The organism is Microcoleus vaginatus HSN003 (assembly GCF_022701255.1).
Taxonomy (GTDB): Bacteria; Cyanobacteriota; Cyanobacteriia; order Cyanobacteriales; family Microcoleaceae; genus Microcoleus; species Microcoleus vaginatus_B.
Map to the genome: position 1 here is coordinate 3,104,099 of NZ_CP031705.1, position 57,671 is coordinate 3,161,769.

A 57,671-nucleotide genomic window follows, 5' to 3' on the forward strand; every position below is an offset into this window, starting at 1 on the left:
TATTCCTGAAGCAATTGCGGCAGCACGTAGATGAGAAATTCCCGAACCGGATGCTGCTGGCTGAGGCGAATCAGTGGCCCGAGGATGCGGTTGAATATTACGCTGCTGGCGATGAATGTCACATGAACTTTCATTTTCCGCTGATGCCGCGTTTATTTATGGCTTTGCATATGGAAGATAGCTTCCCAATTAGCGACATTCTCCAGCAAACTCCACATATTCCCAATAATTGTCAGTGGGCATTATTTTTGCGGAATCACGATGAATTGACGCTGGAAATGGTGAGTGATGAAGACCGAGATTATATGTATCGGGTTTACGCTCAAGACACTCAGGCGAGAATTAATTTGGGCATCCGCCGCCGCTTGGCTCCTTTGATGGGAAATAACCGCCGCCGGATCGAGTTGATGAATGCTTTGCTGCTGTCTCTTCCGGGTACGCCGGTGCTTTACTACGGCGATGAAATTGGCATGGGAGACAATATCTATTTGGGCGATCGCAACGGGGTGAGAACTCCGATGCAGTGGAGTGGCGATCGCAATGCCGGTTTTAGCCGTGCTAACCCGCAGCGACTGTATGCACCGCCAATTGTTGACCCTGAATATCACTACGAATCTATTAACGTGGAAGCGCTGCGGGCGAATCCGAGTTCTCTTTGGTGGTGGATGAAACGCCTAATTGCAATTAGGCAGCGCTTCCAAGCATTCGGTCGCGGAACTTGCGAGTTTCTGTACCCGGAAAACCGCAAAGTTTTAGCTTTTGTACGCACTTATCAAGACGAACACATCCTCGTAGTGGCTAATTTGTCACGCTTCGTCCAGACGGCAGAATTAGACCTTGCGCCCTTTAAAGGTGCTGTTCCGGTGGAGATTTTCGGCCGCACTGAGTTTCCGGCCGTTGGGGAGTCGCCTTACTTTTTGTGCTTGAGTCCTCACACGTTTTACTGGTTTACTCTTACTGTTAAACACGAAGATTTTGCGCTGCACGGTGTTCCCACAGACTTGCCTACTTTGGCGGTGATAGGCAATTGGAAAACTGCTTTTGCTACAAGTCAGTTAAGCGATATGCTGGTTAATCTTTTGCCGGTATACCTGCGGCGCAATCGCTGGTTTGGTGGTACAGATCGGACAATTCAATCATTAGAAATAAGTGAGGTTGTACCGATTGAATGTAAAGATAGTGCGGGGGAGCAATCTCAAGTTTATATTCTGTTTTTGCTGTTGAATTATACTGAAGGTATGCCGGAAACTTACGTTTTGCCTTTAGGTTGGGAAGAGATGAAAGGCGATGTGGACGATCGGGCGATCGCGCGCCTGCACTTCCCAGAAACCAACAAGGAAGTCGGGGTACTATTTGATGCTGCTGGTGACAAAGGTTTTCTGAGCGCGCTGCTGGAGGCGATCGGCAATTCTCGCAGTTACAGAGGTGTTGCAGGTCAACTGGTAGGAATTGCCGACCGTGCATTCAGCTCCGAAGAAGATTTATCCCACCTCGACCCCCACGTGTTCAAAAAAGAACAAAGCAATACATCCGCAGGTTACGGCGACCGCTTCGTCCTGAAAATATTGCGAAAAATCGAGGAAGGTATCAACCCCGAATTAGAAATCGGACGCTTTTTAACAGATCGCAACTCGATCCAACACTATGCTCCAATTGCCGGAGCATTGGAATATCACACACCAGCAAAACAAGTCCTTACAGTCGGAATCCTACAAAAATTAATCCCCGACAGCGTAGATGCTTGGTCTTATACATTAGACACACTGCGCGACTATTTCGAGCAAGTAATGACAGTAGAAGCAAAGCATTCCAGCGAGAATTTATCTACTGCCCCCGAAAATTATTTGCCGAGCGCTTTGACCGGACAAACCCAGCGGCAGCCAAACTCGCTAGTAGCGGATTTATCCCTAGAAATTCCCGCCTTAGCTCGCGAACTCATCGGCTCTTACTTGGCATCAGCCGAACTTTTAGGTCAACGGACAGCCGAACTTCACCTCGCTTTAGCTGCTGACACAGAAAATCCCGCTTTTGCCCCAGAAAGCTTCACCTCCTTTTACCAGCGTTCCATCTATCAACACATGAGAAATCTGGCAGGAAGAACTTTGCTGGATCTGAAAAAACGGCTGTCTAAACTGCCGCCAGACATACAAAAATCGGCGCAAAAGCTCCTCAACCGCGAAGAGTTGATCATGGAACGTTTCAAGTCTATTTTGAACTTGAGAATCACCGCCGATAGAATTCGCTGTCACGGGGACTTCCATTTCGGGCAAGTTCTTTATACAGGCAAAGACTTCGTAATTATTGATTTCGGAGGAGAACGCGATCGACCCTTAAGCGAGCGGCGGATGAAGAGGTCGCCCCTGCGAGATGTTGCGGGAATGCTGCAATCTATAAGTTACGCTGTTACTTTGGCACTCCGCAATGAAGTAGAAAGTGGCATGATTCGCCCTGAAAATCTCCCGGAGATGGAGCAGTGGGCGAACGTTTGGCACCGCTGGGTCAGCCTAACTTTTGTCAAGAGTTATTTGGCGACAGCAGCCGATGCAAATTTCTTGCCAAAATCTATCCCGGAACTACAAGTTTTGCTGGATGCTTACATTTTGGAAAAAGCGGTTGGCGAACTAGCATACGAACTCAATTACCGCTTGGATTGGGCCGAAATTCCGCTGAAGCGGATTCTACAATTGCTCAATTAATAAGGGCGGGTTTATCTATACTCGTTAGGGTGCGTGACTTTCTAGCAACTCAAGTGGCAGCGAGATGCTGGAGAGTCACGCACCTTACATGACACGAAATCTGCTTTACTAACGATTAAATCAAGGAATAGAATTCGCTCCTCTACAAACAAAGTTCGCGCCAAGCGAGACTAGACGAAAAGATGGTAAAAAAGTGATTTCTTATTACTTAAAATAAAGAGCTGCTTGATATAAAACTTGTTCTTGATGCGTTAACAAAGTGCAGTCAGAAAGCGGGTAAGCCACACAAGTAACAGCGTAGCCAGCTTGCAATTCTGACGGCTTCAAAAATTTTTGTTCGCTTTGGTCGATTTCACCGCTAAGCAGTTTGACAACGCAAGCAGAACACTCTCCTTGCTTGCATCCATTCGGCAAGCGGATACCGGCATCTTCTGCCATATCTAAGATATACTGGTCGTCTGGTACTGCGATCGTGCGATCGAGCGCAAGTTCCTGATTCACCAACCGAACTTGATAAACTGCCATTTTTTTCTTATTCCTCGCGAAAGGGCCGGTTTACGATGCTGTTAGTCCTAGCAAATATTTCGGGTAAAACCCGCCCCTACAACTAGAAAGGGCGGATTTATATCGTGTATATCTAGACAAGTGCTTCTTGATAATCGAGATTTTCCTCGAGATAAATAGCCCGAATATCCTCCGGCAAGTTGGATTCTAAACTTTGATATCCTTTTTGCAGCAAAGCCTTTACCTGAGCGGGCGAAATAGCTTCGCCTTCTGCTTGCAAATAAGCTGCAATGCGAGTTTCGCTCCAGCGGAAAGTCTGAGCCATCAACACAACTAAACGCGGTAGCGGTGCTAACAATTCTAAGGCTTGTTTGACGTAACACCACAGGGGAGGCGGAGCCGATTGCAAAGAGTAGTGAATCGACTCAACAGGTGGCAATTGGGCTTGATTTATGCAGACGGCCGTGACATTAATCAGCCAGTTTTGGAGACTGAGATTTTCGCCATCAGACTCTTGGATTTCGCGGCGCAAATCCAGGCCTCGCAGTTCGTGATAGATGTGCAGCCAAGTGTGGGCAAATAGGTAATCGCCTTGTACGGGCGATCGCACGGAATGGCGAATCAGGGAGTGTACAATTTGAGCGTAGCGGCAAAAAATCGCCGTAAAGAAGCGACCCTGATCGGGATGGTTTTGAAACAGAGTCAATAATTCCTGGTCGCTGTGATGGAACAGGGATTTGACCACAGGATGGTTGAGTTCTGAAAAATTAGGTGTTTGCACAATTGTTATGGAAAGGTTTGGAGAATAAATGCGGGTGCAGCCCGATTCTACAACACGATATACATTTGATGCAAGTGCTTAAAAAATATGTTGATATTTAAGTCATATTTAAGTCATATTTAAGTCAATTTAATTATATAATGGAATTTGTAGATGACGCTCAATAAACCTCAATTAATAGAGCGTATTTTATTTGTTCACCGTCACCTACAAAGGTTGTTTAAATGGTAAATTCTTTGTATGTCTAGCATTAATACTGGTATCGAATGGACCGACAGAACATGGAATCCAACGACTGGCTGCGATAAAGTCAGTCCAGGTTGTACGCATTGTTATGCTGAAGCATTGACAAAACGGTTTCATACTAATTTTCCTAACGGTTTTGATTTAACGGAATATCCAAAACGTTTGAATGAGCCTAAAAGCTGGCGAAAGCCGAGTCGCATTTTTGTTAACTCAATGAGTGATTTGTTCCATGAAGATGTTTCTCTTGAATTCCTGAAACAAGTTTTTGATGTAATGCGTGAAACTCCTCACCACATTTATCAAATTCTTACGAAGCGACATGAGCGTTTAGCAGACTTAGCCCCTCAACTTGATTGGTCTGATAATATTTGGATGGGGGTGTCTGTTGAAAATCAAAACTATGTTCATCGTGTGGATCATTTGCGACAAGTCAATGCAAAGGTACGGTTTTTATCCTGCGAACCACTTTTAGGGCCTTTGCAACTCGATCTAAGAGATATTCACTGGGTAATAGTTGGGGGAGAGTCGGGGCAAAAACACCGTCCGATGCAGGAAGAATGGGCACAAAGTATTCGGGATCAGTGTCAGGATGCTGAAGTCGCGTTTTTCTTCAAGCAATGGGGAGGTAGAACACCTAAAGCTGCTGGGAGAATGTTGGATGAGAGAATTTGGGATGAGATGCCCGAAGCATGGGAGAAACACCAAAAGCAATGGAATGGCTACACTTTGAGTGTGAGTCGCAACTCAAATAAAGTAGTAACGCCTACTTGGGTGGGAATGTAACCCTCACCTCCTCTCCAAATGTAATTTCTCCTTTGTATTTTCTTCGTTCACTGGCAGGTGGATGTACTATAATTTTACCTTGTTGTTCTAGTTTCCGCAGAGCTTCCTTGTAATTTTTGCTAATGTAACGCTTGCCAACATGATGCTGATTATAAATTTCTTCCATTGTTAGTGTTTGACCCGTAAATTCATCAATTAGCATACTTTCAAGAGCATCAAGCTGCCCCATATCAAAGAGTGAAAGTTGAATAGGTGCGGGATTATATTCAAAAGACGGTACTCCCTGAGTAAAAATAGAGCTTTTTTTAGCCATAATATCTTTCATAATTGAGTGACCTCGCTTATTCTTAGATATAAAAATAAGATAATGGCTAGTACGACTACCGCTAGGTTCTTTGAAGCAAAAATCTTGAACGTGCGACCCTCCAACATCTTTCAATGCCTGACAAATAGTCTTTACAATAGTTGATTCTCGCTCTTCAGGCTGCATAGGTTTAAGTTCTTCCCTCAGCGCATCAGCTCGTTCTTCACCAAAAAAGGAGTTCATCTCTTTCTTGACAACTGGGTTATTTAGATTCATATTAATGCGGTTGTAGTTAAAGAAAAATATACAATCACTACCCCAATTGCTGATAACGGAGCCTATTAGATTAATTGACAAACCTTTATAACCAAAAGGGTCAATAAAAAAAAGTGTTGGTGCTGATTTAATATTATTTTTAATATCCTGGATAATTTCTTCTCCCACCTCCTTATTTAAAATAATTGGTAGGTGTCTTAAGGTATCTATACCAGGTAAAGATGCTATTGCCCGAGCGAGAGACTCGGTATTATTGGAGTCTATATCATTAAAAATTGTTACAAACTGTTCTCGCATTTCTGATTCAGTAAGGACACTTTCCAAAATTAGTAATGGTGTAGATTTGCAACCGTCTTTATAATAACCTGGTCCAGAAAATAAATCTACATATGCAATGTTTTGGGGCCTTTTTGAGAAGGGTATTTTTTTTATTTGACTAATCATTATCTTAGCCCATGCCCCAAAGTATTTAGCTACGATCTCAATTTTAACTAAAGATTGTTCTTTAGGCTTATCGAAGAAAGAATTATTAACCATAACTTTGCCTCTCCGAGCTCGATAATTATTACATTTTACTGAATTATACTACTATTTTGATTTACCGTAACCTCCACCCCCAGGAGTCTCAATGACAAACACATCCCCCGGCTGCATTTCCACAGTCGCCGTACTCCCCAAATCCTCAACTTTTCCATCAACCGTTTCAACATAATTCCGCCCCACTTTCCCCGCTTCACCCCCATTCAAACCGCAAGGATAAATCACCCGTCTCCCCGATAAAATACCAGCAGTCATCGCTTCCCGAAAGCGCACTCGCCGCACAACTCCATTACCCCCGCGATGATATCCATTCCCCCCGCTATTAGCCCGAATTGCAAAACTTTCCAACAACACCGGGAACCGCCATTCTAATACTTCGGGATCAGTTAAACGCGAATTAGTCATGTGAGTTTGCACCGCATCAGTACCGTCAAAATCTGCACCAGCACCCGAACCGCCGCAAATTGTTTCATAATATTGATAGCGCTGATTCCCAAAGGTAAAATTATTCATAGTTCCCTGAGAAGCCGCCATCACTCCCAAAGCACAATACAAAGCATCGGTAATATTTTGCGAAGTTTCCACATTTCCGGCAACTACCGCCGCTGGATAGCGAGGATTCAGCATACAGCCTTCGGGATTGATGATTTCGAGAGGTTTCAAACAGCCCGCATTGAGAGGAATATCGTCATCTACCAAGGTGCGGAAAACATACAAAACAGCCGCTTTGCACACCGCAGCCGGAGCATTAAAATTGTTGGCTTGTTGACCTGAAGTGCCAGTAAAATCTACTTTTGCACTGCGCGCAGATTTGTCAATTGTAATCGCTACCTTAATTTGTCCGCCACTATCCATCGGATAAGTAAATTCGCCATCACTCAAAACCTCAATTACCCGCCGCACCGACTCTTCCGCATTGTCTTGTACGAAGCCCATATAAGCTTGCACAGTCTCTAATCTATAATGTTCTACCATCTTGAGAAGTTCTTCAGCGCCGCGCTTGTTAGCAGCAATTTGTGCTTGCAAATCCGCTATATTTTGATCGGAGTTGCGAACCGGAAAATTCCCCGCTGTCAGAAGTTCTAGTAATTCTTTTTCTCGAAAATTGCCCTCGCTTACTAACAAGAAATTGTCCAACAATACACCTTCTTCAGTTACTGTTGTACTGTTAGGAGGCATGGAACCGGGAGTAATTCCCCCGATGTCGGCGTGGTGTCCGCGCGAGGCAACATAAAACAAAGGAAGGGAGGAATCACGAGCAAATACTGGAGTAATAACGGTGATATCTGGCAAGTGTGTGCCGCCGTTGTAGGGATTGTTAGAAACATAAACATCGCCCGGTTGAATCGCATTGCCTCGTGCTAAAATTAAAGCTTCAACGCTTTCGCTCATCGAGCCGAGATGCACGGGAATGTGCGGCGCGTTGGCAACTAATTGCCCGTTTTGGTCGAAGATTGCACAGGAAAAGTCGAGACGTTCCTTGATGTTCACCGAGGAACTTGTGTTTTGCAATGTGACGCCCATTTGTTCCGCGATCGCCCGAAACAAATTATTAAAAATTTCTAGCAAAACTGGATCGGATTTAACCGCAGATAAACCCGAATGAACGCGGATATTATCTGTCTCCATCTGCGTGCATCGGCGGTTCAAAATTAAATCATTATTTTCGGTAATTTCCGCTTCCCAGCCCGGTTCTATGATATTGGTTCCCGTAGCTTCAACAATCATAGCAGGGCCGCTAATGCAGTCGTGCGATCGCAAATCGTCTCTCTGATAAACAGGCGTTTCCCGCCACCCGCCAGCAACATAGGTTTGCACCGTTGAAATTGGTTGCACAGGCAAGATGCCTGTGCCACAAGAGGGGGAAATTGTGGATGCTTCCGGCACATTCATTGTCTGCACAATTGGCTGCACAGGCAAGATGCCTGTGCCACAAGAGGGGGAAATTGTGGATGCTTCCGGCACATCCATTGTTTGCAAAATTGGTTGCACAGGCAAGATGCCCGTGCCACAAGAGGGGGAAATTGTGGATGCTTCCGGCACATCCATTCTTTCTACAACTTCCACCGAAACCGCTTCCACAATCAGCGGTTTTTCTGGCATAATAAAACTGTAACGCTGTCGGTGGGCTGCTTCAAATTCAGCCTGCATGACCTCAATATTGTCAGCACAGTTGACAGCCAAAACAGAGTCACTTCCCTGATATTTTAAGCGCAACTTGCTAACAACTAAAACCTCTGACTCATTCTCTGTGTTCTCTGCGCCTCTGCGGTTCAATTCCCTCTTTCCATCAGCCTCCAATTCAGTTAAAATATGATGCAAATCAGCTAATAATTCTGCATTTAATTGTTGCTCGATCGCCCTTTCGCGAATAGCCCGCACATCAGCCAAACCCATACCGTAAGCCGACAACACACCCGCATAAGGGTGAATAAATACCCGTTTCATGCCCAAAGCATCGGCGATCGCACAAGCGTGTTGGCCGCCCGCACCGCCGAAACAGCACAATGTATACTCCGAAACATCGTAACCGCGCTGAAGCGAGATTTTTTTGACAGCATTTGCCATCTTTTCCACGGCGATCGCCAAAAAACCCTCCGCCACCTGTTCGGCCGTCCTCTCGCCCCCGATTTCCCCCGCTAATTGCCCAAATTTTTGCTTTACTACGTCAGGGGCGATCGGCAAATCTCCATTCAATCCAAATACTTTCGGGAAAAAATCCGGTTGAATTTTGCCCAACATTACATTGCAATCAGTCACCGTCAAAGGGCCGCCTTTGCGATAGCAAGCGGGCCCAGGATTGGCCCCTGCAGACTCCGGCCCGACGCGGTAGCGAGCCCCGTCAAAAAAGACAATTGAACCGCCGCCGGCTGCTACAGTGTGAATTGCCATCACGGGCGATCGCAATCTCACCCCAGCAATTTCCGTCTCAAATTCGCGTTCGTATTCGCCGTTAAAATGGGCAACATCTGTCGAAGTTCCGCCCATATCAAAGGTAATAATTTTATCAAAACCTGCCTTTTTGCTCGTTTGAACAGCACCGACAATTCCCCCAGCAGGCCCGGATAAAATACTGTTTTTTCCTTGAAATTGTGCCGCGTCCACTAAGCCGCCGTTCGATTGCATGAACATTAATTTAGGGGACGGTGCCCCGGTGCCCGCCCCTACAGCCTCGTTCCCAGGCTCTGCCGGGGAACGCAGATCCAGAGGCTCTGCCTCTGTTAACTGACTGGTTACTTGTTCGACATAACGCCGTAAAATCGGAGATAAATAAGCATCGACAACCGCAGTATCTCCCCGCGAAACTAATTTCATCAGCGGGCTAACTTCGTGAGATACTGAAATTTGAGTAAAGCCAATTTCTTTGGCTATTTTAGCAACTTGTTTTTCATGTTCCGAGTAGCGGTAGCCGTGCATGAATACGATCGCACAACTGCGAATTCCCTCATCGTATGCTTGCTGCAAAGACGGGATAAACTCGGGATTGACAGCAGTCAACTCCTCACCTTGAGCACTGTAGCGTTCCGCAACTTCAATAACTCGATCGTACAGCATCTCCGGCAAAACAATGTGGCGGGCGAAAATATTCGGGCGGTTTTGATAGCCAATTCTCAGCGCATCGCCGAAACCTTTAGTAATTAACAGAATTGTGCGATCGCCCTTTCGTTCCAGCAAAGCATTTGTCGCCACCGTCGTCCCCATTTTAATCGCTTCAATTTCGGTGGCGGGTATCGCTGCGTCGGCGGGAATTCTCAAAATATCGCGAATTCCTTGGACTGCGGCATCGGTGTAGCGTTCTGGGTTTTCCGACAGCAGCTTGTGAATGACTAATTTACCGTCGGGGCGCTGGGCGACAATATCAGTAAAAGTGCCACCGCGATCGATCCAAAATTGCCAGCGAGTGCGATCGGGATAAGTAGGATTCATATCTCTTTTTTTTGATATTTTTGCTTGATTAATTTACAAGTATTCAACAAACTTCTGTTCGAGTCAATTCATAAAACTCATAACTTCGGGTCATAAAAGTCATAATTTCTGGTCGTTCAAACTAGCAGGCGCTCGATCATATTAATTATAGATGTCGAATGCCCTTGACTAACCCCTGACAAACACCAGCCAGAAAATCCAAATCCAAAGTCTCAATCTTATCGCTTTCTCGATGATAATGCGGATTTCGCATATTAGCAGTATCAGTCACCATGATAGCCGGATAACCATTATCCCAAAAAGGAACATGATCGCTGCGGCGAGTATCCGGCACAATTAAACCTCGATTCGGCACCGGTAGCCACTCGCAGGGCTGACCTGATTTGCGAATTTTGCCACTCAAATTAATCAAATCGGGAACCGTCCGCAAATTGCCAATTAAAGCAATAAAATTGCCACTATTTGGATAAAAATATTTCAAGCCAGCGGGGTAGCTTTGAGAATTAGGATTATGGTTGCAATAACCCAACATTTCCAAAGAAATCATTAACCGGATTGAGTCTTGCTGTTGCTTGTATTTAGCTGCATGATGACTGCTTCCCAAATAACCGTATTCTTCCATATCGAAGGCGACTAATTGCACTGGATATTTGAGCGGCCCAGATGCGATATCCCTTGCGAGTTCCAGCAAAACAGCAACACCAGTAGCATTATCATCGGCCCCAGGCGATCCGGGTACAGTATCGTAATGAGCACCAATTACGATCGGCGGCAACCGCTTCTTACTTGCCTTTTCGGAGGGGGGTAAATCCAAAATCAAATTGTGATGAATTTGGCCGCGAACCGAAAAATCGTCAATTTCTACAGTTCCCCACTGTGCCAACTGTTCGCGGATGTATTGCTGAGCATAAAAATGCCCTTCGGATGCGAGGTATGGGTTGCGATCGCGTACAATTTGAATCAGATGGCTGTGCAAGCGTTCTTTGAGATTCATGCAGTCTGCTACACAATGAGTACAATCAAATTATATTCTGTTTAATCTTGGAAATTATAGGAATACCAGCCAAATGCCCTACAGCGATTTTAGTTTAGAAAAAGTCAAACGAACCTTTCAACTGACAACTTCAGAAATAGTCGATTTATTTGGAAATGTACCCGACTTACAATGCAGCCCTCTCTTGACAGAAATTCTACGTTAGAATGTACCTTTAGCCCTTGCCAGCAACAGCGAAAAAGCTCGCTCGGAAATGATTATTTCACCAATTTTAATCGACCTCAGAAGACAGTTAAAGGAACGAATTAACTTATTTTCGGGAATAGAGTTTGACGTGGATAGCGAAACGGGATTAAATGGGATTTGCGATTTTATTATCAGCAATTCACCTGAAATACTATTTGTCAGCGCTCCCGTAATTACCCTGGTGGAAGCAAAAAAAGAAAATATCACTGCTGGCTTGGGACAATGCGTAGCGGAAATGTTAGCAGCTAGGATATTTAACGAACGTACAGGCAATGAAGTTTCAACAATTTACGGGGCAGTGACAACTGGGAGTATTTGGAAATTTATGAAATTAGAAGGAAGTGTAATTAGTATCGATCTGACTGAATATTACCTCAAAGATGTGAATAAAATTTTGGGTATTTTAGCAATGGGGGCTGTCTCGCAACCAATTGAGGTTTGAGTGCGATCGGGATACAGTTACAGAAGATCCGGAATCAATAGCAACACCTTGGAAATATATACGATACTTACGCATCAAAACCACAGAAACCGGGTTTTTGGCAGTTTCTGCGACTGTAACGAAGTATTTTAGAAAAAACCCGGTTTCTGACCACCCCGGCGTAAGTCCTCATATAGTTATAAGTTAATCAAGCCGCAAAAAAATGGCAGAAAACTCCCTACGCATTAATCACGATGCTGGTTCGATCCAACTATTCTGGCAGCGGAGAAACTCAGCACCCCGATTTGCCCCTCCCGTTACCTTTGAACATCCCTTTGACAGCAAAGTTCTAGCCGATTTGCGCTGGTATCTCGAAGAGTATCTGCGCTTTCCCTACGGACTAGAACCGGAAAATGCTAAAAAAATTGAACAGCAGTTGCAAGCTTGGGGACAGCAGCTATTTGACTTAGTATTTCGCAGCAGCGACAAGGCGCGGGAGTTTTTTCAGGAAGCGACACGAGCCGGATTAGATAAGTGCGAAATTAGTATTGTTTCCGACAATCCAGCCGTACTCAATTTGCCCTGGGAATTGCTGTTTACCCCAAATTATCAATTTCTTGCACCTTTGCTGGCGGGGATGTATCGCAGTCTTAGCGAGTATCCAGTTCGGGCAGACATGGGAGAAATGTCTGACGAACACTTAAATATTTTATTAGTTATTGCTCGACCCTCTGGAGCGAAGGATATTAATTTTCAAACCATCGCCCGCCCCATGCTAGAGGCACTCAAACCTATTCAAAAACAGGTGAATCTCACGGTATTGCGCCCCCCTAGTTTAAAGCAGTTTGAAGCAGAACTTAACGCCCGCAAAGGCTTTTATCATATCGTTCATTTTGACGGACATGGAGACTTTCAAGCTGACAGCAAAACCGTTCAAACTCAGTACGGGAAATCGGGAGAAGGCGTTTTAGTCTTTGAAGATGCAGACGGCAACCCGGAAATAGTTACTGCTACGGAAATTGCCCAATATTTGACTGATTGCCGCGTGCCGATTTTTATTCTCAATGCTTGCAAGTCGGGACAAGCTGGGGAAGAAGCCTTTTCTTCCGTGGCGGGACAGTTGGTGAAGTTGGGCGCGAAAGGCGTTGTCGCAATGGCTTATTCCGTCTATGCGGCAGGCGCCAAACACTTCATGGCACGGCTGTACGGGGAATTGGTGCGGGGACAAGACATCGCCTCTGCGGTGGCTGCGGGGCGCAAATCTATGTCCATAGACAAACAGCGCCCCAGTCCCAAAGGGCTTTTACCGCTGCAAGATTGGCTGGTGCCGGTGCTGTATCAGCAGGAACCTTGCAGGCCTTTTCGGCCGAAAGCTGCGACTCCGAGTTTTGCAGATTTGATGGGGGAATCTGACACAGAGGCTACGCTGGCGGTAGATTTGCCAGATGTTAGCGCCTATGGGTTTATTGGGCGAGATTACGATATTTTGTGTCTTGAAAGAGCTTTTCGCCAAAATCATGTCGTGCTGTTGCAGGGGATGGGCGGCGTTGGGAAAACTGAGTTGGCCGGAGGGTTTGCGCGGTGGTTGGGTGATACTCAGGGGCGCACGGGTGGCGTTTTCTTCACTTCTTTTGAACGCGGTGCGGGGTTGAGTCAGGTAGTGAATCAAATTGGCCGGGCGCTGGGCGGGGAAAAATTCTCGTCATTGTCGCCGGAAAGACAGCAGGAGGTGGTGCGAAAATATTTGCAAACTAATCCTTGTCTGTTGATTTGGGATAATTTTGAACCGGTGAATGGGTTTCCCCAGGGGAATCAGCCGCTTTTACCGGCTGCGGAAAGAGACAGCTTGAAGCAATTTCTTAAAGAGTTGCGCGGGGGACAATCTTGGGTTTTGATTACCAGCCGGCGCGAGGAAAATTGGTTGGATTGCGGTTACGCGCTGCGGGAGTTAAAGGGATTGGTAAAGCCGGATGCGGAAGAGTTGGCGGCGCGGATTCTGCTGGAAGCGGGGGTTGACAGGGCGAAATTGCCTGGAGAATATCTGGAGTTGCTGAAACTGTTGGGCGGACATCCGCTGTCGCTGAGGGTGGTGTTGCGGCATTTGAAGACGCAGACTCCGGTGCAGTTGATTGAGGCGCTGCGGCGGGGATTGGATACTTTTAAAGGTGCAGAGGAGGAAGGGAGAGAGAAATCTCTAACGGTGTCGCTGGATTATTCGTTTGCCAATTTGTCGGAACGGGCGCGGCAGCATTTGCCGTTTTTAGGGCTATTTTGCGATCGAGTGGATGCACATTGGCTTGATTATTTTTCAGCAAATCCTGATGATGAGTTTGGACAAGCATATCAGGCGGTGTTTGGAGAAAACTTGCAGAAATCGGATTGGATTGGACTCTTGAATGAAGCGACTGCCGCCGGAATTCTGGAATATTTGGAAAACAGTATCTACAAAATTCACCCGGCACTGCCTTGGTATTTGCGACAAAAGTTAGACCAAATGGGTTCGCAGGAGGTAATCAATACCCTAGAAAAAAAGTTGCTGGATTTCTATGCAGCGTTGGCGGATAACTACCGTAAGGAACTTATCAGCAATGCAGAATTGGCAACCTTTGTGCTGCGAGTGGAAGAACCGAATTTATTGCAACATTTACGACTGGCAGAACAGCAGCAGGATTGGAATAAAGCTTATCGTATTCTTTGCGCCTTGGGGGAGGTGTATCAGCGATGGGGGCGCAAACCAGAATTTAAGTCCCTGCGAGAACGGGCGCTGAACCAAATTGGCTTCCACTTGCCACAAGCAAAGGCAAAGGGGCAAGATGCTTTTGATTTCTGGATGTATCTGCGGGGAGTAGATGCAAATGAAGCTCTTAAAAGTGCTGACTTGGAAACAGCAAGAGCCGTTTATCAAGAAATTCGGGATGAATTGACAGCCTTAAATGACCCTTCCGTGAATGGCAGTATTGCTGTTACTTATCACCAACTAGGAAGAGTAGCCCAAGAGCAACGGCAGTTTGACCATGCGATCGCTTTTTACAATAAAGCTCTCCAAATTTATGAAGATGCGGGGGATTTCTACCGTGCTGCTGGCGACTATCACAATCTAGGAGTGGTAGCCCAAAAACAACGGCAGTTTGACCATGCGATCGCTTTTTACAACAAAGCTCTCCAAATTTATGAAGATGCGGGGGATTTCTACCGTGCTGCTAGCGACTATCACCAACTAGGAAGAGTAGCCCAAGAGCAACGGCAGTTTGACCATGCGATCGCTTTTTACAATAAAGCTCTCAAAATTAAAGAAGATGCGGGGGATTTCTACAGTGCTGCTAGCGACTATCACCAACTAGGAACGGTAGCCCAAGAGCAACGGCGGTTTGACAATGCGATCGCCTTTTACAATCAAGCTCTCCAAATTTATGAAGATGCGGGGGATGCTTACAACGCTGCTGACGAGTATCACCAACTAGGACAGGTAGCCCAAGAGCAACGGTGGTTTGACGATGCGATCGCCTTTTACAACAAAGCTGTCAAAATTTATGAAGATGCGGGGGATTTTTACAGTGCTGCTGGCGACTATCACAATCTAGGAATCGTAGCCCAAGAGCAACGGCGGTTTGACGATGCGATCGCTTTTTACAATAAATCTCTCCAAATTCATGAAGATGCGGGGGATTTTTACTCCGCTGCTAACCAGTATCAAGGATTGGGAAACATTACCAAAGAGCAAGGAGATTTTGACACTGCGATAGCCTATTTCCAAAAAGCATTTACAGCCACAAGTGCAGCAAATGATTGGCGTAAAGCTTCCTCAGCTCTAACTGTATGGAGCCGAACTTTAGAAACCCAATCGAATTGGACAGAGGCCGTGAAAATTTACATTCAAGCCTTAGCCATTGACATCGAGCATAATTCAGAATGGGTTGACTCGGATATCGCAGATTTAGGGCGGATGCTCAAGCAGTTGGGAGACAGTCAGTTTCAGGTAATTTGGCGAGAGTTTACGGGTGATGAGTGTCCGGGAGAGAGGTTTTCAGCTATTCAGAAAGCCAGTGAAACAGAGGAGGAGGGAGCAGATTAATAGTGACAGGATTTACGCATGGGGGCCCAGAAACCGGGTTTTTACGAAAATACTTCCTTGCGACACGCAGATTCCCGAAAAAACCCGGTTTCTTTGTTCGGAGTGCGTAATTCCTGTATAGAAAAATCCGCGTTTTGTGACGCAAATGCTTCGCCACTACGGACATTATACCCGTGTTAGCAACTGGATCTCCGGCCCGTTCCACAAGACATCAAATTTTCTTGTGGGGTGGGCCGAAGATCCCGCCCGGAATCAATGAAGTATTACTGCTATAATCATTACAATCAAAATTGTTTAACTAACTTACCCGCAATTAACAATATGGAACCGATACTAACTGCCGCCGAAATGAATGAAAAGCGGCTGATGTTGCAAGATTACGCTCCCGCCCAAGAAGCCTTTGCCATGCTGGAAAAACACAACGGCAGACTTGACACCAGTTTTGATGAATTGTGGGTTGAAAACCACAATCTTGAATCCTTTGCACAACCAAAAAACGGCAAATCCCTATGGCAAGTCACGCTGAAAACTCTCCGCGCCGAACTCTGCGGCAATGATGGCTTGCGGGCCCAATTCAAAGACTATACCAAAAATCCTGGGAGTACGCCTTTGCTTACGGGATTAATTGTTGCTGTTGTCGGTTTGGGTGCTTCGTCTGGAATACCGATCGATCCTAGTATAGCTACTATTATTGTTCTCTATTTGCTCAAAATTAGTCTCAATATTTTTTGTGAATATACCGATCCAGTAAGTTAGAATTTAGGTTAAATTACTATTGGCATACCAAACGGGAAATCGCCATCTACCTCTTTCAAAAGACAAGAAAAAGAGGTACATTTGAATTTACCGTGCGGCCGGGGCGGGTTTATTTATCCTTTTAATTGTTGTCAAGATTGTTGGTAAAACCCGCCCCTCCGAGAATAATATCCGCAAACAATCTAAACTTCCGATTCTAATTCGCTTACCCGCACCTGCACCGGCAAGTCTACAGAATCAAACTCTGACGGCTCTAATAAAGCCGCCGCTTCACCTTGAGAATTAACCTGGTCGCCCGATCGCACTTTTCGCAATTTCTCACCCAAAGTATCCCGCTGATTAATCAAATAAATACTCACCAAAGTCAGCCCAACTCCCATCGATTGCAGCGGATTCAACACTTCGCCCAAGAACAAATTGCCGAACAGCAAAGCAAATACAGGCGTAAGAAAGGTAAGAGAACTTAAACTTGTTAGACTGCCGGTAGAAGCAAAATAAAAGAACAAACCGTAGGCGATCGCACTTCCGAACACAGTAGAATAACCTAACGCCATCCAGCCGGAAAAATCGATATTCACAAACTGTTCGGACTCAGTTACAGCCGAAATTGCCCACAGCGGCAAACCGCCCAAAATCATGTGCCAACCAGTCGCCACCACCGGGTCAACATAGCGGCAAACCCAGCGCACCAAAACCGTACCCACAGCCATCGACAAAGCAGCCAACAGCATCAACCATTCTCCACCCTGAAACAACTGTTCGATACCCCCAGAAACCTGCCTGTTTTCAGGATGAAACAGCCCTACAATCCAGCCATCCGGCAACCCAATTAAACTGATGCCGACAACGCCAATCACTAATCCCAACCAGCCCCAAAAACCAATTTTTTCTTGAAACAGCCACAAACACAAAATCGCCACAGCTAGCGGTTGAGAATCAATCATCACCGAACCCAAGCCGGCACCGGTTCTCGCTAAACCTTCAGCTAAAAAGCCTTGAAACAAAGTAGCGTCAACCAAAGCAAACAGGGAAATCCACAGCCAAGCTTTCCAACCCTGCGGCTGTGGCTTTCCCATGAATGTCGCCACCAGCAGCACCAACACGCCCGCAGGTATCAAACGCACGACAGCCACAAACAGCGGCGTTGTGTGTGGCATCACGCCCTTCATGGCTACCATCGCGGTTCCCCACAGGAAAAACGGCGCAATTAGCAACAGCGGGGCAAAAGGCAATTTTGAATCGGTAAGCTTTAGCTGCATGGCGGAGACTCCAAATAATTGATGAGATTGATTCTCGTGGGGATGATGTAGTTTTGTTAAGCAATTTTTACAATTATATATCGCTGTTGAGTTAAATTCGATCGCACAAACCTCGACCATTATGAACAGGCAAGATGCCTGTTCCACAACAAAATCAAGGTGGAACAGGCATCTTGCCTGTTGCGGCAATTATGAACACGCAAGATGCCTGTTCCACAATCCAGAATTTTCTTGTGCAACAGGCATCTTGCCTGTTGCGGCCATTATGAACAGGCAAGATGCCTGTTCCACAATCCAGAATTTTCTTGTGCAACAGGCATCTTGCCTGTTGTGGCCATTATGAACAGGCAAGATGCCTGTTCCACAATCCAGAATTTTCTTGTGCAACAGGCATCTTGCCTGTTGCGAACACAGGCACCACATCTACCCCGATGAATAAGGCACACTAGAAGTGAGCTACAAAATTTCACCTTGCCTGTACACTGCCCATGATTTGGCCATTCAAGCCCCGCTACCGTAAACAAATAGCCCGTATCGAAATCACCGGAGCCATTGCCGGAGAAACCCGTAAACGAGTCCTAGAAGCTCTCAAAACCGTTGAAGAACGCAAATTTCCCGCCTTGCTGCTGCGGATAGACAGCCCCGGCGGCACTGTCGGCGATTCCCAGGAAATTTACAGCGCACTCAAGCGTCTGCGCGAAAAAGTCAAAATTGTTGCCAGTTTTGGCAATATTTCAGCTTCTGGCGGAGTTTACATCGGCATGGGAGCCGAGCATATCATTGCTAATCCCGGTACAATTACCGGCAGCATTGGCGTGATTATCCGGGGTAACAATCTAGAACGGCTGTTAGAAAAAGTAGGCGTTTCTTTTCAGGTGATTAAATCGGGGCCGTATAAAGATATCTTGGCATTCGATCGAGAATTGACAGATCCTGAACAGCAAATTCTCCAAGACTTGATCGACACCAGCTACCAGCAATTTGTGGAAACCGTTGCTGAAGCCCGGAAATTGGCTGTTGAGAAAGTCAAAAGTTTTGCCGATGGTCGGGTTTTTACCGGCCAGCAAGCCTTAGAATTGGGTTTGGTCGATCGACTCGGAACAGAAGAGGACGCTCGCCGCCTTGCCGCCGAACTCGCAGGCCTCGACCCGGAAAAAACCGAGTCTTGCACGCTAGAAAAACAAAAACCTTTCCTAAATCGCGTCTTGGGGAGTAGTCTGGATATATCCGGGCTTTGGGCTTACAATAATTTGCTGGAATTCGAGCTTTCTACTAGCGGTTTGCCGCTGTGGATGTATCGCCCGTGATTAAATAGTCAGTTGGCAGTTGGCAGTAGTCAGTTAACAGTGGTAATTGGTAATTAGTAATGGGTAATTGTAACTAGCAACTGACAACTAGCAACTGACAACTGACTACTGACAACTGACTAAAATGGAGGAAATTGGCGTGGAGTGGCAAGTGCGGGGGATTCGTGGGGCAACTACTGCTAGCGAGAATTCGGTGGCAGCAATTCGAGAAGCGGTGAGAGAATTGTTAGATGAATTAGAAGCAAAAAATGATATAAATCCAGAATTAATTATTAGTGCTACGTTTTCTGCAACTCGCGATTTAGATGCTGTGTTTCCGGCGGCGATCGCCCGCGAACGTCCTCACTGGTGTAATGTTCCTTTGTTGGACGTACAGCAAATGCACGTTGAGGGTGCTTTGGAACGCTGCATTCGGTTTTTAATTCACGTCAATTGGCCGGCACACGTTGAAATTTATCATCCTTATTTGCGGGGAGCTCAAAATTTGCGCCCCGATAGGAATTTAGCGGTGGCGGTGTCTGGGGAAAAATAATAGATTCACTTTGGGCTTGATTTAAAAGTTAACTCACCATTACAGGTGGGTTTATTTTTTACGGGACTTGATACAGTACAAAACCTGCCCTGCGGATATATGGTTAAAAGCTTTTATTATAAAAAAAACCCGGTTTCTTTGAGAAGCCGGGTTTTTTGTCATCAATCAGACGCTTTCTTGTGATGCAGCCTAATCCCTAAAAAGATGTCATATATAAAACTCCAAAAGTCCTTTTTCCCTTCCAATATTCCCAAAGTTTGAGGAGAACCCTTTTCATCTAACAGCGGCTTCACAGCCTCATAAGCAGGCTTGTAATTGTACCAAGGAATGGAAGGCCACAAGTGATGAATCAGATGATAATTCTGCCCCAAAATCAAGATATTTAGAATAGGACTAGGATATACTCTGGCATTTTTCCAACGATCGCGATCATGAAACGGACGGTGCGGCAAATAATCAAAAAATAACCCCAACGCCAATCCCACCACCATAGCGGGAGAAAACCAAAAATTCAGCACGTAACCTAAATGGTCGTACTGAATCGAGATATACACGATCGTGATCACAACCAAACGGCTGAGAAACCATTCCAATAATTCGTATTTCCGCCACAGTTTGCGCTTAAAAAAGAAAACCTCGTGGTAAAGAAACCTCGCAGCAATCAACCACAAAGGCCCGCCGGTAGAAACATAATGGTCTGGATCGTTATCTGGGTCATTGACATGGGCGTGATGCTGCATATGTACCCGCGTAAACACCGGGAAAGCAAAACCCAACATCAGCGCGCTACCGTGTCCCAAAATAGCATTAACTGTGCGATCGCGATGGGCTGCATTATGAGACGCATCGTGAATCACAGTTCCAGCCATGTGCAAAGCCAACACGTTCAGCGAAAAACAGCACCACTGGGGCCATCCCCAACACCAGAAACCCAAGTTAGAAATCACGAGAATCGCTACTGCACTCAAAAATAGCAGCAGTGTCGGATTGAAGTCACCGGGAGGACTCAGAAACTCTTTCGGCACTGTCAGCGGCCGTCCTGCCTCCGACATCTTTGTTAAGACTCCTTAATATTTCACACTTGCGTAGTATAAGATACAAGCCAGACAATAGTAAAGTTTTATGAAAGAACAGAGTTCGATCGCCAGACACTAGCGTCTGCACAAACAGGAAAGTATTGCTGTTGTACAAGGATACCAGTCCTAGATTAGCCAAAAGAACTCAGCAGAAGAAACAAAATAAATGGGTATGTCTGTATTTATGTCAAGCCTGAGATCGGAAAAATTTGCAAAAAAGGGCGCTCCCCAAGAAAAGATTACCGATCGGTAAAAAGTCAGATATTCTATATATTGTTCAATACCTGCTTTTTTGACGACTATCAAAATTTTTAAGACTTGAGACTAGCGTCATTGCTTGTAGTGCAAAGATGAAACGTTAGCCGAAATTTAAACAAGAAATCCACCTGCCTCCCCAGAACACCGCTGATGCAATTGCCAAAAGCCCTACGCCGGACTAAAATCGTCGCCACCATTGGCCCAGCAACTTCGGACCCACAAGTGCTGCGCCAGCTCATAGAAGCCGGTGCCACAACTTTGCGACTCAACTTTTCCCACGGAACAGAAGAAGACCACGAACGCAGCATTCGCTTAATCCGGCAAACCTCCTTTGAACTCAACCAGCCGGTTGCCATCCTCCAAGACCTCCAAGGCCCGAAAATTCGTTTAGGGCGCTTTGAGACAGGCTCTATCGTTGTCAAAAACGGCGCTCCTTTCATTCTCACCAGCCGCCAGGTTCCAGGTACCGAACTCATTTCTTCCGTCACCTACGACCCCCTAGCAGACGAAGTTCCAGAGGGAGCAGTGATTCTGCTTGACGACGGCAAAGTGGAAATGGTGGTCGAAAAAGTAGACCGCGCGGCGCGGGAATTGTACTGCCGCGTCGTCGTCGGCGGGCCGCTTTCCAACAACAAAGGCGTGAATTTTCCGGGAGTTTACCTGTCAATTAAAGCGCTGACTGATAAAGACCGCAAAGATTTAATGTTCGGCCTCGACCAAGGTGTCGATTGGGTGGCCCTGAGCTTTGTGCGGAATCCCCAGGATATGCTCGAAATTAAAGAGCTGATAGCCAGTGCGGGCAAGCAAGTACCAGTGATTGCCAAGATCGAAAAGCACGAGGCGATCGAACAAATGGAGGAAATTCTCACCCTTTGCAACGGCGTGATGGTCGCCCGCGGCGATTTGGGAGTGGAACTGCCCGCCGAAGACGTGCCGATTTTGCAAAAGCGGCTGATTGCTACCTCCAACCGCCTAGGCATTCCGGTAATTACCGCTACCCAGATGCTCGACAGCATGGTCAACAATCCCCGCCCCACCCGCGCCGAGATTTCCGACGTGGCAAACGCGATTCTTGACGGAACTGATGCCGTGATGCTCTCGAATGAAACTGCTGTCGGCAAGTTCCCCGTCGAAGCGGTGGCGACGATGGCGAGAATTGCGGTGCGGATGGAGAGGGAAGGAATTAAGCGGAATATTAGGAATGTAGAAGATATTGGTCGATCGATCCCCAACGGTATCAGCCAAGCAGTCAGCCAAATCTCCGAACAGCTAAACGCGGCGGCGATCATGACGCTGACCAAAACCGGCGCCACAGCCCGAAATGTCTCGAAGTTCCGCCCCAAAACTCCGATTTTAGCAATTACTCCTCACGTAGACGTAGCTCGACAACTGCAATTAGTATGGGGAGTAAAACCCTTGCTGGTGTTGGATTTGCCCTCCACCGGCCAGACATTTCAATCTGCGATGACTGTCGCCCAGGAAAAAGAGTTAGTGTGCGACGGAGATTTAGTGGTGATGACCGCCGGTACTCTGCAAGGGGTGGCCGGATCGACGGATTTGATCAAAGTTGAGGTAGTGACAGCAGTTTTAGGCAAAGGCACCGGTGTCGGTTTGGGATCGGTGAGCGGCATGGCCAGGGTTGCTCGCACTGCTGCGGATGTGGCGAATTTCCACGCCGGGGACATTTTGGTAGTGGAGCACACCAGCGTCGCTTTTGTGGAGATGATTCGGAAAGCAGCCGGTGTGGTGACGGAGGAGGACAGTTTGACTTCTCACGCCGCGATTATCGGTTTGCGGTTGGGCGTGCCGGTGATGGTGGGCGTGAAGAATGCCACGCGGGTAATTCGGGACGGAACGATGCTGACGCTCGATATGCAGCGGGGTTTAGTTTATTCTGGGGCCAGAGGCGGCTCAACTGACACGGAAGTGACCGTTTAACTGTTGGTGAGCTAGGAGTTGTGAAGTTGTGAATTAAATTCTACAACTCCTTGCTTTTGTCGCTTAGGCTGTGATATAATTCAAAATTGTCTGTGCCGATGTAGCTCAGGGGTAGAGTATTCGATTCGTAATCGAACGGTCGTGGGTTCAAATCCCACCATCGGCTTTGGGTTTCAGCGATTTTTGTCTATGCTTTAGTCTATGACTGAGCTCAAACTGTGAGCAAAACGCAGTTTAACTGCTCAAAAATGCTCTCGGCAAAGTAGCCGAGAGCATTTTTATTTGCCCTAAATCCTTGTGTGGTGGTGGAGATGGTGAATTTTTTAAATCAACAGTAAAGATTTTTCCAGGTTGTCTTCGCACCTTGTAAAAATATTTATTTTTTCGGGGAAGCATTGATCGAGAGACGACTTACCAAAAAAATTGGGTCTAAAGCCCCGTCCTTTTAGGACGGATTTTCTGCTACGGTTTTAATGTAAAGATTTTCCACGTAAAATGTTTGTCCTAGAGTTCAAGGCTAAAGGAAAGACAACTCAATATGCAGCAATAGACGAGGCAATCAGAACTGCTCAACTCGTTCGGAATAAGTGCGTCCGTTTTTGGATGGACAACAAAGGAACAGGGCAGAAAGAATTGTATCGTCACAGCACAGTGCTAAGAGAAGAGTTTTCCTTTGTTAAAGCTTTAAACTCTAGTGCTTGTCAAGCTTCGGTGGAAAGGGCTTATTCTGCGATCGCTCGGTTCTACGATAATTGCAGAAAAGCTACTCCAGGAAAGAAAGGTTATCCCCAGTTCAAGAAAAATTGTCGCTCAGTCGAGTACAAGACTAGCGGCTGGAAACTTGCTGAAACTCGGAAACAAATCACTTTCACCGACAAAAAAGAAATTGGCAAGCTAAAACTCAAAGGAACGTGGGATTTAAACTTTTATCAGTTAGACCAGATAAAACGGGTTAGGCTGGTACGTCGGGCTGATGGCTACTATGTTCAGTTTTTGTTCAGCGCTGACAACAAAGTAGAGGTCGAACCGACAGGAAAGACTGTTGGTTTAGACGTTGGACTTAAAGAGTTCTATACCGATTCCCAGGGTCATACCGAGCATAATCCCAGATTTTATCGAACAGGCGAAAAGCGGTTGAAGTTTAAACAACGCCGTGTTTATCGCAAAAAGAAAGGCTCTGCCAACCGCAAGAAAGCTATTAATCGACTAGGACGAGTACACCTCAAAATAAGTAGGCAACGTGAAGAACACGCTAAAAGACTAGCGCGTTGCGTAATCCAATCTAACGATTTGGTCGCTTATGAAGATTTGAGGATTAAAAACTTAGTAAAAAATCCCTGTCTCGCTAAATCGATTAATGATGTAGGTTGGTATCAATTCAGGAAGTGGCTAGAGTATTTTGGGGTGAAGTTTGGCAAAGTAACTGTAGCGGTTAATCCTGCCTATACTTCTCAAGAATGCTCTAATTGTGGTGCAATAGTCAAAAAATCTCTATCTATGAGAACCCATGTTTGTAAGTGTGGATTTGTCATAGATAGAGATTGGAATGCCGCCATCAACATCCTAAAATTAGCTTTGAGTACGGTAGGGCATACCGGAACTTGGATCTTAGATCCGACCGCTTTGGGAGATTCGACCTCTACTTTGGCTGGAGTAATCCAGTCTGAGCAAGTTGGGTCTATGAACAAAGAATCCCCGCTGCTTTAGCACGGGGAGTGTCAAATTCCTGACAAGAAACCGGGCATCGTATTAGTTCGGGGGCCGGGGGATGCGAAAACTTAGGGGACTGAGGATTTGATTGAGAGTTCGCAGTTGTTCAGCAGTGCCCAAACAAATCAGCATATCTCCTCCTTCGATCGCAGTTTCTCCGGTAGGCCCGACAATCAAAGTCCCGCCAGCGCGCCGCACCGCTAAAACCAAGGCCCCGGATTGCGATCGCAACTTGGCATTTCTCAAAGTTTCCCCGACGTAGACACAACTATTGGGATCGACCAGAAATTCTTCCATGTAAAAAGAACTATCAGTCCCGGTCAAAACACCGTCTAAAAAATCCATTACTTGAGGCCGCAAAGCCGCCGCCGCCATGCGTTTTCCGCCGGTAATGTAGGGGGATACGACGGCATCGGCGCCGCCCCGCTGCAACTTTTTTACGGCTTCTTCTGTGGTGGCGCGGGCGATCGCCCGTACCTTCGGATTCAGAGTTTTCGCTGACATGACAGTGTATAAATTCTCGGCGTCCGAAGGCAAAGCTGCTACTATGCAAATTGCGCGATCGATCCCCACACTCACCAAAGTTTCGTCCAGAGTCGCGTCTCCTTGGACAGCCGTGTACCCCAGCGCCAAAGCTGCCTCAACCGACTGTACCGCCGAATCTATAACCACAAAAGAGATATATTCGGCCTGAAATTCCAAGGCAATTTGGCGGCCCGTGCGCCCAAAACCGCAGAGAATGTAATGCCCGATCAAAGAATCTACCAATCGTCGCTGCTGCCTAATTCTTGCTCCTTCTTGAAAATATCCTTCAATCAGCGCTTCTGTAAAGCGGTTGACGATGAAACCAATCACAATCACGCCCATCAAAATCAGGCATATAGTAAACAATCGCCCGCGTCGACCGAGGGGCTGAAGTTCACCGTAGCCCACAGTTGCTAGGGTAAATACTGTCATGTAAGCGGCATCTAGCAAAGACCATTTTTCCACGAGGCAATACCAGAGAGTACCCGTGCATAAAATGCCGCCAAGGGCGATGACTCCGTTTCTTAAGTCTTTTTGCAGGCGCTGGTACTTTTGTTCTAGAGTTGAATACACCGATCGGGCTGACCTATTACCTATTAGCTGCTACCAAATTTAACCATATCAGCCCTAGACGCAGGGGGGGGTCAAAAAGCCGGTTTCTGCCTAGATACTTTGCTGCCAAACTCAACATTTTGATTTTTAACCCGGTTTTTTTTACCTGAGTCCTGACTGAGTTTCAATTCCGTCGCAGAGGTGGCGATTGTTTTGATTTGCGATCGGATTTGTCTGAAAATTATTGCGGGCGACATTGCAGCCCTGCACCAGCAAATCGTCAAGATTAAAATTCCACAGCATCACTGTACCGTCAGCACTAGCAGTAGCGATCGCTTTGCCGTCTGGACTAAAACTCGCACTCCAAACAGCATCCTTGTTACCTTTTAAAGTTTGGAGCAATGTACCGTCAATGTTCCACAGCCTTACCATTTTGTCTGTGCTTGCAGATAGCAACATTTGGCTATCGGGACTAAAGCTGATATTTGTCAATCCACTTGTATGCTTTAAAATACTTAGCGGTTTGCCGTCTTTGCTCCAAATTCTCGCAGTTCCCCCAGCGCTTGCAGTCGCCAGCATTGCTCCGTCGGGACTGAAAGTTACAGTCATAATTTTATCATTTTCAATTTGTAAGCTTCGCAGCAATTGGATATCGGTGCTTGCTTCGATGGACTGCTGTTTTTGCAACTTTTCCACAAGCTTTGTCAAACTCCAAAGTTTAACAGTACCATCAGTTGCAGCCGCAGCAATTATCTGACCATCTGGGCTAAAAGTCGCGCTAGTTATCCAACCTTGCTCCACTTTTAAACTTAACAATTCTTCACCGTTGATTTTCCATAGTTTAACTGTTCCATCGGTACTTGCTGAAGCAAGTATTTTACCATCGGGACTCAAAGAGACGCTTGTTATTTGACCGCTATGTCCTTTTAAATCATGGATTAATTTGCCATTATTTTGCCAAATTTTTACAGTTTTGTCGTCGCTGGCTGAGACAATAATCTCACCGTTAGGATTAAAAATTGCCTTGATAATTTTATCAGTATGTCCTGTCAATGTTGCTTGCAAAGTTCCATTAGTTCGCCAAAGTTTGATATAATTATCATCGGTAGCAGTCACGATTGTTTGGCTGTCGGGGCTGAAACTCACGAAAGCAAGGCTACTGGCTTGACTCTGCAAGCGGCGGCGTTCCCGGAAGCTGTAAACTGCCTGTTCGAGGGCGATCGCCACTCGCATCTGAATATCTGAGCTGACTCCGAGCGATCGGTTCATTTCTGTAACAGCTCTAATGCTTTCTAGCAGAGATTCCTCTTTTTTATCGGCAGAAAATAGCGTTTCTGATAGTAGAGTGAGAGTGAGAATTTTATTGTTTCTTTCTTCGATTGATGGTTTAATCCAAAAGGCTCCTATCAGAATTAATATCACTATTCCTGCTGCTGCTGTAACTGTTTGCACTCTCAGTTGTTGCTCGCGCCAAAGTTTAGCTGCAATCACTTTTTTCTGCTTTTGTGCTTCGCTGAGTTCTTCTAGTAACTTTTTTTCGCGTCGCAGTTGTTCTATTTCAGCTTGATTCTGTTTTTCTTGAGAGCGGAATTTGTCTAATTCCGCTTCTTGACTAGCATTTAAAAATTGATAATCTTGGGTACACAAGCTTTTATTTGCCGCCCATTTTCTGGCATCTTCCAGTGCTTGACCGCGCAACAATCGAGATTCATCTTGACAGTTTTTAGCTATCCATGCTGTTAGAGATTCGGCATAGGGGCGCAAGTCGCCGAGTGCTGTTTCTACCCAGTTTTGGTTGAATATAGCTGCGTAAATGCGGTTGTAGACGGTTAATTTTCCGGCTCGTTTTACTACTAATCCGCTCAGCCGCAATTCTGTTTGTTCGGGAGTATCATCGGCCCCGATCCCCCCTGTCCCCCTTAAAAAGGGGGGTTCTGGCATCTCCTCGCCCGTTTTTAAGTAAGTTTGGGGGGGATCAAAGGGTTGCAATATTTTTTGATATAATCCTAATAACCTACTGGCGTGGTGGTGATTTCTAAGAAGGCGATCGCGAATTGTTTTGATGTGTACTGGTTCATCGGATGATTCCCAATTATCAATAATATGAGATTGCACTATCTCGCTAATTAATAATTGATTGGTAGTAATAATTTCAGTCGTAGTTTCATCCGTCGAGTTGGATATAATAGAAGCCGTTGCTAAGCTTTTTACATTGTGCAGAATCAGCTTGCAAAGCTTTTGAGTCAGAAAGGGCTGCCCTCCAGTCCAATACAAAATCTCTTTTAAAACCTCTTGAGGATTGTCTACTTTTCCCTCAAATCCCTTTGCTAAAGGCAGAGCTTCTTGTAAGTTAAAACCGTGCAATTCAATAGCTAAACCAATATTAAACGGGGTGCGAGCTGCATCGCTAATTAAATCCGATGGCGTAGCTACTCCCAGCAAAGCAAATGTAATGCGCTGGTATTCTGACTTCTGAGCGCGTTTGTTGTAGCAAGCTCTAATTAGGGCAAAAAAATCATCTAGCGGTTCTTTGAAACTGAGAACACTATCAATTTCATCAATAAAAACGACAAGAGGTTGAGGAAGTTTTGCCAGTAGTAACTCTTCAATTAACTCTCCTAAGCGCTGCACTGGCGACATCAATTCTCTCTCCTGCCACCAAGTCATAAACTCGACTGGGTTAAACAGGTTGAAACTGCACAATAGCTTGTAAGCGACGCCGCCGTACCACTTCTCTAGAGAGACTTGCTGGTTGCCAATGTCCGAAAGGTCGATCGTAGCACAGGCAATGCCATCAGCCGAGAGCTTTTGTACAGTTCGCACTAGCAAACTGGATTTGCCCATTTGTCGGGAATTGAGCACGTAACAAAACTCTCCGGCTTTGAGGGCTTGATAAAGTTCTGAGTCAGCTTGTCGCACTACATAAGTAGGTGCATTTTGCGGGAGACTGCCGCCGATTTGATATTGGTAATCGACTGTCATGATCTAGCCTCTAGTCATAAGTTGGTCTCAGTTCTATGGTGCCTGTAGCACAAGCAATTTTACCATTTTGATAAGTTGGTTCTGGTGGTTTAATTGTACCAGCAGAATCAGCTCCGCACAATATAGATGTGGTCGTTATTTGATTTTTAGAAGAATTTGACTCAACTTTTGTAGCAGGAATTACAAAAACTCCACCGACAACGCTTTTAAGATATTTATGCTTTGAGACTCCATAATTAAATGTTGCTTTTTTTGTTGTATGGTGGGAATATTTGTAATTTTCTGTCTCGGTTTTAATAATGCGAATTCTTAAAGCCTTAACAGAAGTGCTAAAAACACTTTTTTCGGCAAAATAGGCTTGCTGACGTTTGTTGATTAAGCTAATATACATTCTGGGTTCCCATTGCTTGTTGTTCCTAAGCTTAACCTGAAAGGATGGCACAGCTACCGAAGCCAATACTCCCATCACCATTAAAAACACTAAGTATCCACCAACATTCGATGCAAGGCTAGCTGATTTATAATTTTGTTGACTCATTGTTTTGTATCCTCTCTATTTGTTGTAAGGACTTTAGTCCGGTAAATCTCAATTGAATGCCGATTTGATATTGTAATCGACTGTCATTATATTGCGTAGAGTTAGATTATTGGGGCAATTGTGTTGTGCCTTTACCACAAGCAATTTTACCATTTTCATAGGTGGGTTCCGCTGGGTTAATTGTACCGGGAGAATCAGCTTCGCACAATATGGACGTTGTAGTTCTTTCCTCTTTAGCAGCATTTGGCTCAAAGTTTTTAGCAGGAACTATAAAGACACCGCCGACATAACTTTTTAAGTCTTTTTTCTTGGATACTCCATAATTAAATGCTGCTTTCTTAGTGGCCCGAATGGAATACTTGAAATTTGTTGTCTCTGTTTTAATGCCAAGTCCTAAAGCATCAAAAGAAGTAGCAAAAGCACTTTTTTCTATAAATAGGGCTTTCTGTGCGCGGTTCATTGAGCCAACATACTGTCTCGGTTCCATTGTCGGAGTATTACCACATGTTGTATCCTGAAATAATGATGGCAGAGCGATCGCGCCAATTACCCCAATGCCCATTAAAAGCAATAAACCCCCGCAACCGTTATAAGCTGAATTGCTAATACTTGATTCTTGATATTTAGTCAGGGTATTGTCTCCTTAAATGGTATATACAAGGTGGATTAAAGTCCGCGAGGCAGAGCCTCTGGATCTGCGTTACCAGGAAGAGCCTGGTAACGAGGAAAAGGAGAAAATACTAATCTCTAAGCTCGCAGCTTTTGTACTTCTTTCCGGTCAATGGATGTTGGCTGAACCACTTTACTGCCGATCGCAAAATCGCGCAATTCCACTCTCGTAAACTTCACACCCCAAGGCTCTGTCGCTGTATCCAACTCCTCTACTAAAGCATTATTGATTTGATGGCGAGCCGTGTAAAGTTCCTCCAGAGATAATGTTGCAATGTGAGTCCGAATTGAAAGAATCAGCATATTTAACATCGCTTCTTTGAGATTCTGCACCTTGTAGGAGGCTTTTTCTAAGTCAATTATTCGCCAGTAAACAATAAATTCAACCGTGATAGCAAGGCGATCGCGCGTCGTGCATTCTTGCGGTGCTAGGTTTAAAATTTGCTCGCGCAGAGTTTGTTTATAGGCGACTGTTTCGACAAAGGGAATCAGAAATGTTAAACCTGGTTCGAGTTTCTTGCGATCGTACTTTCCGAAAATTTCAACTAAAGCCTCATCTCCTTGACGGACGATTTTTACGCTGCTGGCTAAGGATACTCCGGTAATTGCAAACAACACCATCAAAAAATACTGATACATAGTGAATCTCCTGGTAAATAGTTGACAGTTGACAGTTGACAGTTGATAGGGATTTCTTAGTCTCTTAGAGAGGGGCTTTGTTTAGCAAGAAGCAATTTCAATCGCCGAGTCATAAAAGTGCTAACTCAGATTTAGCCGTTGATGTGAATTAATCTGTCAGGTACAACAATCAGCGTGTTTCCTTCGCGGCGCAAAACGTAAACTTTTTTTCTGGGTGCGATCGCCCCTTGGGAATCTTCATTGCGAGCTTTCCACGAAGCCCCTTCATAAATCACCATTCCGGTTTCTCCGGGGAAAATCTCGGAGATTGTTGTCGCTTCGGTTGCTTCGGGAATCACAAACTTTTTGCGAACAATGAAAATTGGTCTAATCCAGATGCTCAGCGCGAGGGCTATCCCCATCCAGTAGAAGATTTGCCAGTCAAAATCTTCATACATTATGTTGGCCCAACTAAACTGAAATGCTACAGATCCTCTCCACAAAATAAAGGATTCAATTAAAGCGGAAGCTCCCATCATTAGCAGGTAAAATCTGTATTTTTGGGGCTGAGTTTTGATGATTAATAGCTCCATCGCACTAAGCACAACTCCCAGTAGCAGCCAGAATAGGGGCGGGGTGAAGGCGAAACCTGGTTGATTAGTGGCTGACGCCAGCGACCAAATTAAGATAGAATACACAATGCTTTTACCTCGTTTTGATGGGATTCAACCTTGTTATTTCTAATCTAATCAGGCGGCTATTTGAGTTGGCGACTGAGTTATTTGAAAATTCATCGACTTTTCATCGACTTTTCATCGACTTTAGGGGCGGTTGGCATTTATGATGGTTTCAGTGTCTTGATTGTGATAAGCAATGCCACGATCGCTAAGGGTGCGCGAAGAGTGCATTCGTGCAGTTAAATCCTGTCTCCTGAGAAATGGCTTCCCCAGTCAGAAAATCCTGGCTGAGGATTTAGGGATGGCGCAATCTACTGTCAGCCATTTTCTGAATGGCAAACCTGTGGATTATGCCAATTTCATCGAAATTTGTCGCGGATTGGGGCAGGAATGGCGCGATATAGCTGATTTTGAGGCGAATTCAGAGCCAGAGGAGGTAGTGCTGCTGAGGGCAAAAGTGGCGATCGTCTTGGAGGGCTTCGCCAATGCCCGTTGGCGAAGCCCTCGAAGAGGATCGACCTCAGACAACACCCTTTCCCAGCAGTTACACCAAGCTTTGAGTGCGGGAGGTCACGAAGTCTTTTTTATTAACAACAGCAGCGACTCAGCCTCATATTTAAAGCGTTGCGATTATTTGCTGTTGCTGATTTCCCAAGAATCGGCTGCTAGCGAAATGATATTGGAACAAGTGCAGCTAGCCAAAGAATTGCACAATATTAATGCTCAAAAACCAGCAATTTTACCGATTTTTATTGAATTAAATATACCGCTTTCCTTTGATTTGCTCAGCTATTTAGCCGGAATTAAGCCCTGGCTGTGGCGCGGTGCTGGCGACTCATCAAAGTTATTATCAGAAATTTTAACTATTCTCAAAGAAGGTCGCACATCGTTAACTGCCGACCATGAATTAGCTGTAGAATGGAACGCAATTACTAGCACAAAACAGTCAATAATTCAACCCCTGCCAGCAGCGCCGCCAGAATTGCCGGGAGGACAAGTTGAAATAGCTTCTCGTTTTTATATCGATCGCCCTCCGGTCGAATCCCGCTGTTACGAGGCGATCGCCCAACCGGGAGCGCTAATCCGCATTAAAGCGCCCAGACAAATGGGCAAAACTTCTTTGATGGCAAGGATTTTGCATCACGCAGAAGTGCAAGGTTCTCGCACGGTAGCGCTGAGTTTTCAGCTAGCCAATAGAAGAGTTTTTACTAATTCAGATACATTTTTGCAGTGGTTTAGTGCTAGCATCGGTCAAGAATTAGGAATGCTGGAGCAGTTGCCTAAGTGTTGGGAACTAGCCGATTTGATTGGCAGTAATCAGTGCTGCAAAGCTTATTTTGAACAGTATTTACTGTCTGAATCTTCAAAACCTCTGACGTTAGGTTTGGATGAGAGCGATCGCCTGTTTGAATCACCGGAAATTGCCGACGACTTCTTTGGGTTATTGCGCGCTTTGCACGAAGAAGCAAAACGGCGAGATATTTGGAAAAAGTTTCGCTTGATTGTGGTGCATTCTACGGAAGTATATATCCCGCTGGACGTGAATAAATCACCGTTTAATGTGGGATTGCCGATTGATTTGCAGGAGTTTAATTCGCAGCAAGTACAAGACTTAGCAGCGCGACACGGATTGAATTGGAGTGCTGCTGAAGTGGCAGAAATGATGGGTTTAGTGGGAGGTCATCCCTATTTGGTGCGGCTGGCAATTTATCACATTTCGCGTCAAGATGTGAGTTTAAATCAGTTGGTAAAATCGGCAGGAACTGAAGCGGCAATTTACAGCGACCATTTGCGCCGACATTTATGGAATTTAGAGAAATATTCCGAATTGATGGACGCGATGAGAGAGGTGGCAAGTGCTTCACAACCTGTGCGATTGCGGTCAGAATTGGCGTTTAAGTTAAACAGTATGGGTTTGGTGAAATTGGAGGGAAATAATTGCATTCCGAGATGTCGATTGTATGAGGAATATTTTCGCGATCGGCTAGGTTGATAGTTATAGGTTGTACAGTTTTTAAGAACGGGCAAGATGCCCGTTCCACAAGAAAAGGGAGTTTTTCAAGAACGGGCAAGATGCCCGTTCCACAAGAAAATGGAGTTTTTCAAGAACGGGCAAGATGCCCATTCCACAAGAAAATGGAGTTTTTCAAGAACGGGCAAGATGCCCATTCCACAAGAAAATGGAGTTTTTCAAGAACGGGCATCTTGCCCGTTCCGCTTTGTTTTGTAGCCAACTTCTGCAAGTTTTCAACGGATAGCGCGTAAAGACTTCCCAGCTTGGGGCATCGTCTTGATGATGCCGATCTCCAGGTTTGGAATCGACTCAATCCAATGGCTCCAAGCTCGTTTCATCCGGCGGCGACGGGATGAGCCAATATTTTGATGTTGAGAAACGGAGGAATCCCAATGCAGTGCGACTTGTGCGATAATCCTGCACCCTTGTTATGCGACGGGGAAAACTGTGACCGGCCCATCTGCCGACTCCATGCTCGCCAACTTTCGTTCTACCTGATTTGTCGAGGGTATGGCGGTGATACCGTGGATGTTTGCCCGGAGTGCGAGAGGGCCAAGAATCATTGGCAGTTACGGATAGGGGCCGTTAATAAGCGGTAACTTAGCTCGTTGCGTCCTTGCCATGCGATCGCCACGGTCAGAGTCAGCCTGTTTGGTTCGTTCCGTCGCCGGTGATGCGATCACTATCAACTCAATCAATCCGATGGGGTTCTGCCACCGGCGGGCGATCGTCGCTCATTCTACAAACTGTCGGTTCCGGCAGTTATTGCTGATGACTCGCCCCAGGGGAACTGAATCCATTGAGCTTGGGTTTTCTCTCCCAATGATTCCTGGGGGGAATGGGAAATCATCACTATATATTACAAAACCCTCTACAGCAAGATTACTGTAGAGGGGTTTTTATTGCTAATTTTTAGTCTGAGGAGGTTTTTTCATACACAACCTGGTCACCATTGTTGGTTACGCGAAAATAGTCACCCACCGTGTACACAAGTTTGCTTCCATTTTGATCATAGGTCGTTACTATGAAAGAGCTTCCATCGCGGGTTGTTGTGACGCCATGGAGAGTATTACTCCTTTCATTAACCCGGTTGTAATCCACATAGTACATATTCTCACTGGCATCCATACAAATAGAGATGAAATAGTTGTCAGTTATGTATTCGGCAACTGAAATATCTCCTTCAGTACAAAAAGTGGCAGCTTGCGCGATGTGCGTTTCGTCAGGCAAATCCCCGGCAACCGTCGAGGAAGGCGCAGCAGCTAACAAAGGCAATCCTGGTAATAATAACCCAAAAATTGTACCAATCACAGCAGAATACTTGCAGCCTTCAACCCAAATTTTTGAGGTCATTTTGTTTGTTTTTTAAGTGGTAACTTTTTAACTATATGTCTGGTTTTTTACTATGTCAAGAGAAATTTTCCTAAATATTTATACCTAGTTTATAAAACTTTCATCAACCTTTGAACGGCTGGGAACATATTTAATAAAAAATGTATCGGGTTGGTTCTGGTAATTATTTAGATAATCGTTACCTGTTTTGTAGTTACAACAATTATTAATAAAAAACTCCCATCGTTTGCCCAGATTGCAAGAGGGCTAAAAATCATTGGCAGCTACGGATGGGAGTCGTTGCCGAGCGGTACCCCAGCCCGTTGCTTTTTGAGTCGATGATGCGCTCACCACAAACGTAGTCAATCTGTTTGATTCCTGCCAAAAATGCGATCGCCGCTATCGAATTTAGCCTGTTCCGTGCTGCCAGCAATGCGATCGCCGCCACCGGAAGTAAACCTGCTTAGTTCGTACCGGATTCGCCATTGCCAGAGTCAGCCCGTTCAGTTCGTTCTTGCCATGTGGTAAGCGCCAGTTATGCCGTGGGCTATCGCCACTGCCGGATTCAGTCTAGTCGGTTCCTACGATGCGATCGCCACCACCTTCGTCAACCTGTTTCTTTCCTGGACTCGCCACCAGAGCCAACAGATTCAACTCAACATCAACTTAGAGAACCGTTCCCGCAGAGACTGACTAAAATAATACTGACTCGCGTCTGATCCGGCAATTCCCGTAATTTACTCAGGGATGAGAGCATTTGAGCGGGGGTATGAGACGGTAGCGATCAAATCTCTATCAATGGAAGGGTGTATGCGGCTGACTGGTTCGGTATCGTGAAATGAAGTAGCCATAATCCTCAGCAATTTGGAACGGTTGGCTGTTTGGACAGGCACCACAATAATTAGAGTTAGCATAACTTGATTCCATGCCAAACACGATAGAGATACTTCCTTCTTCACACTCGCCGAGTCTTTCCAAAAAGCAATCCGCACTCCCAAATTATGAAGCAGCCGATCGGCAATTTGTCAATTTGCTAGAAGTCGAGGATTTAGACAAGACGGTGGCGGCAAAACCGTTACTTGTCAGCGATTTTGAAAGCGCGATCGCCTATGCACTTCAAGCAGCTTACCAACAGGAACCGGGCGATGAGGCCGCTCACCGCTTCTTGCAGCGCGTACTTTACCGTATCAACCGCCTCAACTTGTTTTGGTACGACGATTTGCGCCGCTACAATAACGAGCGATCGCACTATTTGCGTTCCGTGCGCGATCGCATTGAGGAACCTTGGCAGCAGTGGGAACTCGCGCAAATCGACGTTGCAGCGCTGCAAAAATTGCCGGATGTCAAGCAAGCCCTGCGCGATCGCGCGGCCGCCGATGTCGATCCTCCGCTAACTGAGCTCGATCGCTACCAGCGGGAACAGATGACTGAAGAGGGATACAAACACCTGCTGGCGATCGCCTCTTTCGACGGTTTAGTGGAAGCCAGCCGCCTTTCTCGCATCCTCGGCGGCGCCGGCAACGAAATTCAGTGTACCCTTACCCGAGTGCTGATGGAAGAATACGGCGGCGGTCGCCTCCCCCGCAAGCACTCGACCTTTTTTGCTCAGATGCTGGCTGAATTCGATATGAGTACAGAACCAGAAGCGTACTTCGATTTAGTGCCTTGGGAAGTGCTCGCAAGCATTAATCACAACTTTTTGCTGACGGAACGCAAGCGCCATTTTCTGCGCTATAACGGCGGACTAACTTATTTTGAGGTGGCGGGGCCCGTGGCTTACCGCAATTATCTAGCCGCCGCCCAGCGTCTGGGTCTGTCGCAGGCTGCGATGGGTTATTGGGAACTGCACATCAAAGAAGATGAGCGTCACGGCCGCTGGATGTTGGATGAAGTGGCGATCCCGCTGGTTGATAGATACCCGCAGGAGGCTTGGGAGCTGGTGTTGGGCTACGATCAGGAGAAGTCGATCGGCGATCGGGCTGGCGCGGCTGTAGTGCGATCGATCCAAGCCGCAGAACGGAATTAACGGCTATATAGTAGGGTGCGTCAGAGATTGATGCACCCTAAATCTTGCAGGTTCTCAATAAGCCTTTGAGGAACAGGCAAGATGCCTGTTCCACCAAGAGTGTATTTCTTGTGGAACAGGCATCTTGCCTGTTGCTGACCTTGCCTGTTGCTGACAATGGTGCAACATCTCAGAGGCACCGCTGTATTTTAAAATGCTGTCATTAACTGAATGAGCTCGATCGACAAATCTCTTTGCGACTTTTCTTGCTTCTTAAACAAAACTCCAGCCAGCAGATAGATATTTTCCGAATAAAAAGCCATTCCCTGTTCTCGCAGAGTGGCGATCGCACTTTTCACCTTCGGTTCCGAACTATAATAGCCAAAAGTTAAAGGTGCAATCTCAAAATTTGCAACCGAGTAGCCTCGATCCAAGGCATAATCGATCAAACCCACAGGATTAGAATAGCTAGAAACCATCAGCAAAACTTCGTCACTGCCCAGAGATAAAAGTTTTTTAGCAATTGTACAACCATCACTCCCGCCGTGCAACAGTGGCTGGTAAATTTTATCATCCACCGCAGGCAAGTAAGGCGGATTTGAGATGACACAATCCGCCGACTCGTATAAAGGCGACTCAAAAAAAGAGCAATTGTTGACCGTGTATTTTTCGCTCAGTTGATATTCCTTAATTTGAGACTGAGCAATTTTCCAAGCTACATTATTTAGCTCAAATCCCTGTATTGTCCCGTCAAAATCACTTCTCAGCAAAGACTTAATAACTGGACTGCCCTCTCCTGAACCAAACTCTACGATAAGTCGAGAATTGTCACTAGCATTTAACACTAAACTTTCCAAGCAGTGCGAGTAAAAATCCGATTCTTCCGGGCAGTGGAATACCTGTTTCAGAGGATGGGATGAAGTGAGCATAAATTCTGTAACAAAGTTGACTATTTTAAAAGTATCGAATAACTAATAGTACAGCCATCTGTCGCAAGAGCTATTTTATTCGATAATCTCTTTTTTCCTGTTTTACATAGTGAGTGCGATTAAAGGACTCTTACCGCCGATAGAGCCTCACCTTAAGAAAATTAACCCACTTGGTAGATTGCAATTAAATGGATTGCTGATGAGATAGGTATATTAACCACTAATTATTAATTTTAATCGTGTCAAACATGACCTTTTTTAATTATTCAGTTCCGCCTTTCACCCACAAACAGCTTAACATTGATAATCAGAATTTAGAAGGGATTTGGCACGTTCACTTGCCCCTTGGCAAAAATCGATTTTATTCAAAATTTTATACTTGTCTCGATCGAGCTTGCCTGTTGTGGAGTTTACTGTTAATACCCATGTTCGGCACGGCACAATTTTTTTCTGTGAGTTGGATGCTGCAAGCAGGTTTGTGGTCAACGCTCAGCCTTGTAGGTACAGCAGCAATGGTAAGCCTGACATACTATTGGGTTAAAATAGAACGTCTGAGGTGGGTGCTTTACGGTTGGGTAATACTGATGTTATTAGGAGTGCTGCTGACTGATTTAGCCATTTTTTGTAGTTGGGGAAAAGTGTTGGCGAATCTCTGTCCCCTGTGGCTGGGACTGAGCGGAATTGGGTATTTCGGGACGGGATTTGCAGTGCGATCGCGCGCGCTGTTAGCAGCAAGTTTATTTCACCTGTTGGGCAGTGTGATTGTGCCTTATACCGACGGTTGGTCTTTCCTATTTACTGGAACGCTAATGGTATTTAGCTTGCTCGTTTTAGCCGAATTGCAATGGGATATGCGGCAGCCGATTAACAGGCTCGATTAACTCCACTACAGAAGCGATCCCAAGAGCTATCAACCGTAAATAATTAACCACCAGTCATCAGTACCTTGCGAATGACTGATGATATCATGACCGCTAGAATAACTTTACTCACATTGGTTGGTAGTGAGGAATTCACTCATCATAAAATCATCATAAAATGAGGAATGAAGTCATCACTACACACCGGATAACGGTTATTTTAGCGGACACGATAGAAGTGAGGGCGTAGGACTAATTGCCACCAGACTGTACAGATTTGCGGGTTTGGTTAGTATCGTCACCCTTGTGATGCCACGTGCCACCTTCGCCTTGAACATATTCAGATTTTACGCTGTTCCAAGCAACGCTAGTAGCACCATCGGCGCTCATTCCATCTTCACTAGCGCTCTTAAAAGCCGCTTGAAAAATTTGTTTCGCCCCTTGGGGGAGTTCTTGTGCTTCTGAAGGTAAGGTATCAAATTGTTGTTCTGGCATAATGACCTCTAATTATTAAACATAAATTTAATCTTATATACTAGAAGCCACTACTTTCCTCTCTCTAAAAGCAAGTTTTAGACCGCATTTTTCTCATTCTGAGGACAGATGTAATATTAAATTTATTGTGTTCAGAGAGCGCAATTGACTGGCAGTTGCTGGTTCAATCGGATTTTGGTAATTTCCTTGCTCAAATAGCCATTAATCTGATTTCGGGTTTTTAACTGGCGAACTTAGAAAAAGCGATTAACATTAAATAGCCACTTCGGGCAAGAATTCGATGCAGCATAGTTGATGTCTGCTGGGGCAATGTGTGAGGGAATAAGCGCTCTCTGGCATAGTTTTGGCTTTAGGATAGGATATTAGGGTTTAGCCGATCGCACTCACGAGCAATTCGGATGACTGTGCCACCGCTGGTTAATGTAATGTCGTGCGGGCCCGCTTCGGATAGCCCTCACATCGTCTTCCTGTTGGAGGTAAGTCGAAACCCTATCAAAAGCGTTGCGGTTATGGGGTTGCAGGCGATCGGGTCACTCAAAACGCTCGATCGGGCGTTTTGAGATAATTTAGTTTCTGGGAAAGTTTGATCGGTATTCTGCCAGTGTCCAAATAGCTAGCAGCAAGTTAAGGAAAAATAGCGCTCAAAAAAATTTGAAACTAACTCCTATGGCGTAGCGCTAACCCAAAATTGACGGTGAGAAAATCCAGAATTTCTGTCTCACAGCACCAGCCGCAGGAGAAAATTTATAGGAAGAACCGCGCGCTTGTCTCAGAAACCCGGTTGATGCGTATATGTTTCGTTACTCAACCCAAAATTTTTCAGAGCAACCCGCTCTTTATCCCCCGTACACAAATTTTGATTGAGCTAGTCGGCCACTCAATCAAATATCATCCACCACCTGAAAGAAAACGCCATTTTGCCAAATATTCCTAAAGACGAATGGCGAACTTGAAGGATACGTAATAGCTTATAAACTATTAAGGCTGCGGTGTAATTGATCAGGGCAAAATAATCGAGGGGACGGGACTAAATTTGCTCCCTTACCTTTATTATCCCGCAGCAAAGGTTAGAAAAGTTGCACGTTACGCTGTCAATTTGACCCTGCGGTTTTGGCATCACAAGCGATCGCAAGACTATACGAAAAAGCAAGCATTACCATGAAATCTTCTAAATTGTTGAAAGTTGTTTTAGCAAGCGCTTGTACTTTAGGTTTAGCCACGGTTTCCTTCGCAGTGCCTGCTTCTGCCCAGTCGGGCGGTGCTGGAGGCGGTGCAGGCGGCGGTGCAGGCGGTAGCGGTACGACTGGCACAAGCGGTACGACTGGCACAAGCGGTACGACTGGCACAAGCGGTACGACTGGCACAAGCGGCACAAGCGGTACGACAGGCGCCGGTACAAGCGGTACGACTGATACGGGTACGGGTACAAGCGGTACGACTGGCGCTGGCACAAGCGGTACAAGCGGTACGAGTGACACTGGTACAAGCGGTACGACGGGCACTGGCACAAGCGGTACAAGCGGTACGACAGGCACCGGCACAAGCGGTACAACCGATACGACTGGCACCGGCACAAGCGGTACAAGCGGTACGAGTGACACTGGTACAAGCGGTACGACAGGCACGGGTACAACGGGTACAAGCGGTACGACAGGCACGGGCACAAGCGGTACAACCGATACGACAGGCACGGGTACAAGCGGTACAACCGATACGACAGGCACGGGTACAACGGGCACAACCGATACGACTGGCACCGGTACAAGCGGTACGAGTGGCACGGGCACAACGGGTACAACCGGTACAACTGGCACCGGTACAACCGATACGACAGGCACGGGTACAAGCGGTACAACCGATACAACTGGCACTGGCACAACGGGCACAACCGATACAACTGGCACTGGCACAACGGGTACAACCGGTACGACAGGCACTGGCACAACGGGTACAACCGGTACAACAGGCACTGGCACAACGGGTACAACCGGTACAACAGGCACTGGCACAACGGGTACAACCGGTACAACAGGCACTGGCACAACGGGTACAACGGGTACAACCGGTACCACATCGACGCCGGCTGATACTAATTCTGGAGTTTTGAGTGCTCGGCGCGATAGCCCCAACAATTTCGGGTGGCTGGGTGCCTTGGGTGCGTTTGGTTTGATCAACTTGTTTCGGAAAGGCAGTACACCCTCCCATCGGTAGTTTCGGGCGATTCCCTACGGGATAGCTTCGCTTCACATACTTTTGAAAACAACTTAGAGGCTTAGAAATTCATGACTTCACTCAATCGCAAAAATTTGTTCCAAAAATTGGTAACAGTTGCCGGAATTGCCGGCGTTAGTTCCTTGATAGCTGTGCCGGCATTGGCAGAATTAAACCGCCAGACTAACGGCTTCAACCAGTCGGGCGATCGGGTTTTTGAGCTTGCTGATAACCAAGCCGACGATGAGACTCTTCCTAAATCTCCAAATCTCCCCACCAACAACACTCCCGGCCGTTCTCCCGACAGTTCAGATACCCCTACCAACAACACTCCCGACAGTTCAGATACCCCCACCAACAACACTCCCGGCCGTTCTCCAAATACCCCCACCAACAACACTCCCGGCCGTTCTCCCAACTCTCCAGCAGGTGGCGAAACTTCGCCTAGTTCTCTCAGCAGCAAAGACAGAACCTTTGTCATGCAAGCAGGTCAACTTAGTATGATGGAAGTGGAGCTCGGCAGATTGGCAGTGCAGCGCGGTTCTAGTGCTGGTGTGAAACAATACGGGCAAGAAATGGTAGAGGAACACACCAAGGCTAATCAAGAGCTGATGCAGTTAGTAATGCAAAAGCAGGTTGAATTGCCAGCCGAGATGAGTACCCAGAACAAAGCTTTGATGGATCGACTTTCGGGACTCTCCGGTACAAGTTTTGATGCTGCTTACAAGCAGGCTATGATCGACAGCCACACTCAGGCTATTGCTCTGTTTCAGGCTCAATCTCAACAGGGACAAGATCCCGACTTGAAGGCTTGGGCCACCCAGAAGTTGCCGAACCTTCAGGCGCACTTGAAAATGGTTAACCAAATGTTGGCAGATACCAGCCAGCCCAAATAGCAGGTAGAGGAGGTAGAGTCCGATCGGGTTTTATGCGCTCGGACTCTACCTTTTGTGCTGCGAGAGGAAACCGCAATATATTCTTTTAAACCCTATAATTTTTGATAACAATGGAAGATTTTCTCCGCAACTTGTTGGGCAGCAATATTACAGCGACGTGGCTGTTATTAATCGTAGGGTTTTGCTGGATTGCTTACATACCCGGTCGCCTGAGAAATTAATAATTATCACATTAAAAGTTAAAAAACTAAGTAGATAGGCGCAAATAAGTCTTACCCTAGAACAGACCGATTGTAGCCTGTCTCAGAGCCACCGATTTTATACGGTATTTCATGCCAGATCTCCGGGCACCCCTACAACTTAGTCTAAATTAATCATTTTTTAACAGACAAGCATTCGATCGCCCGATCGCGCAAGCAAGTGCGATCGGGCGATTTATCCAAACAACACCAAATTAATTAGTCCACAGTTTCCACAAAAACACTCACAGCCGCCACAGCGATTAGCATTTCATCATTTTTATCATTCAGAGAGGCGATCGCCCTTCCTGGGACAATCATCCCTCCTTGCTCCACAATCAGAGTTTTGCTGCCAAAAGGTAGCACCGCCAACACCTCCTGTTCCCGCACTTGTTCCGGGTAAGGAACAGCCACCTTTACCTCAACAATCATCTGATTCGGATCAGTCAAACCCGCCACTTCCCAGACGCCTAGCAAAGCATTATGGGCGATCGCATTTCGTACAGCCCTTGCACAGGCTACAGTCGGTTCCTGTCCGTGCTGGTCTATACCCATCCCCATTTCAATGATGAAACATTTACGTGCCATAGTTGCCCCTTGGTTGATTTTTTGTTTGTAGTCGCTCGCACTCTTTCCCCAAACAATTATCAACCCAAATGACCGCATTTTATATTATTTTATCGCTCCATCGAATAACACAATAATCATCTCATTTAATAAAAAAAGGTAACTTTAGACCACCTCCAAACTTATATCAAATCAGTCATTGTAAATCTAAAATCTAAAATCTTAAACTTAAAATGGTATAACTTATGGTAATATTACCCAATTCAGCTTTCCCAGCGGACTGCAAAACTCATCGCCAGCTTGAATCATGGATAGTTTTCTACCAATTGCCTACTTTCAAAACCAATTTCTCCCCTTTACCGACGCCAAAATTTCCATAGCCACCCACGCGCTGCACTACGGAACCGGAGTCTTAGGCGGGTTGCGGGGAATTCCAGACCCCCAAAATGCCGATCGAATATTGCTATTTAGATTAGACCGCCACTGTCAAAGATTAAGTCAAAGTGCGAGTTTCCTCCACTGCGATTTACCAGCCAGCAAAATTCAACAAATAATCATTGAGTTTGTCCAGAAAAACCAGCCAACAAAATCATTTTATATTCGCCCTTTTATCTACACATCCAGTTTAGGAATTGCCCCGCGACTGCACAACGTAGAAACAGACTTTTTTGTCTACGGATTAGAACTCTCAGACTATTTGCCCAAAGAAGGAGTCAACTGTAGAATTAGCTCTTGGTACCGTCAAGAAGACCGCAGCTTGCCATTAAGAGGTAAAATTAGCGGCGCTTACATCACCTCAGCATTAGCCAAAACCGAAGCAGTAGAATCCGGCTTCGACGAAGCAATTATGATGAATACTCAGGGAAAAGTCAGCGAAGCTTCAGGAATGAACATATTTGTCGCCAGAAACGGTAAATTAGTTACTCCCGGTTTCGAGCAAGATATTCTGGAAGGAATTACCAGAGACAGCGTAATCACAATCGCCCGAGACTTAGGAATTGAAGTAATAGAAAGACCAGTTGACAAATCAGAATTGTTGATTGCAGACGAAATTTTCCTCTGCGGAACCGCAGCCAAAATTACCCCAATTAAGCGAGTGGAAAACTATCACTTGCCCACAAACCGACCCATCACCGAAAAGATTTTGGACAAACTGACGGAGATTATCGAAAATCGCGACAGCAATTATAAAGAATGGGTATTTCCGATTAATCTTAATTAACCGAAAATACCTGTGCTCGTAGAAGCGAGTTCACTCGTTACCATTGGAGTTTAGACTAAGCACAAATTGACTCAGCTAACGCTGAGTGAAATTCTAGTGAATTTAGAAAGAGTTTTCTAAGGTTAAATTACGAATTTGGGAGAGTTTTGGAACCGACCTTTACCCTTTTTGACCACGGGATAGCGACATCTTTGAGCGCGCAGTTTACCGGATGACCATCCAGCCGATTTTCCTCGGGATTTGGGAGCAACAGCCGGACTCCCAATCCTAATTAAAAGTGGAAGCATTGATTGTGCAACCCTTCCAGGTGTCAATTCAGGGAGAGGCTTTTGCCAGGGTAGACGAATTTCCCTGACTAAATCTTGAGCTAACCATAATTGCCAAGTTAGCAATGGCATCAAATCACTCCATCGTTCACATTGTTCTGGAGTGCTTAGCTTCGGAATTGTCCAATGCAATGTTTGTTTCGCTAAGCGATACCAGTGTTCGATGGCAAAACGACGTAGATATAGTTGCCAAATTTCTGTAAGAGGTGGCATTTGAACACCAACCCAAACTAACCACAAAGGTTGAGTTTTTAATTGACCCGTTACAGTGTCTAAGCGTTCTACTAAAATCAGAGTCATCGGATGTTTGGGACTACCTCGGAAATGTAAGTTATCCCATGTTCTCAACCTGATTCGTCCGAGTTTCGGCTCAAGGGATTCCAGGGTTTGTTCTGGTTCCCACCAGCTTGAGGAGTCGTTAAGCTTAAACTGGTTTCCATGAATTTTTGGCCGTCCTCTACCACTATAGGCTGGGGGTGTTGACCATAAGCAACGATTGGAGCGAATACGCATTAGTTTATCAGCGGCGATCGCAGCAGTAGCTTTAACCAGAGGGGCGCACCCATACTCACTATCAAATAGGGCGATGGGTCTATTCTGAAGATATTCACAGACTTGTGCCAATTGTTCAGCGCCTTTACCGATTGGGTTGTCCCAACTGGTAATACGTTCGTGTCTTAATGGCAGCGCCCAACTCCCGCTAATCGTTGGTATCAGTGCGATCGTACTATATCCTTGACCGATACCAACAGGTATGCCGTGAGGTAAGGCTGTGGGTTGATGTTCATAGGTCCGTTCTTTGAGAGTAGGTGCATGGGGTCTCAACCATGCTGTATGATCGATCGCTAATACTGGACGTTCCACTTGTGACATCTGTTGGATATATAGTTGCATCAATTGGTCTCGGTCTGGTCTACAATCTTGCAGCGCTTCGTAGACGCTTGACCACTCACGCCGAAATAAGGGATTGAGGGCTAAATCTCCTAAACATGAGACGTGGCGAGTCGTCATTATCGCGTCTGCTAGTTCAAAGGTGGCGTCTTTGGCATTGCCGAGACATTCATAAGCTTGTTGACGAAATTCCCGTAATTGTTCAAACTTCATGGCAGGTAGATTTGAGATTTTTAGCTGAATTCTCAATCTTCTACCCTTACGCTGTCTGTTGAAACTATCGCAGACAGTTTTTTTTTGAGGTTGTCAGCCGAAGAGAACGTCAACGGTCGTCGGCATCTATGCTAGTGGTTGAGCCTCATAGCTCTTCACCAGCGACCATTGCCGTTCTTAAGTTGAAATCTAACCGTGCTTTAAGAGGTGCTTAGTCTAAACTCCAGTTACCAGGAAGAGCCTGGTAAAGCAGATCAGGAGGCTGTGCCTCCACATTTCATGGCAGCCATTCGAGGCAGAGCCTCTGGATATCGGTTCCCAGGCAGAGCCTAAGAACCAGTTGTTGTGGAGCAGGCATCTTGCCTGCTTCCTGCTAGGAACTACCCGCACAAAACAGCCGCATGATGGCAAATGTGATCCTCCATAAAAGTAGCTATAAAGTAATAGCTATGATCGTAACCTTCCTGCATCCTTAAAGTTAGTGGCTGTCCCGCTTTTTCACAAGCTGCCCCGAACACTTCCGGCAACAACTGCCCGTCAGCAAGAAACGAATCCGCAGTGCCGCAGTCAATCAGAATTGGACGGTTGTATTGCGCCTCAAGCACCAATTCGCTAGCATCCCAAGCCTTCCAAATCTCTTTGTCGCTGCCGAGGTAGTGCCCAAAGGCTTTTTGTCCCCAAGGGCAGCGCATTGGCGCGGAAATAGGCGCAAAAGCGGAAACTGAAAGATAGCGAGATCCATTTTTCAAAGCGCAAATTAAAGCCCCGTGTCCGCCCATCGAATGACCGAAAATTCCCTGTTTTTCCGGTATCGCTGGAAAATTTTCGGCGATTAAATTCGGTAATTCATCAACCACATAACTGTACATTCGATAGTGAGAATTCCAAGGTGCGGCTGTCGCATCAACATAAAAACCCGCACCACTTCCTAAATCCCAATCGTCATCTTCCCCAGGAATACCAGTATTGCGCGGGCTAGTGTCGGGCGCAACCAACATTAACCCGTATTTTGCCGCAAATTGTTGCGCCCCCGCTTTTGCCATAAAGTTCTCTTCCGTGCAGGTTAAACCTGAGAGAAAATACAAAACTGGTACGGGTTGAGATAAAGCTTGCGGGGGCTGGTAAACAGCGAATTTCATCTCGCTGTTGCAAGCGGAGGATTGATGACTGTAAAAGCCGAGTTTTCCACCGAAACTTTTCTGTTCTTTGTGCAGTTTTAGGGAGTCTGATATCATATTAATTCTATTTCATTTGTGAATGAGATTTTTTTATTAACCGCAGAGGGCGCAGAGGACGCAGAGGCAGAGAGAAAAGAGAAGTTATGTAGGGTGCAGCCCTGTACCTTACGGCTATAGATAGCGCGTAAAACCCCTTTTTCCGTAAGTCCTGTCTTCCTTCTTCCCTCTTCCCTCTTCCTTCTTCCTTCAAAAACTCAAAATGTCAACACTGTGCGAATTACTTCGCCTTTGTGCATTAAATCAAAAGCTTCGTTAATTTGCTCGATCGGCATTACCCGAGATACCAGACTATCAATATCAATTTTACCGTCCATGTACCAATCAACAATCTTAGGAACATCAGTTCTGCCTTTTGCCCCCCCAAAAGCCGTGCCTTTCCAAACCCTACCAGTTACTAGCTGAAACGGGCGGGTACTAATTTCTTGACCAGCTCCCGCTACCCCAACAATTACGCTCACGCCCCAACCTTTGTGGCAGCATTCCAAAGCTTGGCGCATCACATTAATGTTGCCGATACATTCAAAACTGTAATCAGCTCCACCTTTGGTTAAATCTACTAAATAAGGCACTAAATCACCTTCCACTTCACGGGGATTGACAAAGTGAGTCATGCCGAATTTTTCCGCCATTTCTCGCTTGTCGGGGTTCAAGTCTACGCCGACAATCATGTTAGCTCCCACCAGACGAGCTGCTTGAATTACATTCAAACCCACGCCGCCCAAACCGAAAACTACCACATTAGAACCAGGCTCTACTTTCGCAGTATTTATGACAGCGCCGATGCCAGTTGTGACGCCGCAGCCGATTAAACAAACTTTATCAAAAGGAGCGTCATCACGAATTTTTGCTACTGCAATTTCCGGCAATACTGTATAATTAGCAAAGGTAGAAGTTCCCATGTAATGGTAAAGTTTCTGCCCGTCTATAGAAAACCTGCTAGTGCCGTCGGGCATCACTCCCTGGCCTTGAGTCACGCGAATTGCTTGACAGAGATTCGTTTTGCGGCTCAAACAATATTCGCAGTTGCGGCATTCAGGAATGTAGAGAGGAATTACCCGATCGCCCACTTTGACACTCGTGACTCCCGCCCCCACTTCTGCGACAATCCCGGCTCCCTCGTGGCCTAAAATCGCAGGAAATAAACCTTCAGGATCGGCACCGGAAAGAGTGTAAGCATCAGTGTGACAAACACCGGTGGCTTTAATTTCCACCAACACCTCTCCAGCCCTCGGTCCATCCAGCTCAACCGTTTCAATGCTCAAAGGTTGGCCGGCACTGCGAGCAACTGCTGCTTTTACTTTCATGCTTTCTCCCTGCGATCGATTTGTCAATTCACCAGTCAATATGTATTGTATTACTTAATGTCAAACTTGGAGCAAATCTATGACAAAATTAATTGTAATTACCGGAGTCAGTCGCGGTCTAGGTCTTGCCATGACCGAAAAGTTTATTGAATTGGGACATACAGTTGTGGGATGCGCCCGTTCTTCCGAAGCGGTGGAAAAACTCCAACAAAAATATAGTGCGCCCCAGCATTTTACTGCTTTGGATGTCACCAACGACGAGCGAGTAAAAGCTTGGGCAACAGAAATTTTGGCAAAAAATGAGCCACCAGATTTGCTAATTAATAATGCAGGTATAGCTAATCATCCCGCGCCTCTTTGGAAGGTCAGTAACGAAGAATTTTCCCAGGTAATTGATGTTAATATTAAAGGTACAGCTAATGTAATTCGCCACTTTGTCCCGGCAATGATTGCTCGAAAAAGCGGCATAATTGTCAACTTTAGTTCTGCTTGGGGAAGGTCAACTTCGCCGGAAGTCGCGCCCTATTGCGCTTCCAAGTGGGCAATAGAAGGACTTACGCAATCGCTCGCTCAAGAATTGCCCACAGGTATGGCAGCAGTTCCTTTGAATCCGGGGATAATTCACACAGATATGCTGGACATTTGTTTCGGCGAAGATGCGGCAAATTACACATCAGCCAAAGCATGGGTGCAAAAAGCAGTTCCTTTTTTATTGAACTTGAAACCTTCAGATAACGGAATGCCGGTGAGTGTTCCTGGATAAACTGAGGCGCATCTAAATTTTATAGCCAAGTTTGATGAAATTCTTGTGGGGTGGGTGGATCGCCCGCCCAAAAATACAACTATGCGGGACAGCTTAATATAGCAACCCTTGCATGATTTGCGAACATCTCTCTTTTTTTCTCCTCTGCGCCATCTGCGCTCTCTGCGGTTCATTAAAAAAACTTCAAAAATGAAATAAAATTGCTATATTCTCAAAACTCTTTCCCCAAATAGCCACTGTGAACTTGCCGCTAACCTCCCCGTCGCAAACCGAAACCCGCAAAGCAGACCACCTGCGGATCTGCCTCGAAGAAGACGTACAATTTCGCGAAACTACCAGCGGCCTCGAACGCTACCGTTTTGAACACTGCTGTTTGCCAGAACTCGATCGCACCCAAATCGATTTAACCTCCACATTTCTCGGCAAAAAACTAGCCGTTCCCCTGCTAATTTCCTCAATGACAGGTGGCACAGAATTAGCCCAGACAATCAATTATCGCCTCGCCGATGTCGCTCAAGAATACAAACTAGCAATGGGAGTCGGTTCCCAGCGAATCATCGTAGAAAATCCTCAACTAGCTCCTACATTTGCCGTCCGTCGCCGCGCTCCAGATATTCTGCTGTTTGCCAATATCGGAGCAGTTCAATTAAACTACAATTACGGCTTGGAAGAATGCCAAAAAATTATTGATATTCTCGAAGCAGATGCCCTAATTTTGCACCTAAATCCGCTGCAAGAATGCGTTCAAACCGAAGGCGATACTAACTTTAAAGGACTGCTAGATAAAATTGCCAAGTTGTGCGATAAATTACCAGTACCAGTTATTGCTAAAGAAGTCGGCAACGGTATTTCAGGAAAAATGGCAAAGAAATTGCTCGCTGCGGGGGTAGGTGCGATCGACATTGCCGGGGCCGGAGGCACTTCTTGGGCGAAAATAGAAGGAGAGCGAGCTAAAGATGGCAAGCAGCGCAGGCTGGGCGCAACCTTTGCCGACTGGGGAATACCAACAGCCGAGTGCATTGTCAGCACCCGCGCCGCAGCGCCGGAGGTTCCCCTGATTGCCTCTGGAGGCTTGCAAAACGGGTTGGATGCAGCGAAGGCGATCGCTCTTGGCGCGGATATTGCGGGACTGGCGCGGCCGTTTCTACAAGCTGCTGCGGAATCGGAATCAGCCACAGCCCTCCTTGCTGAGGTGTTAATTGCAGAAATCGCCACCGTGATGTTCTGTACAGGCTGCGGTAATTTGGATGAGCTAAAACAATCTGGGGTTTTGGAAAGGTTAAGATAAAAGTGAGTCAGCAGTCAAAAGTCATTAGTCAGCAGTCAAAAGTCATTAGCTAATAACTAACGACAGCGGATAATTGCTAAATCCTAGTTGCAGGAATTACCAATAAAATCGTTTCCGCGCTTCATCGGAATAATATTATTTTTCCGCGTGCAGTGCGAGCCTCCCGCTCACACGTTGGGTATCATTCCGCTTTAACCGGACTTGCTCTCACTAATGACTAATAACTAATGACTAATAACTAATCACTAATTACCAATTATCTAATGAAAGATTTCCTAAAATATACCTGTGCAAGTTTACTGGGAACCTTCCTAGGACTGTTGCTGCTGGGCAGCATCGGATTGGGAGGACTGGTACTGCTAATTGCTCTGGCCGCATCGTCGTCTAAGGATTCAGGCCCGCAAGTTAAAGATAAGTCTGTATTGGTATTAGACCTTTCTTCAAATATCACCGACAGCAAACCGAGCCGTAGCACTGGCGCGGCGATTGAAGAAGTGTTTTCGGAAGATTCCGGCGATACAGTGACGCTGCGGACTGTTTTAGACACGATCGAATATGCTAAAAAAGACCCGAAAATTGTTGGCATTTATCTCGAAGGCAGCTCAAATTCTAGCAGCAGCGGGTTTGCCAATCTCAAAGAAGTTCGATCGGCATTGCAGCGTTTCCGAGATGCCAAAAAACCCATTTTTGCTTACCAGATGGACTGGAATGAGCGAGATTATTACCTCGGTTCTGTTGCTAATACCATTGCAGTCAATCCTTACGGCGCTTTGGAAATCAACGGTTTTAGCAGTCAGGCAATGTTTTTCACTGGTGCTTTGGAAAAATACGGCGTGGGAGTGCAAGTGACTCGCGTCGGCAAATACAAGTCAGCCGTTGAGCCATTTTTGCTCACAAAAATGAGTCCCGAAAATCGCCAGCAAACTCAAAAGTTGCTCGGAGATATGTGGGGAGAATACCTGAAAACTGTCGCCCCGAGTCGCAAAGTGACTGTTCCGCAACTACAAGCGCTTGCAGATAAGGGCGGAATTTTGATGGCTGACGAAGCTCTCAAAAGCAAGTTAGTTGATAAAGTTGTATACTTTGACGAAATATCGACCGAACTCAAAAAACTCACAGGAACCGATAGCGAAAACAAATCTTTCAAGCAAATTAGTTTGAAAAACTATGCGAGAATTGCCGAGAATAAAAAATCAACGAGCGCTGACAAGAAAAACCAAATTGCTATACTTTACGCTGAAGGAGAGATTGTAGACGGGGAAGGCAGCGCGACTCAAGTAGGAGGCGAGCGCATCGCTCAATCAATGCGAAAAATCCGAGAAGATAACGACGTAAAAGCGGTAGTTTTGCGCGTCAACAGTCCCGGAGGCAGTGCGACGGCGGCCGAAGTAATTGCACGCGAAGTGATGCTGACGGGGAAAAAGAAACCAGTTATTGTTTCAATGGGCAATTTAGCAGCATCCGGCGGCTATTGGATTTCGATGGGTTCCAACCGCATTTTTGCCGAACCCAATACGATTACCGGTTCGATCGGGGTTTTTGGAATGCTGTTCAACGTCGAAAAGTTGGCGGCTAACAACGGCCTGATTTGGGACGTGGTGAAAACCGCCCGGTTTGCGGATACTAACACGCTTTCCCGCCCGAAAAATCCTCAAGAATTGGCGAATATTCAGAGGAGAGTCGATCGCATTTACGATCAATTTATTACTAAAGTCGCCACCTCCCGCAAACTGCCGAAAATTAAGGTACAAGAAATTGCTCAAGGCAGAGTGTGGTCTGGTACGGCTGCAAAACAGTTGGGTTTAGTCGATGAAATTGGCGGGCTTGAAGATGCTGTGAGAGAGGCGGCGAAGCAAGCTAAACTCGGCGACGATTGGAAGTTGGAAGAATATCCAAAACGCCGCACTTTGGAGGAGCGAATTTTGGAAAGAATTTCAGGCGTTCACGTGTTGAAACCCGCCGCCAAACTCGACCCGCTAACGGCCGAATTTAAGAAAATGCAAGATGAATTGGGTGTGATCAAGTCGATGAACGACCCGCAAGGGATTTACGTTCGCTTGCCTTTCAATTTGCGGATTGATTAATTGATACCAAATCCGGGATTTTTACCCATTTATTCTTCAGTCGCACTCTGTTCGGACGAAAGTTTTGCTCTTGAACCTTTGTAAGCGCTGAGTATGATAGGGTTTTTTAAGGCGGATTTGGTAAAAGTAGGCTGACGCATCCTACCAACAACTGAAAAACCCGGTTTCTTCCAGAAACCGGGTTTATGAATACCCTAAAAGTCGATCGACTGGGAATTGGCAATATTTGTTATGCAGCACGCTGAGTTAACAATCCCCAGATGAATAGTAGAACGATCGCACCTATGACGGCAAAAGCAATACTCGGAATACTCAATGCTCCAACAGAAGCTCCGCCGCTCGTCCCAAGGAACATGTTACCTAGATAACCTCCCACTAGGGCGCCCAAAATTCCTAAACCTGTTGTTGCCAGAAAACCGCCACCTTGAGTTCCCGGATAAATGGCTTTGGCGATCGCACCAGCAATGAGTCCTAGAACAATCCAAGCAATAATATTGCCCATTTCTCTTTCTCCTGAATACTTAAACTTTTCTTGTGCCTTGTCTTATGTTCTAAGAATAACAACCGCTATCGATCCCTTACCTCTACCGCAGGGATGAACCGAAAGTGGTAGGATTTCTCATCAATCGTCCGAGTTTGAGGCTTTTTAATATGTCAAAAGAGTTAACCCACTTTTTCTAGCGAAGAAAGGTACTTATGCTCAAACCAAAAGGAAATAGGAGAATCTTTTCTGGGACTTTTTGTGTTTTGGTGGTTAAAAAAATTACAATATTTTTGTGAAATGAGGAAAGTTGGCGCCCGATGGATCTGACTCTGTGCATGATTGTGAAGAATGAAGAGGCAACACTGTCGCGGACTTTGGACAGCGTTAAGGGTGTTGTTGACGAAATAGTGGTGGTGGATACGGGATCGGGCGATCGCACTCGTGAAATTGCCCGAGAATTCGGGGCGAGGGTTTATGAGTTTGAATGGTGCGACGACTTCGCAGCGGCGCGCAACGAGTGTCTGAAGCACGCCCAGGGCGACTGGATTTTGGTATTAGATGCCGATGAGGTGTTGGTACCGGAGATTGTGCCTCAAATTAAGCAGGCAATTGCGAGCGATCGGCTGCTGCTAATCAATCTCATCCGCCAAGAAATCGGAGCCTCTCAATCTCCCTATTCCCTAGTGTCACGCTTGTTTCGCAATCGCCTCGACATCCGTTTTTCTCGCCCTTACCACGCAATGGTAGACGACAGCGTGGCTGAGATTTTGCAGAGGGAACCAAATTGGAAAATAGCTTCTCTCCCCGATGTGGCGATTTGGCACTCTGGTTATCACAAAGATGCGATCGCCGCCAAAAGTAAATTCCAAAAAGCTCAAGCAGCAATGGAACGCTATATAGCTTATTATCCAAACGATGCTTATGCTTGTAGCAAATTAGGCGCGCTGTATGTAGAAACTGGGCAAATTGGGCGGGGAATTAATTTATTAACCAAAGGCTTGACTGCTGCGGCAATTGATGATTCTATTGTTTACGAACTGAACTATCATTTGGGAATTGCTTATCGCCAGCAGCAGCAGTTTGCTAAAGCAAAAGAACACTATCAAGCCGCAATTAATACAAATGTGTTCCCGCCCCTCAAGTTAGGTGCTTACAATAATTTGGGCAACTTGTTCAAAGAGGAAGGAGATTTGAAATCTGCTGAAAAAGCTTACAAAGCAGCTTTAAAAATTGACCCCAATTTTGCAGCAGGTCACTATAATTTAGGACTGACGCTGAAGGCAGCCGGAAATTTAGCACATGCGATCGCCTATTACCGACAAGCGATAAAAATCGATCCCGAACACGCGGAAGCTCATCAAAACTTGGCAGTAGCCTTGCTGAAAATTGGCAAAATGCCAGAGAGTTTAGCAGAATTCAAAAGAGCGATCGCCCTTCACGAACAGCGCCGCCCTTTTGAAGCAGAACGACTGCGCCGGGGACTACAAGAAATGGGTTTAATGTAACTGAAATTATGGCTTTTATGGGCGGGTTCTTCGGCCCACCCCACAATCAAATTCTCGGATTGTGGAACAGTCATCTTGCCTGTTCATTAAAAATATTCCAAGATATGATATCGTTTCCGGTTGCATCGGAATAATAAAATCGAGTCAACAGTTAACACTCAACCATTCAGTTTTTCGAGTCCGAGTCAACAGTCAATCGATTTTAGATTTTAGATTTTAGATTGAAGCATTGACCCGACGGAGAAATTGGGGGGCTTGTTTATCGGATACAGGTTTTTTATTTTTCCGTCCTGAGTCTGCGAAGGAATGAATCCGGGGGCTTGTATCCTGGATGCTTTCGGTCAACAGTCAACAGTCAACAGTCAACAATAATTCCGGTGCAACCGGAATGGATATGAGATGCCACCAGCAAAATCAAGCAATTATCTCTACTTTCCCGCTATCCAAATCGTAGCGGCCCCCAACAACTTTAAGCTTGCCCGCCTTGACTGCTTCAGCTAAAATAGGCGACGAGGATTGTAACTTATTTACATTCATTTGCACATTAGCTCTGACTGCGTTATCCCACGCATTGCCTGTTTGACCTTTGGTCGAATCAACAGCCGGTTTAATCGCCGCCACCAAAGTGCTAATGTGACCCGGCACAGCTTTGCCATCTAAAGCTGCTTTGACAGCACCGCAGCGTTCATGACCCAGAATTACTAATAGTGGCACGCCTAATTCTAAGGCGGCATATTCTATATTCCCGAGAACCACATCATCGAGAAAATTGCCAGCTACTCGGATATCAAATAAATCCCCTAATCCTTGGTCGAAAATAATTTCGGGAGCAACACGTGAATCAGAACAAGCCAGGATGGTTGCAAACGGATGTTGACCCTGTGCTACTTCTACAATTCGCGATCGAGCTTGGTCGGGAAATGTCCGTTTTTGCTCAATGTAGCGTTGATTCCCCTCCATCAATTTCTGAAGAGCACTGTTAGGAGTAAGCTCAGAGATTGCCTCGGCCTTTGCTGCTTCGGCTTGTAACAACGCAGGTGCAAAGCTTGCCGCGAGCATCCCTGCACCAGCCTTCAACATTAAATTACGTCTCGAAATCATGCCTCTACTTCCGCTTTCACTCATTGCTTATAACTCGGTTCAATTGTTTAATTTTTTCTATTTTATAGCATAATATCTACCACAAGCTTAGGCAGATTTATTTGATTTTTCTTTACACGCCGCTCCGGCCAAATGTAAACTTCAAAAAAGTGACCAATTATAATTTAATTCATATTTTATTTCACCAAGTCAACTGCGGTCATCCTTCTGCCGGCAGGGAATGCTAGAATGTATCTAAAACGACAATTATTTATAAATGGCTCGAAATGTCTTACGTCGCCAGCATTCATATCTATCCGGTTAAGTCCCTTGACGGCATAGCAGTCGGTCAAGCCACTATTCTAGCCAGCGGAGCTCTAGAAGGCGATCGCTCTTTTGCAATCTGCGATGCAGCCGGAGAATTGGTTAACACTAAGCGTAACAGCGGAGTCCGTTTTCTACGCTTATCCTTTGACATCAAAAAGAGAATTGCCGGCCTGAAAATACAAGACACCGAACAAGAATTTTTTTTTCATGTAGATAGAGAACGCCCAGTAGTAGAATGTTGGTTGAGCAACTACTTCGGTTTCCCCGTCAAGTTAATTGAAAACTTGCTGACTGGTTTTCCCGACGATACCACTGCACCAGGCCCAAGTATTATCAGTACCGAAACAATTGCCGAAGTTGCATCTTGGTTTCCCAGAGTTTGCGTTAACGAGATGCGCCATCACTTGCGAGCTAATATTGAAATAGGAGATGTCCCGGCGTTTTGGGAAGATGAACTTTTTCCCCAAGCTGATGAAATTGTCAGGTTGAAAATAGGGACTGTAATATTTGAAGGTATTAATCCGGGTCATACCTGTCTTCTATCTACACCAAATTATGCACTGATAGAAGCTTATCCAAATTTTAAAAAAATACTAGCAGCAAAGCACAATGAAATCATGCCTAACTTGGTAAAAAAAAGGCATTTAAATTACTTTAGTCGGCTGATAGTTAACACCAGAGTGCCACCTCAATCAGCCGAAAAAATAGTACACATAGGAGACGAAGTTCAAATTCTCACCGTCAGCAAATCCCTATTTAATACCATTCCTGATTAGTTGTATGGCACGACTCTGATCAAGCCGGCGGCAACTCCAAAGAAAGCTGACCCAACACACCAGTTCTAAAATCGTTTAACATCTGCCGCGCCGTTCGTTCCACATCTCCTTTATACTTGTCTTTTGCCACCTCGTGCAAATAATCTTCACCATTACTAGATGCTGGATCTAATTTATACCTGGATTTGAAACCAGATAGTGATATCAACGTGTCATCAGTCGCCTCCAGCCCTTGCAGCAAATCTACCATCGCTGCTGCTACTACCTGATTGTCGTAAGCTGCTTCGCCAATATCTTCGCAAATAGCTAATTTTATGGCATTTTCTTGATTGTTAATTCGGGTTGGGATGACTCCAGGCGCGTCTAATAATTCAATTTCCTCAGAAATGCGAATCCATCGGAGCGATTTAGTTACTCCAGCTCTGCGGGCACTGTCCACCACTCTCCGCCCTAACAGGCGATTAATTAGAGCAGATTTTCCTACATTGGGAAAGCCCATCACCACTGCACGGACTGGACGGGGCAGCATACCTCGATCGAACCTTCTTTTATTTAGCTGCACCCCAGCATCCTGCACGGCATCCGCCACAGCGTCTACTCCTTGACCGTGCTCGGCATTAGTAAAATACGCAGTTTCCCCCTGGGCCTCAAACCATGTTTCCCACGCCTCGCGCGATCGAGGTGTAATCATATCCATCCGGTTGATGACCAAGACTCGCGGCTTGCCGCCCACCCAGCTCGGCATTTGGGGGTGATAAGTAGCCAATGGAATGCGGGCATCTCGGACTTCGAGTACCACATCTACCCGCTTTAGCTGTTCTTTTAATGCCCGTTCAGCTTTGGCAATGTGACCGGGATACCAGTGAATTTTCATTAGTTAGTTGACTGTTGACTGTTGACTGTTGACTGTTGACTTTTGTTAGTTGTTAGTTGTTAGTTGTTAGTTGACAGTTGTTAGTTGTTAGTTGTTAGTTGTTAGTTGTTAGTTGACAGTTGTTATTGGTTAGTTGTTGAATGACAACAGTCAACTGTCAACTGCCAACTGCCAACAGTCAACAGTCAACTGACAACTGTCAACTGACTAAGGCACAATCAAAACTGCACAAGGAGACAGATTGATCACCCGATTGGTAACGCTGTCAGACGCCCCCTCATCGGTTAAACCCATTCCCCGACAGCCCATCACAATCAAATCGGCCCCAATTTCGTCAGCCACATCGCAAATCGTGAAAGCAGGTTTGCCTTCCCGTTCGATGATTTCAGCTTCAATTCCCTGCTGGGAAAACATCGATTGGGCCTCAGAAAGAAGTTTGGCGACTGCTTCGGGGGAAGTCATCACCTCTCGCGCGGGGGCGTCGGCCTCCTCGGCTGGGGGCTCGACTACCGAGAGAATAACTAAGCGAGAGGCGTAGGTTTTCACGATATTGACCACCTT

The 57,671-nt window shown here is 45.9% G+C and carries 50 protein-coding genes and 1 tRNA gene (2 of these 51 running past the window's edge); 25 read left to right on the forward strand and 26 right to left on the reverse strand.

Translation table 11 applies throughout. The features are described 5' to 3' along the window. Positions 1-2,696 carry the 3' portion of a maltose alpha-D-glucosyltransferase gene (gene treS / locus D0A37_RS13435; protein WP_242724851.1) on the forward strand. Its footprint begins 685 nt before the window's first position, so 2,696 of the gene's 3,381 nt are visible here — the last part of the coding sequence; its start codon lies off the left edge, out of view; its stop codon occupies positions 2,694-2,696. A 204-nt stretch (positions 2,697-2,900) separates the two neighbouring features. Here the strand turns inward: treS and D0A37_RS13440 are convergent, their stop codons facing one another. Next, the gene (locus D0A37_RS13440; protein ID WP_242724852.1) at positions 2,901-3,221 is read right to left on the reverse strand and encodes a 2Fe-2S iron-sulfur cluster-binding protein; all 321 of its coding nucleotides are present in this window, start codon (positions 3,219-3,221) and stop codon (positions 2,901-2,903) included. 112 nt (positions 3,222-3,333) lie between these two features. Further along, positions 3,334-3,981, reverse strand: coding sequence for an RNA polymerase sigma factor (locus D0A37_RS13445; RefSeq protein ID WP_242724853.1), 648 nt, complete (start codon positions 3,979-3,981; stop codon positions 3,334-3,336). Between the two features lie 240 nt (positions 3,982-4,221). On the opposite strand from D0A37_RS13445, the gene D0A37_RS13450 reads away from it, so the two are divergent. Next, positions 4,222-5,010 (forward strand): DUF5131 family protein, encoded by a 789-nt coding sequence (locus D0A37_RS13450; RefSeq protein ID WP_242724854.1) that lies wholly within the window; start codon positions 4,222-4,224, stop codon positions 5,008-5,010. Here D0A37_RS13450 and D0A37_RS13455 read toward each other — a convergent pair. The 3 genes from D0A37_RS13455 to D0A37_RS13465 form a co-directional block, all read right to left on the reverse strand. Then, a complete protein-coding gene (locus D0A37_RS13455) occupies positions 4,991-6,127 on the reverse strand; it encodes a three-Cys-motif partner protein TcmP (protein ID WP_242724855.1) in 1,137 nt (378 codons plus the stop codon). The genes D0A37_RS13450 and D0A37_RS13455 overlap by 20 nt on opposite strands. A gap of 51 nt (positions 6,128-6,178) precedes the next feature. Beyond that, positions 6,179-10,057, reverse strand: a complete 3,879-nt coding sequence (locus tag D0A37_RS13460) for a hydantoinase B/oxoprolinase family protein (RefSeq protein ID WP_242724856.1) — start codon at positions 10,055-10,057, stop codon at positions 6,179-6,181. 145 nt (positions 10,058-10,202) lie between these two features. Next, positions 10,203-11,051 (reverse strand): M28 family peptidase, encoded by an 849-nt coding sequence (locus D0A37_RS13465; RefSeq protein WP_242724857.1) that lies wholly within the window; start codon positions 11,049-11,051, stop codon positions 10,203-10,205. 253 nt (positions 11,052-11,304) lie between these two features. On the opposite strand from D0A37_RS13465, the gene D0A37_RS13470 reads away from it, so the two are divergent. The 3 genes from D0A37_RS13470 (at position 11,305) to D0A37_RS13480 (ending at position 16,546) form a co-directional block, all read left to right on the forward strand. Next, the gene (locus tag D0A37_RS13470) at positions 11,305-11,739 is read left to right on the forward strand and encodes a hypothetical protein (protein WP_445242526.1); all 435 of its coding nucleotides are present in this window, start codon (positions 11,305-11,307) and stop codon (positions 11,737-11,739) included. Positions 11,740-11,941: 202 nt separating this feature from the next. Then, the gene (locus D0A37_RS13475) at positions 11,942-15,790 is read left to right on the forward strand and encodes a tetratricopeptide repeat protein (protein WP_242724858.1); all 3,849 of its coding nucleotides are present in this window, start codon (positions 11,942-11,944) and stop codon (positions 15,788-15,790) included. Positions 15,791-16,111: 321 nt separating this feature from the next. Then, entirely contained in the window at positions 16,112-16,546 is a 435-nt protein-coding gene (locus D0A37_RS13480) for a hypothetical protein (RefSeq protein ID WP_242724859.1), read from the forward strand. 182 nt (positions 16,547-16,728) lie between these two features. On the opposite strand, the gene D0A37_RS13485 is transcribed toward D0A37_RS13480, so the two are convergent. Continuing rightward, positions 16,729-17,805: a DMT family transporter gene (locus D0A37_RS13485; RefSeq protein WP_242724860.1), complete on the reverse strand. Its 1,077-nt coding sequence runs from the start codon at positions 17,803-17,805 to the stop codon at positions 16,729-16,731. 134 nt (positions 17,806-17,939) lie between these two features. Here D0A37_RS13485 and D0A37_RS29015 point away from each other — a divergent pair, with 134 nt between their 5' ends. The 3 genes from D0A37_RS29015 (at position 17,940) to aroH (ending at position 19,644) form a co-directional block, all read left to right on the forward strand. Beyond that, the gene (locus D0A37_RS29015; RefSeq protein WP_278187198.1) at positions 17,940-18,074 is read left to right on the forward strand and encodes a hypothetical protein; all 135 of its coding nucleotides are present in this window, start codon (positions 17,940-17,942) and stop codon (positions 18,072-18,074) included. 219 nt (positions 18,075-18,293) lie between these two features. Further along, on the forward strand, positions 18,294-19,112 hold the full coding sequence (gene sppA / locus D0A37_RS13490) for a signal peptide peptidase SppA (RefSeq protein WP_242724861.1): 819 nt from the start codon (positions 18,294-18,296) through the stop codon (positions 19,110-19,112). 124 nt (positions 19,113-19,236) lie between these two features. Next, the gene (aroH, locus tag D0A37_RS13495; protein WP_242724863.1) at positions 19,237-19,644 is read left to right on the forward strand and encodes a chorismate mutase; all 408 of its coding nucleotides are present in this window, start codon (positions 19,237-19,239) and stop codon (positions 19,642-19,644) included. A gap of 161 nt (positions 19,645-19,805) precedes the next feature. Here aroH and crtR read toward each other — a convergent pair whose 3' ends face one another. Then, entirely contained in the window at positions 19,806-20,696 is an 891-nt protein-coding gene (gene crtR, locus D0A37_RS13500; protein ID WP_242724864.1) for a beta-carotene hydroxylase, read from the reverse strand. A gap of 432 nt (positions 20,697-21,128) precedes the next feature. Here crtR and pyk point away from each other — a divergent pair, with 432 nt between their 5' ends. The 3 genes from pyk to D0A37_RS13515 all read left to right on the forward strand — a co-directional run bounded on the left by pyk (position 21,129) and on the right by D0A37_RS13515 (position 24,623). Further along, a complete protein-coding gene (gene pyk, locus D0A37_RS13505; RefSeq protein WP_242724865.1) occupies positions 21,129-22,916 on the forward strand; it encodes a pyruvate kinase in 1,788 nt (595 codons plus the stop codon). Positions 22,917-23,010: 94 nt separating this feature from the next. Beyond that, positions 23,011-23,082: transfer RNA gene (locus D0A37_RS13510), tRNA-Thr, on the forward strand. Between the two features lie 329 nt (positions 23,083-23,411). Continuing rightward, positions 23,412-24,623 (forward strand): RNA-guided endonuclease InsQ/TnpB family protein, encoded by a 1,212-nt coding sequence (locus D0A37_RS13515; RefSeq protein WP_242724866.1) that lies wholly within the window; start codon positions 23,412-23,414, stop codon positions 24,621-24,623. Positions 24,624-24,665: 42 nt separating this feature from the next. Here D0A37_RS13515 and D0A37_RS13520 read toward each other — a convergent pair whose 3' ends face one another. The 6 genes from D0A37_RS13520 to D0A37_RS13545 form a co-directional block, all read right to left on the reverse strand. After that, positions 24,666-25,724, reverse strand: coding sequence for a potassium channel family protein (locus D0A37_RS13520; protein WP_242724867.1), 1,059 nt, complete (start codon positions 25,722-25,724; stop codon positions 24,666-24,668). Positions 25,725-25,865: 141 nt separating this feature from the next. Further along, the gene (locus D0A37_RS13525; protein WP_242724868.1) at positions 25,866-28,685 is read right to left on the reverse strand and encodes an LpqB family beta-propeller domain-containing protein; all 2,820 of its coding nucleotides are present in this window, start codon (positions 28,683-28,685) and stop codon (positions 25,866-25,868) included. Positions 28,686-28,695: 10 nt separating this feature from the next. Beyond that, on the reverse strand, positions 28,696-29,223 hold the full coding sequence (locus tag D0A37_RS13530; protein ID WP_242724869.1) for a type IV pilin-like G/H family protein: 528 nt from the start codon (positions 29,221-29,223) through the stop codon (positions 28,696-28,698). 106 nt (positions 29,224-29,329) lie between these two features. Continuing rightward, positions 29,330-29,785, reverse strand: coding sequence for a type IV pilin-like G/H family protein (locus D0A37_RS13535; RefSeq protein WP_242725515.1), 456 nt, complete (start codon positions 29,783-29,785; stop codon positions 29,330-29,332). A 185-nt stretch (positions 29,786-29,970) separates the two neighbouring features. Further along, positions 29,971-30,531 (reverse strand): paraslipin, encoded by a 561-nt coding sequence (locus D0A37_RS13540; RefSeq protein ID WP_242724870.1) that lies wholly within the window; start codon positions 30,529-30,531, stop codon positions 29,971-29,973. A gap of 131 nt (positions 30,532-30,662) precedes the next feature. Beyond that, the gene (locus D0A37_RS13545; RefSeq protein ID WP_242724872.1) at positions 30,663-31,208 is read right to left on the reverse strand and encodes an NfeD family protein; all 546 of its coding nucleotides are present in this window, start codon (positions 31,206-31,208) and stop codon (positions 30,663-30,665) included. A 175-nt stretch (positions 31,209-31,383) separates the two neighbouring features. Between D0A37_RS13545 and D0A37_RS13550 the strand changes: the two genes are divergently transcribed. Both D0A37_RS13550 and D0A37_RS13555 read left to right on the forward strand, forming a co-directional pair. After that, positions 31,384-33,180, forward strand: a complete 1,797-nt coding sequence (locus D0A37_RS13550; protein ID WP_242724873.1) for an AAA-like domain-containing protein — start codon at positions 31,384-31,386, stop codon at positions 33,178-33,180. A 36-nt stretch (positions 33,181-33,216) separates the two neighbouring features. After that, entirely contained in the window at positions 33,217-33,417 is a 201-nt protein-coding gene (locus D0A37_RS13555) for a hypothetical protein (protein ID WP_242724874.1), read from the forward strand. 353 nt (positions 33,418-33,770) lie between these two features. Here the strand turns inward: D0A37_RS13555 and D0A37_RS29020 are convergent, their stop codons facing one another. Both D0A37_RS29020 and D0A37_RS13560 read right to left on the reverse strand, forming a co-directional pair. Beyond that, positions 33,771-33,899: a hypothetical protein gene (locus D0A37_RS29020; RefSeq protein ID WP_278187199.1), complete on the reverse strand. Its 129-nt coding sequence runs from the start codon at positions 33,897-33,899 to the stop codon at positions 33,771-33,773. Positions 33,900-34,113: 214 nt separating this feature from the next. Next, the gene (locus D0A37_RS13560) at positions 34,114-34,554 is read right to left on the reverse strand and encodes a hypothetical protein (RefSeq protein ID WP_242724875.1); all 441 of its coding nucleotides are present in this window, start codon (positions 34,552-34,554) and stop codon (positions 34,114-34,116) included. 516 nt (positions 34,555-35,070) lie between these two features. Between D0A37_RS13560 and D0A37_RS13565 the strand changes: the two genes are divergently transcribed. Next, entirely contained in the window at positions 35,071-35,226 is a 156-nt protein-coding gene (locus tag D0A37_RS13565; RefSeq protein ID WP_242724876.1) for a hypothetical protein, read from the forward strand. A gap of 44 nt (positions 35,227-35,270) precedes the next feature. Here D0A37_RS13565 and D0A37_RS13570 read toward each other — a convergent pair whose 3' ends face one another. Continuing rightward, positions 35,271-35,447 carry a hypothetical protein gene (locus D0A37_RS13570; protein WP_242724877.1) on the reverse strand — a complete coding sequence of 59 codons (177 nt, stop codon included), beginning with the start codon at positions 35,445-35,447 and terminating at the stop codon, positions 35,271-35,273. An 11-nt stretch (positions 35,448-35,458) separates the two neighbouring features. Here D0A37_RS13570 and D0A37_RS13575 point away from each other — a divergent pair, with 11 nt between their 5' ends. Continuing rightward, the gene (locus D0A37_RS13575) at positions 35,459-36,559 is read left to right on the forward strand and encodes an iron-containing redox enzyme family protein (protein WP_242724878.1); all 1,101 of its coding nucleotides are present in this window, start codon (positions 35,459-35,461) and stop codon (positions 36,557-36,559) included. Between the two features lie 188 nt (positions 36,560-36,747). On the opposite strand, the gene D0A37_RS13580 is transcribed toward D0A37_RS13575, so the two are convergent. Further along, positions 36,748-37,467, reverse strand: coding sequence for a class I SAM-dependent methyltransferase (locus tag D0A37_RS13580; protein ID WP_242724880.1), 720 nt, complete (start codon positions 37,465-37,467; stop codon positions 36,748-36,750). Between the two features lie 248 nt (positions 37,468-37,715). Between D0A37_RS13580 and D0A37_RS13585 the strand changes: the two genes are divergently transcribed. After that, complete coding sequence (locus tag D0A37_RS13585; protein WP_242725517.1) at positions 37,716-38,348, forward strand: hypothetical protein; 633 nt, start codon at positions 37,716-37,718, stop codon at positions 38,346-38,348. A 231-nt stretch (positions 38,349-38,579) separates the two neighbouring features. On the opposite strand, the gene D0A37_RS13590 is transcribed toward D0A37_RS13585, so the two are convergent. Continuing rightward, on the reverse strand, positions 38,580-38,822 hold the full coding sequence (locus tag D0A37_RS13590; RefSeq protein WP_190662935.1) for a ChaB family protein: 243 nt from the start codon (positions 38,820-38,822) through the stop codon (positions 38,580-38,582). Positions 38,823-39,220: 398 nt separating this feature from the next. On the opposite strand from D0A37_RS13590, the gene D0A37_RS13595 reads away from it, so the two are divergent. From D0A37_RS13595 to D0A37_RS13605, 3 genes are all read left to right on the forward strand, one after another. Further along, positions 39,221-39,382 carry a hypothetical protein gene (locus D0A37_RS13595; protein WP_242724882.1) on the forward strand — a complete coding sequence of 54 codons (162 nt, stop codon included), beginning with the start codon at positions 39,221-39,223 and terminating at the stop codon, positions 39,380-39,382. A gap of 598 nt (positions 39,383-39,980) precedes the next feature. After that, positions 39,981-41,033: a hypothetical protein gene (locus D0A37_RS13600; RefSeq protein WP_242724883.1), complete on the forward strand. Its 1,053-nt coding sequence runs from the start codon at positions 39,981-39,983 to the stop codon at positions 41,031-41,033. 71 nt (positions 41,034-41,104) lie between these two features. Continuing rightward, positions 41,105-41,929, forward strand: a complete 825-nt coding sequence (locus tag D0A37_RS13605; RefSeq protein ID WP_242724884.1) for a DUF4142 domain-containing protein — start codon at positions 41,105-41,107, stop codon at positions 41,927-41,929. A 458-nt stretch (positions 41,930-42,387) separates the two neighbouring features. Here the strand turns inward: D0A37_RS13605 and D0A37_RS13610 are convergent, their stop codons facing one another. Further along, on the reverse strand, positions 42,388-42,756 hold the full coding sequence (locus tag D0A37_RS13610) for a Lin0512 family protein (RefSeq protein ID WP_242724885.1): 369 nt from the start codon (positions 42,754-42,756) through the stop codon (positions 42,388-42,390). A gap of 286 nt (positions 42,757-43,042) precedes the next feature. Between D0A37_RS13610 and D0A37_RS13615 the strand changes: the two genes are divergently transcribed. Continuing rightward, positions 43,043-43,957: a branched-chain amino acid transaminase gene (locus D0A37_RS13615; RefSeq protein WP_242724886.1), complete on the forward strand. Its 915-nt coding sequence runs from the start codon at positions 43,043-43,045 to the stop codon at positions 43,955-43,957. 122 nt (positions 43,958-44,079) lie between these two features. Here D0A37_RS13615 and D0A37_RS13620 read toward each other — a convergent pair whose 3' ends face one another. The 3 genes from D0A37_RS13620 to D0A37_RS13630 all read right to left on the reverse strand — a co-directional run bounded on the left by D0A37_RS13620 (position 44,080) and on the right by D0A37_RS13630 (position 47,929). After that, entirely contained in the window at positions 44,080-45,387 is a 1,308-nt protein-coding gene (locus D0A37_RS13620) for an NF041680 family putative transposase (protein WP_242716831.1), read from the reverse strand. Positions 45,388-45,767: 380 nt separating this feature from the next. Then, positions 45,768-46,622, reverse strand: coding sequence for an S-formylglutathione hydrolase (gene fghA / locus D0A37_RS13625; RefSeq protein WP_242724887.1), 855 nt, complete (start codon positions 46,620-46,622; stop codon positions 45,768-45,770). A gap of 197 nt (positions 46,623-46,819) precedes the next feature. Beyond that, on the reverse strand, positions 46,820-47,929 hold the full coding sequence (locus D0A37_RS13630; protein ID WP_242725520.1) for an S-(hydroxymethyl)glutathione dehydrogenase/class III alcohol dehydrogenase: 1,110 nt from the start codon (positions 47,927-47,929) through the stop codon (positions 46,820-46,822). Positions 47,930-48,008: 79 nt separating this feature from the next. Between D0A37_RS13630 and D0A37_RS13635 the strand changes: the two genes are divergently transcribed. From D0A37_RS13635 to sppA (D0A37_RS13645), 3 genes are all read left to right on the forward strand, one after another. Next, positions 48,009-48,692: an SDR family oxidoreductase gene (locus tag D0A37_RS13635; protein ID WP_242724888.1), complete on the forward strand. Its 684-nt coding sequence runs from the start codon at positions 48,009-48,011 to the stop codon at positions 48,690-48,692. A gap of 238 nt (positions 48,693-48,930) precedes the next feature. After that, positions 48,931-49,980, forward strand: a complete 1,050-nt coding sequence (fni, locus tag D0A37_RS13640) for a type 2 isopentenyl-diphosphate Delta-isomerase (RefSeq protein WP_242724889.1) — start codon at positions 48,931-48,933, stop codon at positions 49,978-49,980. A gap of 263 nt (positions 49,981-50,243) precedes the next feature. Then, positions 50,244-52,064: a signal peptide peptidase SppA gene (gene sppA / locus D0A37_RS13645; RefSeq protein WP_242724891.1), complete on the forward strand. Its 1,821-nt coding sequence runs from the start codon at positions 50,244-50,246 to the stop codon at positions 52,062-52,064. Positions 52,065-52,293: 229 nt separating this feature from the next. Here the strand turns inward: sppA (D0A37_RS13645) and D0A37_RS13650 are convergent, their stop codons facing one another. Continuing rightward, positions 52,294-52,566 (reverse strand): GlsB/YeaQ/YmgE family stress response membrane protein, encoded by a 273-nt coding sequence (locus D0A37_RS13650; protein ID WP_242724892.1) that lies wholly within the window; start codon positions 52,564-52,566, stop codon positions 52,294-52,296. 299 nt (positions 52,567-52,865) lie between these two features. Here D0A37_RS13650 and D0A37_RS13655 point away from each other — a divergent pair, with 299 nt between their 5' ends. Next, positions 52,866-54,053 (forward strand): glycosyltransferase family 2 protein, encoded by a 1,188-nt coding sequence (locus D0A37_RS13655; RefSeq protein WP_242724893.1) that lies wholly within the window; start codon positions 52,866-52,868, stop codon positions 54,051-54,053. A 414-nt stretch (positions 54,054-54,467) separates the two neighbouring features. On the opposite strand, the gene D0A37_RS13660 is transcribed toward D0A37_RS13655, so the two are convergent. Continuing rightward, the gene (locus D0A37_RS13660; protein WP_242724894.1) at positions 54,468-55,178 is read right to left on the reverse strand and encodes a carbonic anhydrase; all 711 of its coding nucleotides are present in this window, start codon (positions 55,176-55,178) and stop codon (positions 54,468-54,470) included. Between the two features lie 242 nt (positions 55,179-55,420). Between D0A37_RS13660 and D0A37_RS13665 the strand changes: the two genes are divergently transcribed. Beyond that, on the forward strand, positions 55,421-56,236 hold the full coding sequence (locus D0A37_RS13665; protein ID WP_242724895.1) for an MOSC domain-containing protein: 816 nt from the start codon (positions 55,421-55,423) through the stop codon (positions 56,234-56,236). A 19-nt stretch (positions 56,237-56,255) separates the two neighbouring features. On the opposite strand, the gene ylqF is transcribed toward D0A37_RS13665, so the two are convergent. Together ylqF and D0A37_RS13675 are read right to left on the reverse strand one after the other, a co-directional pair. Then, the gene (gene ylqF, locus D0A37_RS13670) at positions 56,256-57,110 is read right to left on the reverse strand and encodes a ribosome biogenesis GTPase YlqF (RefSeq protein ID WP_242724896.1); all 855 of its coding nucleotides are present in this window, start codon (positions 57,108-57,110) and stop codon (positions 56,256-56,258) included. A 207-nt stretch (positions 57,111-57,317) separates the two neighbouring features. Further along, positions 57,318-57,671, reverse strand: partial view of a universal stress protein gene (locus tag D0A37_RS13675; RefSeq protein WP_006633514.1) — the 3' portion only. 60 nt of this gene lie beyond the right edge of the window; only the last 354 of its 414 coding nucleotides appear in the window; the start codon falls outside the window, past its right edge; it ends in the stop codon at positions 57,318-57,320.

Excerpts from the sequence above, each read along its gene's own strand:
- D0A37_RS13440 (WP_242724852.1), bottom strand. The coding sequence starts at position 3,221 with ATGGCAGTTTATCAAGTTCGGTTGGTGAATCAGGAACTTGCGCTCGAT.
- D0A37_RS13450 (WP_242724854.1), top strand. The coding sequence starts at position 4,222 with ATGTCTAGCATTAATACTGGTATCGAATGGACCGACAGAACATGGAAT.
- D0A37_RS13455 (WP_242724855.1), bottom strand. The coding sequence starts at position 6,127 with ATGGTTAATAATTCTTTCTTCGATAAGCCTAAAGAACAATCTTTAGTT.
- D0A37_RS13460 (WP_242724856.1), bottom strand. The coding sequence starts at position 10,057 with ATGAATCCTACTTATCCCGATCGCACTCGCTGGCAATTTTGGATCGAT.
- D0A37_RS13465 (WP_242724857.1), bottom strand. The coding sequence starts at position 11,051 with ATGAATCTCAAAGAACGCTTGCACAGCCATCTGATTCAAATTGTACGC.
- D0A37_RS13470 (WP_445242526.1), top strand. The coding sequence starts at position 11,305 with ATGATTATTTCACCAATTTTAATCGACCTCAGAAGACAGTTAAAGGAA.
- D0A37_RS13475 (WP_242724858.1), top strand. The coding sequence starts at position 11,942 with ATGGCAGAAAACTCCCTACGCATTAATCACGATGCTGGTTCGATCCAA.
- D0A37_RS13480 (WP_242724859.1), top strand. The coding sequence starts at position 16,112 with ATGGAACCGATACTAACTGCCGCCGAAATGAATGAAAAGCGGCTGATG.
- D0A37_RS13485 (WP_242724860.1), bottom strand. The coding sequence starts at position 17,805 with ATGCAGCTAAAGCTTACCGATTCAAAATTGCCTTTTGCCCCGCTGTTG.
- D0A37_RS29015 (WP_278187198.1), top strand. The coding sequence starts at position 17,940 with ATGCCTGTTCCACAACAAAATCAAGGTGGAACAGGCATCTTGCCTGTT.
- sppA (WP_242724861.1), top strand. The coding sequence starts at position 18,294 with ATGATTTGGCCATTCAAGCCCCGCTACCGTAAACAAATAGCCCGTATC.
- aroH (WP_242724863.1), top strand. The coding sequence starts at position 19,237 with ATGGAGGAAATTGGCGTGGAGTGGCAAGTGCGGGGGATTCGTGGGGCA.
- crtR (WP_242724864.1), bottom strand. The coding sequence starts at position 20,696 with ATGTCGGAGGCAGGACGGCCGCTGACAGTGCCGAAAGAGTTTCTGAGT.
- pyk (WP_242724865.1), top strand. The coding sequence starts at position 21,129 with ATGCAATTGCCAAAAGCCCTACGCCGGACTAAAATCGTCGCCACCATT.
- D0A37_RS13515 (WP_242724866.1), top strand. The coding sequence starts at position 23,412 with ATGTTTGTCCTAGAGTTCAAGGCTAAAGGAAAGACAACTCAATATGCA.
- D0A37_RS13525 (WP_242724868.1), bottom strand. The coding sequence starts at position 28,685 with ATGACAGTCGATTACCAATATCAAATCGGCGGCAGTCTCCCGCAAAAT.
- D0A37_RS13530 (WP_242724869.1), bottom strand. The coding sequence starts at position 29,223 with ATGAGTCAACAAAATTATAAATCAGCTAGCCTTGCATCGAATGTTGGT.
- D0A37_RS13535 (WP_242725515.1), bottom strand. The coding sequence starts at position 29,785 with ATGGGCATTGGGGTAATTGGCGCGATCGCTCTGCCATCATTATTTCAG.
- D0A37_RS13540 (WP_242724870.1), bottom strand. The coding sequence starts at position 30,531 with ATGTATCAGTATTTTTTGATGGTGTTGTTTGCAATTACCGGAGTATCC.
- D0A37_RS13550 (WP_242724873.1), top strand. The coding sequence starts at position 31,384 with ATGCCACGATCGCTAAGGGTGCGCGAAGAGTGCATTCGTGCAGTTAAA.
- D0A37_RS13555 (WP_242724874.1), top strand. The coding sequence starts at position 33,217 with ATGCCCGTTCCACAAGAAAAGGGAGTTTTTCAAGAACGGGCAAGATGC.
- D0A37_RS13560 (WP_242724875.1), bottom strand. The coding sequence starts at position 34,554 with ATGACCTCAAAAATTTGGGTTGAAGGCTGCAAGTATTCTGCTGTGATT.
- D0A37_RS13565 (WP_242724876.1), top strand. The coding sequence starts at position 35,071 with ATGCCGTGGGCTATCGCCACTGCCGGATTCAGTCTAGTCGGTTCCTAC.
- D0A37_RS13570 (WP_242724877.1), bottom strand. The coding sequence starts at position 35,447 with ATGCTAACTCTAATTATTGTGGTGCCTGTCCAAACAGCCAACCGTTCC.
- D0A37_RS13575 (WP_242724878.1), top strand. The coding sequence starts at position 35,459 with ATGCCAAACACGATAGAGATACTTCCTTCTTCACACTCGCCGAGTCTT.
- D0A37_RS13580 (WP_242724880.1), bottom strand. The coding sequence starts at position 37,467 with ATGCTCACTTCATCCCATCCTCTGAAACAGGTATTCCACTGCCCGGAA.
- D0A37_RS13585 (WP_242725517.1), top strand. The coding sequence starts at position 37,716 with ATGACCTTTTTTAATTATTCAGTTCCGCCTTTCACCCACAAACAGCTT.
- D0A37_RS13590 (WP_190662935.1), bottom strand. The coding sequence starts at position 38,822 with ATGCCAGAACAACAATTTGATACCTTACCTTCAGAAGCACAAGAACTC.
- D0A37_RS13595 (WP_242724882.1), top strand. The coding sequence starts at position 39,221 with ATGACTGTGCCACCGCTGGTTAATGTAATGTCGTGCGGGCCCGCTTCG.
- D0A37_RS13600 (WP_242724883.1), top strand. The coding sequence starts at position 39,981 with ATGAAATCTTCTAAATTGTTGAAAGTTGTTTTAGCAAGCGCTTGTACT.
- D0A37_RS13605 (WP_242724884.1), top strand. The coding sequence starts at position 41,105 with ATGACTTCACTCAATCGCAAAAATTTGTTCCAAAAATTGGTAACAGTT.
- D0A37_RS13610 (WP_242724885.1), bottom strand. The coding sequence starts at position 42,756 with ATGGCACGTAAATGTTTCATCATTGAAATGGGGATGGGTATAGACCAG.
- D0A37_RS13615 (WP_242724886.1), top strand. The coding sequence starts at position 43,043 with ATGGATAGTTTTCTACCAATTGCCTACTTTCAAAACCAATTTCTCCCC.
- D0A37_RS13620 (WP_242716831.1), bottom strand. The coding sequence starts at position 45,387 with ATGAAGTTTGAACAATTACGGGAATTTCGTCAACAAGCTTATGAATGT.
- fghA (WP_242724887.1), bottom strand. The coding sequence starts at position 46,622 with ATGATATCAGACTCCCTAAAACTGCACAAAGAACAGAAAAGTTTCGGT.
- D0A37_RS13630 (WP_242725520.1), bottom strand. The coding sequence starts at position 47,929 with ATGAAAGTAAAAGCAGCAGTTGCTCGCAGTGCCGGCCAACCTTTGAGC.
- D0A37_RS13635 (WP_242724888.1), top strand. The coding sequence starts at position 48,009 with ATGACAAAATTAATTGTAATTACCGGAGTCAGTCGCGGTCTAGGTCTT.
- sppA (WP_242724891.1), top strand. The coding sequence starts at position 50,244 with ATGAAAGATTTCCTAAAATATACCTGTGCAAGTTTACTGGGAACCTTC.
- D0A37_RS13650 (WP_242724892.1), bottom strand. The coding sequence starts at position 52,566 with ATGGGCAATATTATTGCTTGGATTGTTCTAGGACTCATTGCTGGTGCG.
- D0A37_RS13655 (WP_242724893.1), top strand. The coding sequence starts at position 52,866 with ATGGATCTGACTCTGTGCATGATTGTGAAGAATGAAGAGGCAACACTG.
- D0A37_RS13660 (WP_242724894.1), bottom strand. The coding sequence starts at position 55,178 with ATGAGTGAAAGCGGAAGTAGAGGCATGATTTCGAGACGTAATTTAATG.
- D0A37_RS13665 (WP_242724895.1), top strand. The coding sequence starts at position 55,421 with ATGTCTTACGTCGCCAGCATTCATATCTATCCGGTTAAGTCCCTTGAC.
- ylqF (WP_242724896.1), bottom strand. The coding sequence starts at position 57,110 with ATGAAAATTCACTGGTATCCCGGTCACATTGCCAAAGCTGAACGGGCA.